Source organism: Bradyrhizobium sp. CCBAU 11357 (genome assembly GCF_028128865.1).
Lineage (GTDB): Bacteria > Pseudomonadota > Alphaproteobacteria > Rhizobiales > Xanthobacteraceae > Bradyrhizobium.
Window position 1 is genome coordinate 1 of the sequence record NZ_LBJW01000106.1, and the last position, 57017, is coordinate 57017.

A 57017-nucleotide genomic window follows, 5' to 3' on the forward strand; every position below is an offset into this window, starting at 1 on the left:
GCCGCCGCCGCCACCACCTCCGGTCGCCCGACCGGCGCCGCCGCCGATGGCCGCAGCGCCGCATCCGCCTCCGCGGCCGGCCGGCCCGCCACCGAAGAGCTGCCCGCCCGGCCAGCCAAAGTGTTAGGAGGCTCAAGGGGCAGGGGACGCTCGGAAGCGAGCGCAGCCTAGAGGCGTCCCCTAAGGCCCGTTATTTCCTTGCTTCTGGCCGAAATGGCGCTATATAGCGCGCCATCTCACACGGAAACATGGCTCACAAGGCCGTCCGGTGGCAACCGGGGCGAGAACGCTCCGTTTTGCTCACACGTTTCCGGAGGAACCAACCGGAGAACTAGAACGATGGCACTACCCGATTTCACTATGCGTCAGCTGCTGGAAGCTGGCGTGCACTTTGGTCACCAATCGCACCGCTGGAATCCGAAAATGGCTCCGTTCATTTTCGGCACCCGCAACAACATCCACATCGTTGACCTCGCCCAGACCGTGCCGATGCTGCACCAGGCCCTCCAGGCCGTCAGCGACACGGTGGCCAAGGGCGGCCGCATCCTGTTCGTCGGCACCAAGCGCCAGGCCCAGGACGGCGTTGCCGATGCGGCCAAGCGCTGCGCGCAGTATTTCGTCAATTCGCGCTGGCTCGGCGGCACGCTGACCAACTGGAAGACGATCTCGGCCTCGATCAAGCGCCTGCGTCACCTCGACGACGTGCTCTCGGGCGGCGAAGCCAATTCCTACACGAAGAAGGAGCGCCTGACGCTGCAGCGCGAGCGCGACAAGCTCGACCGCTCGCTCGGCGGCATCAAGGACATGGGCGGTCTGCCCGACCTGATCTTCGTGATCGACACCAACAAGGAAGACATCGCGATCCAGGAGGCTCAGCGCCTCAACATCCCGGTCGCCGCGATCGTCGACACCAATTCGGACCCCAAGGGCATCACCTATGTGGTCCCCGGCAATGACGACGCCGGCCGTGCCATCTCGCTGTACTGCGATCTGATCGCGCGTGCGGCGATCGACGGCATCTCGCGTGCCCAGGGCGATTCGGGCATCGACATCGGTGCGTCGGCCAAGCCGCTCGCCGAAGAGCTGCCGGCGGCGTCCTCGAGCGGTTTCCAGGGCCTTGCGGGTCCGCGCGGCACCGCCGACGACCTCAAGAAGCTCCCGGGCGTGTCGGGTGCGATCGAGAAGAAGTTCAACGATCTCGGTATCTTCCACTACTGGCAGCTCGCCGAGCTCGACCACGACACCGCCCACACGATCGGCGAAGAAGTCGGTCTGCCGAGCCGCGCGGATGCCTGGGTGGCCAAGGCCAAGGCGCTGACCGCGGAAGCGGAATAGTCAAAAAGAGCGATGGGTTGGCCGGATAGGATCCGGCCACCATTTCAGTTGACGCGACTTCCTGAGATGGACCGCGGCGGGGCGATTTGATGCCGCGCCGCGGCAAACCAGCAGGCACAAAGGATTTTCAACGATGGCAACGATCACAGCTGCGATGGTCAAGGACCTGCGCGAATCGACCGGCGCAGGCATGATGGACTGCAAGGCCGCGCTCACCGAAAACGACGGCAACATGGAAGCTGCGCAGGACTGGCTGCGCAAGAAGGGTCTGTCCAAGGCTGCCAAGAAGTCGGGCCGCGTCGCGGCCGAGGGCCTGATCGGCGCACTCACCAAGGGCACCAAGGGCGTCGTGGTCGAGGTCAATTCCGAGACCGACTTCGTCGCTCGCAACGGCCAGTTCCAGGGCCTGGTCAAGATGATCGCGCAGGTCGCGTTCGACGTCGGCGCCGACGTCGAGAAGATCAAGGCCGCCAAGGTCGGCGACGTCACGATCGAAACCGCCATCAATGATGCGATCGCCACCATCGGCGAGAACATGACGCTGCGCCGCGCCGCCCAGCTGGAAGTGAAGCAGGGCGTGGTGTCGCACTACATCCACGGGGCCGTCATCGAGGGCGCCGGCAAGATGGGCGTGATCGTGGCGCTGGAATCGCCGGGCAAGGCTGACGAGCTCGCAGCGCTCGGCCGCCAGATCGCGATGCACGTCGCGGCTGCCAACCCCCTGGCGCTCGACCCGTCCGGCCTCGATCCGGCCGTGGTCAAGCGCGAGAAGGACGTGCTGGCCGACAAGTACCGTCAGCAGGGCAAGCCGGAGAACGTGATTGAGAAGATCGTCGAGTCCGGCCTCAAGACCTACTACAAGGAAGTCTGCCTGCTCGAGCAGGCCTTCATCCACGACACCGGCAAGTCGGTGGCGCAGGCGGTGAAGGAGGCCGAGGGCAAGGTCGGCGGCGCTGTGAAGATCGCCGGCTTTGTGCGCTATGCTCTCGGCGAGGGAATCGAGAAGCAGGAAAGCGACTTCGCGGCCGAGGTCGCCGCGGCCAGCGGCAAGAAGTAAGCGCCGGAACGTTCCTTCCGGCGTGCCGCCGGAAGCGGCGCCCGGACAAGGAAAGTGCTCATGACTGATCCGGTCTATCGTCGCGTCGTGATCAAGCTGTCCGGCGAATATCTCGCGGGACAGCAAGGCTTTGGCATCGATCAGCCGACCGTCGACCGGGTTGCGGACGATCTGATCGCGGCCCGCCATCTCGGCACCGAGGTCGCGGTCGTGATCGGCGGCGGCAACATGGTCCGCGGCGTCGAGGTCTCATCCCGCGGGGTGTCGCGCACCACCGGCGATACCATGGGTATGCTCGCCACCATGATGAACTGCCTCGCGCTGGAAGCGGCGATCGAGCGCAAGGGCACGCCGGCACGGACGCTGTCGGCCTTCGTCATGCCCGAGATTTCCGAGCTGTTCACCCGCACCGCGGCACACAGATACCTGGCCGACGGCCGCATTGTGCTGCTTGGCGGCGGGACCGGCAATCCGTTCTTCACCACCGACACGACGGCGGTGCTGCGGGCCGCCGAGATCGGCGCGCAGGCGGTCCTGAAGGCGACCAATGTCGACGGGGTCTACTCGGCCGATCCGAAGAAGGATCCGACCGCCACGCGGTTCGACCGCCTGACGCATTCGCAGGCGATCGAGGGCGGCTACAAGGTGATGGATGCGACCGCCTTCGCGCTTGCCCGCGAGACATCGCTGCCTATCATCGTATTCTCGATCGCGGAGCCGGGCTCGATCGGCGCGATTCTGCGTGGCGTCGGCCACGGAACCATCGTCGCCGGCTGACGGCTCATCTGGCGCGCCCGAAAGGGAACGGCGCGGAGCGGTCGCCGGGATTTTGAAGGAGAAAACGTGATGGCCACGGGTAATTTCGACCTCAACGAAGTGAAGCGCCGCATGCAGGGCGCCGTCGCCTCGCTCAAGCACGAGCTCGGCGGCCTGCGCACGGGACGCGCCTCGGCCTCGATGCTCGATCCGGTGCAGGTCGAGGCCTATGGCAGCCACATGCCGCTCAATCAGCTCGCCACCGTCAGCGTGCCGGAGCCGCGGCTGATCTCGGTTCAGGTCTGGGACAAGTCGATGGTCAAGGCTGTCGAGAAGGCGATCGTCGATTCCAATCTCGGCCTGTCGCCGGCGACCGAGGGCCAGGTGCTGCGCCTGCGCATTCCCGAGCTCAACGAGGAGCGCCGCAAGGAGCTGGTGAAGGTCGCGCACAAATATGCCGAAGCCGCCAAGGTCGCCGCGCGCCATGTCCGCCGTGACGGTCTCGACGTGCTCAAGAAGCTCGAGAAGAATCACGAGATGTCGGAGGACGATCAGAAGCGTCACGCCGACGAGGTGCAGAAGGCGACCGACGGCACCATCGCCGAGATCGACCAGTTGCTGGCCGCCAAGGAAAAAGAAATCCTCACCGTTTAAGGCATCGCCTTCATGTCCAACGCCACCGCGCCCGCAACGGAAGGACCCGACCGGTCCGAGGCGCCTGCGCATGTCGCCATCATCATGGACGGCAACGGGCGTTGGGCGGCCGCGCGCGGTCTGCCGCGCGCGGAAGGGCATCGTCGCGGCGTGGACGCATTGCGCCGTGTGGTGCGCGCCTCGCACGAGCTCGGCATCCGCTATCTCACCATCTTCTCGTTCTCTTCGGAGAACTGGTCGCGTCCGGCGAGCGAGATCGGCGACCTGTTCGGCCTGCTGCGGCGCTTCATCCGCAACGATCTGGCGAGCCTGCATCGCGACGGCGTCAAGGTCCGCATCATCGGCGAGCGCGAGGGGCTCGAGAGCGACATCTGCGCTTTGCTGAACGAGGCCGAGGAGCTGACGCGCGACAATACGCGACTGACGCTCGTCGTCGCCTTCAATTACGGCTCGCGGCAGGAGATCGCGAAGGCGGCGCGGAAACTCGCCCGCGAGGTCGCCGAGGGCAGGCGGGATCCTGCCACGATCGACGCCGAGACGCTTGGCGCGCATCTCGACGCGCCCGACATCCCCGATCCCGATCTCATCATCCGCACCAGCGGCGAGCAGCGCCTGTCGAACTTCCTGATGTGGCAGGCCGCCTATAGCGAGCTCGTGTTCGCGCCGATCCATTGGCCCGACTTCGACAAGGCGGCGCTGGAAAGCGCGATTGCCGAATTTGCCAGGCGCGAGCGCCGTTTCGGCGGCCTGGTTGCGAAGACCGCCTCGTGAACGAACCCGATTCTGCACCGGTGGGCGCCAAGCCTGCCCCGAGCAATCTGGTGATGCGGGTGCTCGCAGCGCTGGTGCTGGCGCCGCTGACCATTGCGATCGCCTATGCCGGCGGCTGGCTGTGGGCGCTTCTCGTCACCCTGGTCTCGATCGGGCTGTTTGCCGAATGGCTGATGGTGGTGGGCGCAGGATCGGCCGCGCTGACCGGGGCGGGGACGGTCGTGATCGCCATGATGGGAGCCTCCGTCGCTTTCGGCGCGCTCAAAACCTCCGTCGTCACCGGCCTGATCGGCGGCGCGATCGTGACGCTGATCGCGCGGGGCAAGTTCTTGTGGGCGGCCAGCGGATTTGCCTATGCGGCGGCGGCGCTGCTGGCCTCGATCCTGGTGCGGAAGGATCTCGTCAACGGCTTCTCCGCGCTGATGTTCGTGCTGCTGGTGGTCTGGGCGACCGACATCGGCGGCTATTTCGCCGGACGCAGCATTGGCGGTCCGAAATTATGGCCGCGCGTGAGCCCGAAAAAGACCTGGGCCGGCGCGCTCGGCGGTTTTGCGGCGAGCCTGGCGGTCGCGGCCGGCTTTGCCGCCTGCGGGATCGGAAAAGTAGTTCCACTGCTGCTCGTCGGCGCCGTCCTGTCGGTGGTGTCGCAGCTCGGCGATCTCTTCGAATCCGCCGTGAAGCGGCGCTTCGGTGTCAAAGATTCCAGTCACTTAATTCCCGGCCATGGCGGACTACTGGACCGCCTGGACGGTTTTGTCGCCGCCATCCTGGCGGCATGGATTATCGGCTTTCTCCGCCATGGTGTGCATAGCGCCGGAAGCGGTCTTATGGTTTGGTGAGGATATGAGCGCCGTTCCCTTGCGTAACAACAGGCTTGCTGCGTCTGACATTCGCAGCGTCACAGTCCTCGGTGCCACCGGCTCGATCGGCGACAGCACGATGGACCTCCTGCGTGCCTCGCCCGAGCGCTACCGTGTCGAGGCGCTGACGGCAAACGGCAATGTCGCGGCGCTGGCCAAGCTCGCCAAGGAATTCAACGCGCGCTATGTCGCGATCGCGGACACCACCAAGCTCGCCGAGCTCAAGGACGCGCTGGCGGGCACCAGCACCGAATGCGGCGCCGGCGAAAGTGCGGTGATCGAGGCCGGCGCGCGCCCAGCGGACTGGGTGATGGCGGCGGTGAGCGGCGCTGCCGGGCTGAAGCCGGCGCTTGCCGCGGTCGATCGCGGCGCGCATGTCGCGCTCGCCAACAAGGAGTGCCTGGTCTGCGCCGGCGACTTCTTCATGCAGCGCGCGGCAAAAGCGGGCGCCTGCATCCTGCCGGCCGATTCCGAGCACAACGCGCTGTTCCAGGCACTGAGCTCAGGCAATCGCGACGAGCTCGTCCGCGTCATCATCACGGCCTCCGGCGGTCCGTTCCGGACCTGGAAGCCTGCAGACATCGAGCAGGCGACGCTCGAGCAGGCCCTGAAGCATCCGAACTGGAGCATGGGCCAGAAGATCACGATCGATTCGGCCTCGATGATGAACAAGGGCCTTGAAGTGATCGAGGCGTCCTATCTGTTCGCGCTCTCGCCGGACGAGATCGACGTGCTGGTTCATCCGCAGTCGATCATCCACGGCATGGTCGAGTTTTCCGACTGCTCGGTCGTGGCCCAGCTCGGCGCGCCCGACATGAGGACGCCGATCGCCCATTGCCTCGGCTGGCCCGATCGCATCAAGGGCCCGGCCGCCAAGCTCGACCTTGCCAAGATCGGCCAGCTGACCTTCGAGGCGCCGGACTTCGAGCGCTTCCCCGGATTGCGGCTGGCCTACGAATCGCTCCGGACCGGGAAGGGCGCGACAACCGTCTACAACGCGGCCAACGAGGTTGCGGTCGCCGCCTTCATTGCCGGCAAGATCCGGTTCGGCGCGATTGCCCGGCTGGTCGAGGCGACGCTCGAGGATTGGATCAAGGGCGGCAACCAGGCGCCCCTGATGTCGGCGGACGATGCAATCGCTGTTGACCATGTTGCGCGAAATAGGGCCGCCGCCCTATTGCCTCAAATTGCCTTAAAGGCATCCTAGTTGGTTCGGGACCAGGGCCTTGCGGCGCTGGGTGAGGGAATTCGATGATCGACTTTTTCGTCCATAGTTTCAATACGTTGAGCCATGGGCTCCTCGGCTACGCGGTTCCCTTCCTGTTCGTCCTGACCATCGTCGTGTTCTTCCACGAGCTCGGCCATTTCCTGGTCGCGCGCTGGGCCGGCGTGCGCGTGTTAACCTTTTCGCTCGGCTTTGGCCCCGAGCTGGTCGGCTTCAACGACCGCCATGGCACCCGCTGGAAGATTTCGGCGATCCCGCTCGGCGGCTACGTCAAGTTCTTCGGCGACGAGAGCGAGGCCTCGACCCCGTCGGCCCAGACGCTGGCGGCCATGACGGCCGAGGAGCGCGCCGGCAGCTTCCACCACAAGAAGGTCGGCCCCCGGGCGGCGATCGTTGCGGCCGGGCCGATCGCCAATTTCATCCTGGGCGCGCTGATCTTCGCCGGAATGGCCCTCTATTACGGTAAGCCGAGCACGATCGCCCGGGTCGACGGGGTCGTCGCCGACGGCGCGGCGGCTGCGGCCGGCTTCAAGGTCGGCGACGTCGTCGTCCAGATCGACGGCAAGCCGATCGAGAGCTTTGCCGACATGCAGCGAATCGTTGCGATGAACGCCGGTTCGGCGCTTACCTTCCAGGTGAAGCGCGACGGTGCCATCGTCTCGCTGACCGCGACCCCGGCGCTGCTGGAGCGCAAGGACCCGTTCGGCAACAGCCACCGTCTCGGCGTTCTCGGCGTCGAGCACAAGTCGCAGGCCGGGGAGGCCTCGACCACCCCGGTCGGCGTCGGTGAAGCGCTCAAGATCGGCGTCGAGCAGGTCTGGTTCATCATCACCAGCACCTTCAAGTTCCTGGGCTCCCTCTTCGTCGGCCAGGGCAATCCGAACGAGGTCAGCGGAGTCCTGGGAATCGCGAAAATGTCGGGGCAGGCGGCCAGCGCCGGGTTCCAGTTCGTGATCAATCTCTGCGCGGTGCTGTCGGTCTCGATCGGCCTTTTGAACCTGTTCCCGATTCCGCTGCTCGATGGCGGCCACCTGATGTTCTATGCGGCCGAGGTGGTTCGGGGTCGGCCCCTGTCCGAGCGGACCCAGGAAATGGGGTTCCGAATCGGCCTTGGCCTCGTGCTGATGTTGATGGTGTTCGCGACCTACAACGACATCCTGCGGATGGCGGCTTCCTGATAGGGGCTTTTTTGTGGCGTTGCTGTTGAGCAACGTCTTGGAATGAAATTGAAATTACGGCGCTTTCGGCCGTTTGCGGCGTCGGCGAAATTGGCTACAAGCGGCCTGAACTTGGGGAATCTCCGGACCGGCGTTGGGGTTGGGTCTGGCACGGAATGATAAGGGCGCGTTGCGCGATGAAGTTTGGACTGCGACTCCGGGGGGGCTTGATCGCAACCCTGATCTTGTTCGGCGCGCCGGTGGTTGCCCCGGTTGGGGCTGTTTTCGTGTCTTCGTCTGCGCTCGCTCAGACCGTTCAGTCGATTTCCGTCGAAGGGAATCGCCGCGTCGAGGTGGAGACGATCCGCTCCTATTTCAAGCCGGGCCCGGGCGGCCGGCTGGATCAGGCCGCCATCGACGACGGCCTCAAGGCGTTGATCGAGACCGGCCTGTTCCAGGACGTCAGGATCAACCGCGGTTCCGGCGGCCAGCTGATCGTCTCCGTGGTGGAAAACCCGGTGATCGGCCGCATCGCCTTCGAGGGCAACAAGAAGATCAAGGACGAGCAGCTCACCGCTGAAGTCCAGTCCAAGGCACGCGGCACCTTCTCCCGCGCCATGGTGCAGTCGGACACGCTCCGAATCGCCGAAATCTATCGCCGCTCCGGCCGCTACGACGTGCGCGTCACGCCCGAGATCATCGAGCAGCCGAATAATCGCGTCGACCTGATCTTCACGGTCGAGGAGGGCGTCAAGACCGGCGTCCGGTCGATCGAGTTCGTCGGCAACAATGCCTTCTCGTCCTACCGCCTTCGCGACGTGATCAAGACGCGCGAAACGAATCTGCTGAGCTTTCTCGGCAGCGGTGACGTCTACGATCCCGATCGCGTCGAAGCCGATCGCGATCTGATCCGCCGATTCTATCTCAAGAACGGCTTCGCCGACGTGCAGGTCGTCGCGGCGCTCACCGAGTACGATCCGGAGAAGAAGGGCTTCAACGTCACCTTCAAGATCGAGGAAGGTCAGCAATACCGCGTCGGCTCGGTCGATTTCCGCACCAGCATTCCGAACTTCGATCCGAGCTCGATGCGCGGCTATTCGCGCATCAATGTCGGCTCGCTCTACAACGTCGAATTGGTCGAGAAGTCGGTCGAGGAGATGCAGATCGAGGCCTCCCGGCGCGGCTATGCCTTCGCCGTGGTCCGGCCCGGCGGCGACCGCAACTTCGAAGCGCACACCGTGTCCGTCGTGTTCAACGTCGACGAGGGCCCGCGCACCTATATCGAGCGCATCAACCTGCGCGGCAACACCCGCACGCGCGACTACGTGATCCGCCGCGAGTTCGACATCTCGGAAGGCGACGCCTACAACCGCGCGCTGGTCGACCGTGCCGAGCGGCGCCTGAAGAACCTCGACTATTTCAAGAGCGTGAAGATCACGACCGAGCCGGGCTCGTCGAGCGACCGCGTCATCCTGATCGTCGACATGGAAGAGAAATCGACCGGCGACTTCTCGGTCTCGGGCGGTTACTCCACCACCGACGGCGCGCTGGCCGAAGTCTCGATCTCGGAGCGCAACCTGCTCGGTCGCGGCCTGTTCGCCAAGGCGTCGGTAACCTATGGTCAGTACGCCCGCGGCTACTCGCTGTCGTTCGTCGAGCCGTATCTGCTCGACTACCGCGTCGCGCTCGGCCTCGACCTCTATCAGCGTGAGCAGAAGTCCAACAGCTACATCTCTTACGGCACCAAGACGCTCGGCTTCTCGCCGCGACTCGGCTTCTCCTTGCGTGAAGATCTCTCGCTCCAGGTGCGCTACTCGATCTATCGGCAAGAGATCACGCTGCCGAGCTACTTGGCCAACTGTAACAACGACCCGCTGTCATCGGCATTCAACCCCAGTCCGGCCTACTCGGCGGCGACGGGTACGCCCTTGGCTGCATCCACCAACGGCCTCGGCTGCTACAACGATGGCGAAGCCTCGCTGCCGGTCCGCAAGGAGTTGGCCAACGGCAAGACTCTGACCTCGGCGCTCGGCTACACGCTGACCTACAACACGCTGGACAACAACAAGAACCCGACCGATGGTCTGCTCGTCGACTTCCGGCAGGACTTCGCCGGCGTCGGCGGCGACGTCTCCTATCTGAAGTCGGTGGTCGACGCGAAGTACTACACGCCGCTCGTCTCCGACATCGTCGGCCTCGTCCGCCTGCAAGGCGGCATGCTGAACAAGATCGGCAGCGATTTGCGCATGCTCGACCACTTCCAGATGGGCCCGAACCTCGTTCGTGGCTTTGCCCCGAACGGCATCGGTCCGCGCGACTTGAACCCCTTCGGCACGCAGGATGCGCTCGGCGGCACCAAGTATTGGGGTGCTTCGCTCGAATTGCAGATGCCGTTCTGGTTCCTGCCCAAGGAAGTGGGTCTGAAGGGCGCGGTCTATGCCGACGCCGGCGGCCTCTACGACTACAAGGGACCGACGAGCTGGACCGCCACCAACGAGGTCAACGTGCCGGGCTGTATCCCGTCGTCCATCAATCCGAACAGCACCGGGACCTGCACCGGTCTCGTATATGACGACAGCAAGGTTGTTCGCTCGTCGGTCGGTGTCGGCGTGATCTGGCAGTCGCCGTTCGGACCGCTGCGCTTCGACTACGCCGTGCCGCTCAGCAAGGGCAAGTACGACCGAACGCAGGAGTTCCGGTTCGGCGGCGGCACCACGTTCTAGTTCGATCAGCACGGCACGATCCGGATCGCCGGAGCCGGTTTCCGAAAGGGATCGTGCCGATCCAAGACATGAGGCATGATGCGGCCTGACCGCTTCATGCCGAAGCCGGACCGCGACGGGGTGGAATGGCGCAGCCGACCTTCTTCACAAAGCCGCCTGCCGCAGCGTTGGCCGACATCGCCACGCTGACCAAGGCGCAGCTGGTCGACCCGGCGAGGGGCGGCCACGTCATCACGGGCCTTGCTTCGCTCGATGAAGCGGGCCCGATGCATTTGGCCTTTTTCGACAACCTCAAATATCTCGAGGAACTCAAAGCGACCCGCGCCGGGGCATGCCTGGTGAGCCCACGCTTCGAGGCCCAGGTGCCTGCCCACGTGGCCGTGCTGCGGGTGGCGCAGCCGTTCCGCGCCTTCGTCCGGATCGCGCGGGAATGGCACGCCGATGCGCTGCGGCCGCAATCCTGGTTCGGCATCGAGGGTGTTGCACCGTCCGCCATCATCGATCCCTCGGCCCGGCTCGAGGACGACGTCATCGTCGAGCCCCTGGCGGTCATCGGCCCGGACGTCGAGATCGGGAGCGGCACGGTGATCGGCGCCGGCGCGGTCATCGGCCCCGGCGTCAAGATCGGCCGGGACTGCAATGTCGGCGCCCGCACGGCCATCCAATGCGCGCTGATCGGCAACAACGTGCTGATCCATCCCGGCTGCTCGATCGGCCAGGACGGCTACGGCTTCATCTTCTTCGGCCCCGAGGGCCATCTGAAGGTCCCCCAGACCGGCCGCGTGCTGATCCAGAACGACGTGGAGGTCGGCGCCGGCACCACCATCGACCGCGGCTCCCTGCGCGACACCGTGATCGGGGAGGGCACCAAAATCGACAATCAGGTCCAGATCGGCCACAATGTGACGATCGGCCGGAATTGCCTGCTGGCGGCTCAGATCGGCCTCGCGGGCAGCCTGACGATCGGCGACAACGTGGCGCTGGGAGCGAAGGTTGGCATCAACAATCACCTCAAGATCGGCGATGGCGCCCAGGTTACCGCGATGAGCGGGGTCAAGGACGACATCCCGCCGAATGGCCGTTGGGGAGGCCTCTTTGCCAAGCCGACCAAGCAATGGTTCAAGGAGATCATGGCGGTGGAGCGCCTGGTGCGCGACAGCAAGGCCGATCCGAAGGACGAGGGACGGGAATGACGGCGGAATCACCTGTTAAGTTCGAGCTGGTGGACATCAATGCGATCCTCCAGACGCTGCCGCACCGCTTTCCGATGCTGCTGATCGACCGCGTGATCAACATCCGCGCCGATTACAGCGGCATCGGCATCAAGAACGTCACCTTCAACGAGCCGGCGTTCCAGGGGCATTTCCCCGAGCGTCCGGTCTATCCCGGCGTCATGATGATCGAGGCGATGGCGCAGACCGCGGGCGTGATCGGCATCAAGTCGGTCGAGGGCACCGAAAAGCCGCGGGCGGTCTATTTCCTCACCATCGACAAGTGCAAGTTTCGCAAGCCCGTGCTGCCGGGCGACACGATCGAGTATCACATGCGCTCGCTCGGCCGCCGCAAGGCCATGTGGTGGTTTCACGGCGACGCCAAGGTCAACGGGCAGGTCGTCGCCGAAGCCGACGTCGGCGCCATGCTGACCGATTGAGCGGCGCCGGGCGTCCGCCTCAGGTGCAATCGTAGCGGCTGCCGGGCGCCTCGCGGCTGATATTCCGGTTGAAGAACTGGCCCATGGACGGCGCGCCGAGGAGGCGCTCCACCGTGTCGGCCGTCACGCCGCAATAGCGGTGATAGGCGCCGTTGCTCGCGACAATCAGGTCCTGCTGCGCGCGATCGTAACAGACCCGCTGAAGCACCGTGCTGCGGGTGATGTCCCGGCACTCGAATGTCTGGAGATCGACCAGGCGGTGTTCGCCGGTCTCGACCGCCTCCGACACGATCGGTGTGCTCGCGAGCTGTGCCAACAGAAAAATCAGGGCCCTGACCACGATCGTTGAAGCTCCGCATGAAGCTAAAGCGCGATGAGATTTGGATGAATCGTCATCGCGCTTTAGGTTGTTGTTTGCGCATGATCTTTCCGGAAAACCGCTTCGCACTTTTCCGGATCATGCCGTGGCGACGGGACGGCAAGGCCGCCTCATCCGGCACTTGAAACACGGCGAGATGATACGTCACTGGACAGATCGGGCATAGTCGCGCTAACCAGCCGAAAACCGAGCGACTTCAATACATAACCAGACCTTCTTGACGAGTAAGATTGGCTTGATGAGCAAGATTGATCCCACCGCACGGATCGCGGACGGCGCCGTGATCGGCGCGGGCACCGAGATCGGACCCTATTGCATCATCGGCCCGAACGTCGTCATCGGCGCGAACTGCAAGCTGATCGGGCATGTGCAGGTCACGGCGCAGACCACGATCGGCGACGGCTGCACCATCTATCCGTTCGCTTCGCTGGGCACGCCGCCGCAGTCGCTCAGCTATCGTGGCGAGCTGACGCAGCTCAGGATCGGCGCGGGCTGCACCATCCGCGAATCCGTGACCATGAACGCGGGGACCGTCGGCGGCGGGGGCGTCACCTCGGTTGGCGAACGCGGCTATTTCATGAACTGCAGCCACGTCGGCCACGACTGCCATGTCGGCAACGACGTGATCTTCGCGACCTCGGCGACGCTTGGCGGCCATTGCGAGATCGGCGACTTCGTCTTCATCGGCGGCCTCTCCGCCGTGCATCAGTTCACCCGCATCGGAGCGCAGGTCATGGTCGGCGGCGTGTGTGGCGTACGCGACGACATCATTCCGTTCGGTCTCGTCAACGGGCAATATGCGGTGCTCGAAGGCCTCAATCTGATCGGCATGAAGCGTCGCAAGTTCACCAAGCAGCGGCTCGCCACCGTGCGCGCGTTCTACCAGAAGCTCTTCCATGGCCCCGGCACCTTCGCCGAGCGGCTGGAGGCGGCGCGGCCGCTCGCGGGCAAGGACCCTGCGATCGCCGAAATCCTCGACTTCATCGGCAAGGGCAAGCGCCCGCTCTGTCTTCCCGCCATCGCGAAGTGATCTTGGAGTGATCTTGGGATGGCCGCGGGCACGACATCGGCGGCTTTGCAGGTTTCGTCACCGGTCGGCATCGTCGCCGGCGGCGGCGCCATGCCGTTCGCGGTCGCCGAGTCGCTCGCCGCGCACGGCATCACGCCGGTGCTGTTTCCTCTGCGCGGGGCCTGCGATCCCGCGCGCGTGGAGAAGTTCCGCCATCGCTGGATCTCGGTCGGCCAGCTCGGCCGCGCGATGCGGCTGTTCCGCGAGGAAGGCTGCCGCGACCTGATCTTCATCGGCACATTGGTGCGGCCGTCGCTGTCCGAGATCCGGTTCGACATCAAGACGCTGCGCCTGCTCGGCAACGTCATCCGCGCCTTCCGCGGTGGCGACGATCATCTGCTGTCGGGTGTCGGACGCATCCTCGAGCAGGACGGCTTCCGCATGGTCGGCATCAAGGACGTCGCACCGGATCTCTTGATGCCCGAGGGCTGCATCGGCCGCGCCTGGCCGAGCGAGGCCAGCAAGACCGACATCGCGCGCGGTCGGGCGGTGCTGACCGCGCTCGGTCCGTTCGACATCGGCCAGGCTGCGGTCGTGATCGACGGGCATGTGGTGGCGGTCGAGGACATCGAGGGCACCGACGCGCTGCTCGCACGCGTCGCGCGGCTGCGCGAGGAGGGCCGCATCCGCGCCGCCACCGGACGCGGCGTGCTGGTGAAGGCGCCGAAGAGCGGCCAGGATCTGCGCTTCGACCTGCCGACGATCGGTCCGCGCACCATCGAGGGCGTCGCGGCCGCCGGCCTTGCCGGCATCGCCGTCATCGCGGGCAACACCATCGCCGCCGAGCCGCAGGCGATGATCGCGCTTGCCGATGCCAAATATCTCTTCGTCATCGGCCTGCCCGCGTGATGTCGCGTGATCCCAAGCGCAAGATCTTCCTGATCGCGACGGAGGAATCCGGCGACAGGCTCGGCAGCGCCTTGATGAAGGTGCTGCGCCAGCGCCTCGGCGACGGCGTGCAGTTCGTCGGCGTCGGCGGCCGCACCATGGCGCGCGAGGGCCTGGAATCGCTGTTTCCGATCGAGGAGCTGTCGATCGTCGGGTTTGCCGCGGTGGTGCAGCAATTGCCGAAGATCCTGCGGCTGATCCGCGAGACGGCCGATGCCGTGACCGAGGCCGCGCCCGACGTGCTCGTCATCATCGACAGCCCCGACTTTACGCATCGCGTCGCCCGCCGCGTGCGCTCGCGCAGTCCGGCGATCCCGATCGTCGATTACGTCTCGCCGCAGCTCTGGGCCTGGCGGCCGGGACGGGCGCGGACCATGCTCGGCTATGTCGACCATGTGCTTGGCCTGCTGCCGTTCGAGCCGGAGGAATACCGCAAGCTCGGCGGGCCGCCCTGCAGCTATGTCGGCCATCCCCTGATCGAGCAATTGGGCTCGCTGCGGCCGAGCGCGGAGGAGCAGAAGCGCCGCGACGGTAAGCCGCCGGTGCTGCTGGCGCTGCCCGGCAGCCGCCGCAGCGAGGTCAGGCATCATCTCGACGTGTTCGGCGCAACGCTCGGCCGCTTACGGGGTGAGGGCTGCGCGTTCGAATTGATGCTGCCGACCATGCCGCATCTCGAAGCCACCATCCGCGAGGGCGTCGCGAGCTGGCCGGTCAAGCCGCAGATCGTGATCGGCGAGAACGAGAGGCGAGCCGCCTTCCGCATCGCCCACGCCGCGCTGGCAAAATCCGGCACGGTGACGCTCGAGCTCGCGCTGTCAGGCATTCCGATGGTGACGGCCTATCGCGTCGGCGCCATCGAGGCCTTCATCCTGCGCCGCGCGATCCGCGTCTCCTCGGTGATCCTCGCCAATCTCGTGATCGGCAAGGATGTCATTCCGGAGTATTTGCAGGAGGAATGCACGCCGGAGCAGCTGGCGCCGGCGCTTCGGGACGTGCTGACGGAGTCTCCGCTGCGCCGGCAGCAGGTCGAGGCCTTTGCTCGCCTCGATCAGATCATGTCCACCGGTAACAAGTCGCCGAGCGTACTCGCCGCCGAAATCGTGCTCGCGACGATGCGGAAGAGTAGGCGAACGAGCTAAAAAAAGTGTTCAGCCCACGAACCTGGTTTGCAGGGTTTGCTGGTCCAGTTTTTCCGGTTTTGACAGTGGCGCGATCCGATGCGGATTGTCGCGGATCTCGACCATCTTGATCAATCTGGCATTCTCCAGCTCTTGAGGCTGAAAGCCGATCCCGCCCGTGCCCGCGAGCGCGAAGCAGTCCTCGAACTTCGTCACGCCATAGTCGGGCAAGCGATAAAGGTCGGTCGCATGCAGGACGGTTGGCCGCTCCGTGACCCACTCTGCCGTACGGCCTCGCGCCGGAAATTCGACCGGAAGCCCAATCGGGTAGGGAAGAGGAATCGTGGGCGCAAGGAGATCGACCGAAAGCGACTTTCCGCCTTGCGATTCATTCTTGATGAAAAAACGGACGTGGTCTTGCGCTATGACGGTCAGAACACACCTGACCTGGTTCCCCGGTTGCACCGGAAAGTTGGGGAGCGTCCACGGGCCAGTGTCGCGGTCACCGCGAAACCACCATTGAACCCATGCTTCCGCGGAAGGCGGGCCAACGCTGCCGTCAGCGGCAACCACGATCTTTTGCGTCGTCCCGATCTGCGGCAGCGAACTATCGAAGCGCCGATGACCATCGATCCCGATCCAGGTCGAACAGCGATAATCGCCCGGCGCAAGTGAGGGAGCGGTCGGCTCGGGGACCTGCCAGGCCCCCCACACCTGTGTGAACTGGGTGCCCTCCGTCGCCGCAATACACGCGCCCGACCAATTGAAGCTGGTTTCGTGACGGCCGGGATAGCCCGAGCCCAAACGGCCGCGGTTGACACGAAAGTCGGTGGCGGAGCCCGGGTAGATCATAGGCAGAACTTCGATAGGCTTGGAAAGAAGCCTGGCCCATAACGTCTCGGCCCTGCGCCCCGCGACCGGGGGCGGCTTGGGCGGAAGCCGGTAGAACTCGAGCTCCCGCGCATCGGCATTCAGCGCGTCGAAGTCCTTGGGCGGCGGTGGCGGTGGCAACAGTATCTGCCGACGCAGACCCGCGTTCAATTCGTCCCGCGTAGGAAGCCTGTGTTGCTCGACACCGCTCGCGCGCGCGCTCATGGCCACTCCCCCTGAGCAGCTGCGACCAAGTCATCATAACTTGGCACGGAGGTTTTGTTGTCCAAAATATGGAAGAGATCACTGGCCAATTGAACGCCGGCGTCCGTGTCATTCTGGTAATGGAGACCGGCGATCTGGCGGTTTCGCGCGATACGACGGGCAAGAATGGTGAGATCATTCGCCATCGGCTTCACCGACGCAGGTAACACCGGCTCGAGGCAGAGCGCGACCAAATGCGCCTGAGTCGCGTGCCCGCTCGGATAGGAGGCGTGGCCGGGAACCTGAATCGGCGGCAACAGCGCGGGGCAGATTTGCGAGGGTCGTGGCCGCTTGTAGTAGGCTTTCCAATGCATCGCGACCTGGAGCGCGATCAGACTTGCCGTCGTGATCACGCGGCAGGTGTTTGGATGCGAGTTCGGCGTGACGTTGAGAAGGGCCATGAAGTAGCTCAGAAACTCGTCGTTCTGCGCAAAAATCTCGCCGAGCGCGTCCGCCCGCTCATCTTTGGCCATCGTCACGAGCGCGTCGATCTCAGCTCCGGTGTTCGCATAGTTTGGTTGGGCAACCGTGATCGTGCTCCACCCGCCGTGAATGGCGAATTCGGCCAGCAGCCGCCAGGCGTACCAGTCCGGGGGCCAGCTCCGGTCCGGAAACTCGGTGACGGTGGTGCGGTTGGTGCTGACGCCCGTTTCCGTAATGAACGGCAGGTCCACGCGATCCGGAAAGATCCAGCCGCCGCCGCCCGAGCCTGCATTGGCGACGTTTCCCGCATTCCCAGCGTTACCTGCGTTTCCCGCATTCCCGGCGTTGCCTGCCATCGCAGCCTCCCAATGATTTGCCGCCTATCGCTTGCTTAAAACTCAGTCTGGAAATCCTGCCGCCTTGAGCCGCTGTCGAAGATTGTCGCGGGTGGCCGCGTTGAGCGGCGTGCGGTCCGCCCAGGCCTGTAAATGGAAATTCGGATCGATCAGCATATGGCGTTCCGCGATCTGGCGCGCGTCCACAAATTTTCCGATGGCCACCAGGCTGGCTGCGAGGATGCGGAAGTTCGAGGTGAAACGCTCATTATGCTTCGCCGCTCGCCAACCCCAGGCGGCCGCTTCGTCGAAATTGCCGTTGATGTAGTGCGCCTGGGAAAGCAGGTGCTCGTGCCAGAACACGTGTGAATCCAGGGGCGACAAGCGCAGGCCGTGTTCGGCGCGCAAGACCGCGGTTGGGCCCTCGCCCAGATAGCCGCAGGTCGCACTGCTCATCGTCCACGCCATGGCCGAATTGGGACCGACCGTGATCGCCCGGTCCAACAGGCGGGTTGCTGTCTCGAAATCCTTGAACAGATACGAATGCACGTGACCGTCGATTGCCAGAGCGAGCGCATCGTTGCCATCGCGCTCGATTGCCTTGGACGCATTGCGCGACGCCTCCATGCTATCGGCAGCGGCGTCGGTGGACCAGCCCTGGCCGACCCTGAACATGTACCAGTATGCGAGGTATGAGTAGGCCGGCGCATAGTTGGGGTCATGCGTGACGGCCTGCTGCAGCAATCCGCGCGCCCGCGAGAACGAGTCGTAGTCCATACGGTATAGATAGCTCAGCGCCTGGAGAACCAGATCGTAGGCCGTCAAATTCTGCGGATGCTTGCGCAGAGCCCGTGCACGCTCCCACTCGCGAACATGTGGCGCGATGGTCGTGACCACGCGCGTCGAGATTTGCTCCTGCAGTGCGAACAGCTCGCTGAGCTCGCCTTCATGACGATCGGAGTAGATGATGTTGCCCGACTCGGTGTCATTGAGCTCGGTATTGATACGCAGCCGCCCGCCGGAGCGGCGAACGCTGCCGTAGAGCACATAGCGCACGCCCAGCTCGCGACCGATGGCGCGGACATCGATGATCTCGCTGCCATAACCCAGCGTCGACCCGCGCGATATCACGAACAGCTCCTTCAGCGCGGAGAGCGCGTGAATGATTTCGTCGACAATTCCTTCGGCAAAATAGGCATCATCCTGACTGGCAAGATTGCGGAATGGCAGAACGACAACGGATGGACGTCCCTGCGCTCTGACCGGACTATCTGCCACCGGATGCGGTGAACGATCGATGCGCAGCCCGAAGGCTTTGACGGGGCGCGACAGATTCCGCAGATGCAGATCGCCGAAGTCGACGACGGAGACGCCGGCCTGCTCACTGATCTGATCCGCGACGGCACCTGAGACGACGATGCCGCCGGGCTCGGAGTAGGTCTGAAGCCGAGCGGCGATGTTCACCCCATCGCCATAAATATCCTCACGTTCAAAGATCGCATCGGCAACGTTGATCCCCATCCGGAGACTGATGAACCGATGTTCCGGTTCTTCCGCCGACATCGCATTGGCGCCGTGCTGAATTGCAAGCGCACATCGGGAGGCATCATTTGCGCTGTCAAACACGGCAAGAAAACCGTCTCCGGTGTTCTTGATCACCTGGCCCCTGTACTTCGCGATCGTCGGGTCGATAGTGGTTGCGCGCAGCAAGAGGACCCGCTTGTGGGTATCTTCCTCGTCCGCTTCCATTAATCGGCTGTAACCCACGATGTCGGCCGCGAGCACGGCCACCAGCTTGCGTTGACCAGGAACAACCTCTCGCGAGGCGTCCGGCCCTACAATCGGGTCGAGTCTCGGGCTGGCATCGGGTTCACGGGGGGAGGCCATAGTTGAATCCGTGGTCACTCTGATGCGTGGGTCCGTACCGCCGTTGGGACGCTGTTCCCTTAACTAAGCCTGTTTTTCCAGGTTTCACAAGCCGCGGTTGTTTCGCGCAAACAGATCAATCCTCGTTTTCGCAACCAGCCCGTGAACAACGGTCGAGGGACAGGTCCGGGGTATGTCGGCGAAAACGGCACCGGCCTACGGCGCTTAAGACACGGTACCGTCGATGCCAACCCGGCTCCTCTCGGCAGGTGTGGGTGAGAGCCCTGCGTGCATGCCGGAGAAGCTGGCACCGGCGATCTCCGCGCTGCTGACGAATTCGCCGGTCCCCCGCGAGCAGGTCGAGGCCTTCGCAAAGATCAATCGGATCATGTCGACCGGCAACACATCGCCGAACGTGCTCGCCGCCGACATCGTGCTCGCAACGATGCGCCAGGGCCGACGAACGAGCTAGGATATCTCTATGAACGTCTGCTTGCGACGGCTCAACGGAAGCCATTCGGCTTGGCCGCGACCGGCGGCTTGGGACACGAAGCGGACGATCAGGCGCGTTGGTGGCGCCAAGCATGCCGCTTACTCAGCAGCTTTCGCGTGAGCTGCCCTCCAAAGACCGGCTGCCAAGAAACGCAACAGCGAAGCCGTGAGTGACGCTGAAGCGCCGTGGATCACCCCTGTTCCGAAGGCAGACTAAAGTGAAACACGGCCCCCCGTGGTTCATTCGCACCGGTCCAAAGTCGACCTCCGTGCGCCTCGATGATCGATCGGCAAATCGACAAGCCCATGCCGGTCCCGTCCGGCTTGGTGGTGTAGAAGGGCTCGAACAGGCGGTCAACGATTGCGACGTCAAGTCCAGGTCCGGTATCCCGTATGGCGACAACGACGAGATTTGATGCATCTGCGGCCGTGCTGATCCGCAGCTCTCGTCCGCCAACGTCGACGCAGTTCATGGCCTCGATCGCGTTGAGGATCAAATTGAGAACCACCTGTTGCAGCTGAACGCGATAGCCCTTCACGAGCGGCAAGCCCGAAGCGAGGTCGGTCTGAATCGAGACATCATGTTTGATCAGCTCGCTACGGGCTATGGTGATCACGTCCAGGATTGCACCATTGACATCGACGCTCTCCTTCGGCGCCGGAGCTTTCTTGATCAAGGAACGGATCCAACTGATGATCTCGCCGCCCCGCTTGGCTTCTGCAACAATGGAGATGAGCGCCTGCTGTGCCTTTTCGAAATTCGGAGATTGTGTTCCCAGCCAGTTCAGTGCGGCCTCTGCGTTGCAGAGCACCGCGGTGATTGGTTGGCTTAATTCGTGTGTCACCGAAGCCGTGACCTGGCCCATTGCCGCCGCGCGATTGGCGTGTGTCAGTTCAGCCTGCATCTCGCGCAACGCCTCGGCGGTTCGCTTGCGTTCGGTGATGTCGCGGCTGAGGCAAATGATTCGTGACTGTCCGCCTATGCAGAATTCCCGCATGCGAACTTCGACGGGAAACACAGTGCCGTCCTTTCGGAAATAGCGCCTCTCGAGCGTAGCGATGCCGCCGGCCTTGAGACGCTCGCGGTTGCGACGCCAAATCGTTTCATCCATCTCAAGATCGAACAAGGCCGCACTTGCCCCAACCAGTTCGGTCCGGCTGTAGCCCAGACTTTCGCAGGCATTCCGATTTACATCGAGAACGCGACCATCTTCACTGTGCAGCATGAACGTATCGGTCGCGTGGTCCACGAAGGTACGGAAACGGGCCTCGCTCTCGATCAGCGCCTGTTCGGCGCGCTTGCGCTCCGTGATGTGGCGCCCTACACCGCGGTAACCCACGAAGTTCCCTGTCTTGTCGAAGATGGGCAGCCCAGAGACGGAAATATAGCGCTTGCCGCCGTCGGGCGTCGGCCGCGCGAGCTCGAAATCGCGAAACGGGAGGTGAGCGTCGAGTATCTCCCGGTGTTTGCGCCAGCCATCTGCGTCAGGTTCGAGATACGGGACCTCCCATCGTGTCCTGCCGATCTCGGAGACGGGCGGCTCGGGAAGCGTCTCGGCGAACTCCTGGCGGACGAAGCGATGCTGCGCGTCCGTTTCCCAGTACACATCAAAAGAGAATTGCACCAGCGTGCGAAAGCGCTCCTCGCTCTCGCGCAGTGCCTCCTCGGGGCGCTTGCGCTCACTCGACATCGAGCGCGACCGGCGGCGCTTGAATCGGATGTTGCATGATCATCTCTTGCCACGCGTAATGGATCAATCGACAGATTTCTCGTACCGGATTGCGTCCCCCGGAGTCGTCCAAGATCGATCAAGAATATGCCTTTGGCGACTATACTCCCGTATACAGGCCCTCTCTATAGCGACATGACGCGGGACCGCGCTCGCCGAAGGGCGCTTGTAACCAGTCCAGGCCTAAGCTGGGGCCGGAATTCCGCAGCGCAGCAGTCTCCCGCCTTGTTGAGTTGTGCTATCATTTTGGTCAGCGTGCGGAGGCATGGCAGTGAGGCGACGCGAGCTCATTACTCTGCTGTGCGGCGCGGCGGTCTCGCCGCTGGCGGCGCGCGCGCAGCAAGCGGCGAGACCGCCGCTGCTGGCGATGTTCCATCCGGCAATCCCCCCGACGCTTCTGACTGAAACGGGCGGGGGCAGCGCATGGCGTGCCTTCTTCGGTGAGTTGCGCCGTTTGGGTTACGTAGAAGGACAAAGTCTGATCATCGAGCGCTACTGGGCCGAGGGGCGCCACGACCGTTATGCCGACGTGGTCCGTGAAATCGTGACTCGCAATCCGCATGTCATCGTCACCGGAACGAATCCCGTCGTAACCATGTTCAAGGCGGCGACCAGTACGATACCGATTGTTGCTTTCATGCTGGACCCGCTGCAGGCGGGGCTGGTGACCAATCTGCAGCGGCCCGGCGGCAACCTCACCGGCATCACGCTTGATGCCGGCATCGAGATCTGGGGCAAACGGCTGGAGTTCTTGAAAGAAGCCATTCCTTCGATGCAGAAGGCCGTATTTCTGGGGATGCGCGGCGGATGGGAAGGGTCTGTCGGCCAAGTCTTGCGAAATGCCTCCGCGCGTCTGGGAATCTCACTTACTTTTGTCTTCCCGCAGGAGGGGAAACCGTCGGAGATTGAGCGTGTCTTCGATGCGATCTCGGAGCAACGGCCGGATGCCGTGCTGGTGAGCGGAGAGGGCGATCTTTACGCCAACCGCCAGCTCATCGCCGAGCTCGCCATGAAAAAACGCCTGCCGACGATATGTCCGTACCGCGATTACGTCGAAGCCGGCGTACTGATGGGCTACGCTCTCGATCTCTCGGAGCTGTTCAGGCACTTGGCCGATGACGTGCACAAAGTCCTGAAAGGTGCCAAACCGGGTGACATTCCGATTTATCAGGCGACCAGATTTGAACTCCTCATCAATCTGAAGACGGCAAAGGCATTCGCCATGACCCTTCCCCCGGCGCTGCTTGCCCGCGCCGACGAGGTGATCGAATAATTTTGCTATTGATGGCCCCACCCGAACTGCCTTGAGCAGTGGAAAGGGGCCGCTCCCCTGGGGAGAACCGGACCTGACGAGTCGAGCGGCGGACCGCCGCTGGTGACCCGTAAGGCGATTTGGTCGGCGGCCGATCGACACGCTAAGTCCAGGACCCGAATGCGAATTGTGAGATGGCCATTTCCGGCCGCCACTCGCCATCACCAGGTATTCTAATTCTATTTCGGAGTGCTGGTCTGGCCACCCGAACCCGTGGTCTGCTCACTTCCCGGTCGGCCCGGAGGGTGCGCAGAAGCGGCCGGCTTGTCTTGATCGGCAACGTATCCGGACTCTCCGGAGTTGCGGGTCTTGATCCCTTTGTCGGCATCGCGCTGCATCTGCTCGTTGGGCTGGCCAGCCTTGAGCCCTTGGTCTACATCGCGGTTCATCTCCTCCTTGGTTTGCTCACTGGGTGCAGCCTTTTGCTGTTGGGCCGTTGCTTGGAAGGCAATTGCGCTCCCGGCAACTACAATCAATGCGAGAATTGCTGTTCGCATGGTTCTCCTCCATCGCTTGCTCCGGCCCCTAAACGCGCGAACTCCCCAAGGTTTCCTAGCTCTCCAACCGCATTGTCGAAAATCACATCTTGCGGTCTGGTGGGCTGCGCTCAAGGCGCCGATTGGCCCAGCGGCATGCATTGACGTGTTGTTTGACGTCTCACTCGGACAGCAATGCGGACCCGAAGCGATTTTTATGAGCACACGCCCTAGGCAAGTCCGCCGTCGACCCGAAAACACTGGCTGGTGATGCGCTGGCTTTCGTCGGAGGCGAGGAATAGCGCCATGTTGGCGATGTCCTCGGGCGTCACCGCATCCGGAACGGCCTGGCGCGAGCGGATCTCGGCGATGACCAGATCGTCCGGATACCACAGCCGGCGCTGGCGTTCGGTGATCACCATGCCCGGCGCGATCGCGTTGACCCGAATGCGGTCGGGACCGACCGACCGCGCCAGCGAGTTCGTGATGCCGACGATCGCCGCTTTCGCCGCGGCATAGACCGGCAGCGCCGGCGCGCCGCGCATCCAGGCGATCGACGACATGTTGATGATCGAGCCGCCGCCGCGCGCCTGCATCTGCGGCACCACAGCTTGCGCTGCGAAGAAGACGTGCTTGAGATTGACGCCGATCATCCAGTCGAACTCGGCCGGCGTCACGTCGGCGAGAACCTGGCGCTGATCGTTGGCGGCGTTGTTGACGAGAACGGCGGCGTCGCCAAGCGAACGGTGCGCCTCCGCCATCGCGCTGCGCAGGGAATCGATGTCGAGGAGATCGCAGGTCACGAACAGCGGCGCAGTCCCGGACGAGGCCGCTATCTCCCGCACCAGGGCTTCGCCCGCGTCCCTATCGATGTCGAAGAAGGCGATCCGGGCGCCCTGGGCCGCAAAGGTGCGAACGAAGGCGGCGCCGATGCCGCTGGCGCCCCCGGTGATCAACACCACGCGGCCGGCAAGGCTTGAATAGGTCGTCTTCGTCATGCGATCAGGCGCTCCGTCTCGGGGTCGAACAGGCAAATGCGGCGGGTGTCGAGCGCGAAGGCGGCGGACGTGCCGGGCGCGGGGCGGATATCCGGCGAGACCCGCGCCATCGCGGGCTCGCCCCCGAGCCGCAGCAACACCATGGTCTCGGCACCTGTCGGCTCGACCAGCTCCACCGGCGCCTCGACGAGGACTGGCGCTTCGCTGGAAAACGTGCGGCTGCCCTCGGCAATGCATTCCGGCCTGATTCCGAACACCACCTTGCGTCCGACAAAGGGGGCTGCGGCGTCATATCCCGTCAGGCGCAGACGAAGCTCGTCCGGCCGCCCCGCGCCGATCACGACGACCGGCCCGTCATTTTCGGCCTCCAGCCGGGCCGGCATGGTGTTCATCGGCGGCGAGCCCATGAAGCGCGCGACGAACAGATTGGCGGGGTAGCGGTACACGGTGTCGGGATCGGCGAATTGCTGCACGCTGCCCTGATGCATCACGGCGATCCGCGTCGCCATCGTCATCGCCTCGATCTGGTCGTGGGTGACATAGACGATGGTGGCGCCGATGCGCTGGTGCAGCCGCTTGATCTCCATCCGCATCTCGACGCGCAGCTTGGCGTCGAGATTGGAGAGTGGCTCGTCGAACAGGAAGAGCAGGGGATTGCGCACCAGTGCGCGCCCCATCGCCACGCGCTGGCGCTGGCCGCCGGACAATTGCGAGGGCTTGCGGCCGAGCAGCGGCTCGATCTGGAGCAGTTTTGCGACATTCGCGACCGCAGCGTCCTGCTCGGCCTTGGGAACGTGACGGCATTCCATCCCGAAGGTGATGTTCTGGCGCACCGTCATCGAGGGATAGAGCGCGTAGGACTGGAACACCATGGCGATGTCGCGATCTTTCGGCGCGACATCGTTGACGACGCGCCCGCCGATCTCGATCGTCCCCGCGCTCGGGCGGTCGAGCCCGGCGACGATGTTGAGCAGGGTGGACTTGCCGCAGCCGGACGGGCCAACCAGCACGGTGAACTCGCCGCTCTCGATGTCGAGCGCGATGTCCTTCAGCACTTCCAGATTGGCGTAACGCTTGGACAGGGCGCGAATGCTCAGTGCTGCCATGACAACTCCATCATTTCACGGCCCCGGCAGTCAGGCCGCGGACGAAGTACTTGCCGCCGAAGAGGTAGATCAGCAAAGTCGGCAGGGCTGCGATGATCACCGCGGCGCTCTGCACACCTTGCTTGGGGATATCTGCGACTGGGGTAGACAGTGCGATGAGCGCGGCCGTCACGGGCTGCTGCTGGCCGGTCGTGAAGGTCACGCCATAGAGGAATTCGTTCCAGATATGGGTGAACTGCCAGATCACGGTGACGATCAGGATGGGTGCCGAGAGCGGCAGGATGATGCGCCAGAAGATGCGGAAGAAGCCGGCGCCATCGATGCGTGCGGCCCGGATCAGCTCGTGCGGAATGGCGATATAGTAATTGCGGCAGAACAGCACCGTGAAGGACAGCCCCTGGATGGTGTGGATCAGCACCAGGCCCGTCAGCGTGTTGATCAGCCCGATGTCCCGCAACACGATGGTCCAGGGCAAGAGGCGCATCTGCTGCGGCAGGAAGAGGCCGAGGGTGACGATGCCGTAGATCCAGTTATCGCCACGAAAGCGCCAGAGAGACACGGCGTACCCTGCAATAGCGCCGAGCAGGGTCGAGATGATCGTCGCCGGAATCGTGACCAGCGCGGAGTTCATCATGTACGGCCGGATGCCGGCGCAGGTCTCGGCGACGCAAAAGCCGCTCCAGGCCAGGGCATAATTGCCAAACGCCCAGTGTTGCGGCCAGCCGATCATCGAGCTCTGCGCGATCTCCTCATTGGTCCGGAGCGAGTTCAGAATGACGACGACCAACGGTGCCAGGTAGGCAGCCGCGAACAAGGTCACGATCAGATAGATCAGAGCCCGGCTTGGAGCGAAGCTTCGGTCACGCATGGTCCGCCCGCCGTTGCCGGACATAGCGCCACGCCGCATAGGGGAGCAGCACCGCGAGCAGAATGAGCAGCATCAGCACCGCCGCCGCCGCGCCCCGGCCGAGCTGGCTGCGTTGGAACATCAAATCATAGACAACAAGCGCCGGCAGCTGGGTCGCGATTCCCGGCCCGCCATTGGTGAGGGCGCGGACGAGGTCGAAGGCCGAGATCGCAAACTGCAACTGGACAACGATGACCGTGACGGTGATCGGCCAAAGCGTCGGCAGAATGACGCGCCAATAGGTTCGGATTGGCCCGGCACCGTCGATCTGTGCCGCCTTGAGAATCTCGGAATCGACGGAGCGGAGGCCGGCCAGGAAGAGGGCCATGGCAAAGCCCGAGGATTGCCAGATCGCGGCGATGACAATGGTCCAGATCGCCATGTCGCGGTTGACCAGCCAATCGAACTTGAAGGCCATCCAGCCGAGATCATGGACGAGCTTCTCGATCCCGATGCCGGGATTGAGCAGCCAGCTCCAGACCGTGCCTGTGACGACGAACGACACGGCCATGGGATAAAGGAAGATGGATCGCAGCACGTTCTCGCCGCGAATGCGCTGATCGAGCAGGATCGCGAGCAGGAGGCCGGTCACCAGGCTCAGCAGCACGAAAGCACTGCCGAACAGCAGCAGATTGTCGAAGGCAATCTGCCAATTTCGCGACGCCAGGACCGAATTGTAGTTGCGCAAACCGACCCAGCCCGTAACGGGAACAAGGGTGGAGGGCGTGAACGAAATCCAGATGGTCCAGATCGAAAACGAGATGAGGTGCGCTGCGGATAACAGCAGCGGCACCCAGATCATCAGAAATTCGGGCAGCCGGCGCACCATCTCCGGGGTCGCCGCCCGGCCCGGCCGTGTTGCTGTCGAGACGAATTCGGTCAACGTGCGCCCTCGACGGCGTCGGCGAGGCGGCTGACGGCCTCCTCCGGCTTGATCGTCTTGTTCTTCACATATTCAGTGATGACGTCGATCATCGCCGCGGTCAGGCCGTTTTCCTGGGCCATGTTGTGCGCGAGGCTCAGGACGGCCTGATTGTTGCCCATGGCATTCTTCAATGCGGCCGCGGTTGTCCGTTGACCATCCGACCAGCCCTCGCCGGACAGGTCGACATCGGTACGCACGGGGATCGATCCCGTGATTTGCGAATACATGGTCTGGATCGCCGGATCCATCACGAGCTGGGCCATCAACATCTGGCCGGCCTGGAGATCGGCCTCCTTGCGCTGCCAGAAGATGAAGGCATCGGCATTCAACAGGAAGACAGGCTTGCCGTTGTCACTGGGGCCGGGGGTGATGACGTAGTCGTCAAACTTGAAGCCGGCGTTCTTCAATACGCCCTGGGCCCAGCCGCCCATGATCAGCATGCCCATGTCGCCGTCGACGAAGCGCTTCAAATTGGTGGCATAGGGCTGGACGCCGACATTGGGATCACACCAGTTGGAGATCTTGCGCGCCTGCGCGAAGGCTGCCTTCATCTCAGGGCCCTCCAGCGCCTTCTTGTCGAGATTCATGCAGGCGGCGCGGTATGCCGTCGGGCTGATGCCGGCCAGGGACGCCTCGAATTTCTGCCCGTCGTCGGCGCGGGTGCCGCCGTTGGCGATGGGGTAGGCCATTCCGGCCGACTTCATTTTCTCGGCAAGGTCATTGAAGTCAGCCCAGGTGACCGGGATCTTGTCGGCCTTGGCCTTATCCATTCCGCGCTTGGAGAGAAACAGCATGTTTGTGCTGTAGATCTGTAGCGGCAGTGCAATCCACTTGCCGGTCGGCTTGTGCAGCTTTGCAAGGTCCGGCGCAACGACCTTCTCGTAGCCGGCAGCCGCGACCACGGCGTCGAGGTCGACGGTCGGCGCGATCTTCGACCAGGCCGCGATCTCGGGGCCCTTGAGTTGCGAACAGGCCGGCGGATCGCCGGCAATGATCTGCGCACGCAACTTGTTCATCATGTCCGTGGTGAAGCCTGGGACGGGCGAGTGGTGCCAAACGCCGCCCTTCTCCTCGAATTTCTTGCCGAGCGCCGTGATGGCCGCCCCATCGCTGCCCGCGGACCATTGCGAGATTGCGGTCAGTCGCGGCTTGGCCGCACCTTGCGCGCGGGCAAGGTGCGGAAATGCGAGCGCGGCAGCAGATCCCGCGAGCAGACGACGCCTTGTTGTTGTGATCGGCATGGCAGTTCCTCCCGGTGTGAAGTTGCTTACGCCATTTTTGGCGCTGTTGTTGGCGTGCGCGAGCCGCACGCGGCTTAAGTCATTCAGGCGGCCTCCGTCGATGCGGACGGCATGCCGCCAGATCTCGCCAGGCAAAACGCGGCGAAGGCGAGCGCAGCCTGCGGATCGTTGCCGGTCGACGGCGGCACGAAGGCGAGCGAGACCTGCGCCAATTTGCGTCCGCCGAGCAGGCAGGCGTCGATCCCGTCGATCACGGCTTTCCGATCCTCTTCCGAGAGAAGCGACGGCCAGCCGCTGATCGCAACCCCGCCGCACGGCTTGACGTTCAGCGTGTTGCCGATCGCAAGGCCGAGCCGGAACAGCCGCCGCCGCAACTCCTGCCGCACGCGCGATGAGATCGGGACCGTGTTGACCCATTCGTTGCCGAGCTGGAGCAGCTCGGCTTCGGAGACGCCGAGAAGCTCGGCCAGTGCGGGAATCGACGCATAGGCCTCGACGCAGCCGTGATGTCCGCAGCGGCAGCGCGGTCCCTCAGGTTCGAACACCATGTGGCCGAGCTCGATCGGCTGCAGGGCATCGGCCTCGGCCGGATCATCCATCCAGGCGCCGGCGACGCCGTGGCTGACGAGCACGAACAGATGCGTGTCGTTGAATGGATAGTTTTCCGTGTGGCAGCGGTGAAAGGTGGCATGGGCGACGACCGAATTGGTGAATTCGAGCGGCACGCCCGCGAACATCTCGCCGAACATGTCGCTGATGCGAACGACGTCGCAGGGAATGATCGGATTGGCCGATATGCTGAGACGGCCGAGGCCGGGAATCGAGACGCCGATCTGGGAGAGACTGATCCGGCGCCGCCGCGTCCAGTCGCGCAACAACGTCATCGCTTCGCGAAACGCCCGGCCGACGGTCTCGACATTCGGCGTCTTCGGCAGCGGCACACGCTCGGTGTAGTGTAGCTCGCCCGACAGGCCGCCGACGCCGACGCTGAGCCGCTGAGCCGTCAGCTCGAAGGCTGCCAGCACCACCGCGCCGTCGAGCGACACGAGGCCGGTCGGGCCCCCAACGTAAGGGGCGGGGTGCCGCACTTCCTCGATCAGGCCTTCGGCCTTCAAGTCAAGCAGGATGCGCGACAGGCTCGCTTCCGACAGGCGCACGGCCTTCGCCAGTGGCGGACGAAACGAGCCGCCCGACTGAAGCAGATGAGTCAAAATGGCAGCGCGCGTCTGCCGCCGACTTCTCGGCTGCTCCGGCATTTCCATCCCTGTCGTCATTCTTACTTAGTGTAAGAATTTGCGCGCGAAGCGTTTCGGCTGTCAAGCGCTGGCTGGCGCGATGATCCGACTTGTTGTTGTGCGCGGCAGCAACCGGTTTCGTAGGGGGGGCAAAGCGAGGCGTGCCCACGACTTCCTATCAGTCGCGAGAGGTGGTGGGCACGCTGCGCTTTGCCCACCCTACAAGGCTGTCTCGCAAACGAAAAAAACGGCGCCATCCTGCGATGGCGCCGTTTCGAAAAGGCGTGATGGCCTGACGTTACCGCTTGTCGATCGGAACGTAATCGCGCTTGGCGACGCCGGTGTAGAGCTGCCGCGGGCGGCCGATCTTCTGCTGGGGATCCTCGATCATCTCGCTCCACTGGCTGATCCAGCCGACGGTGCGGGCGACCGCGAACAGCACGGTGAACATCGAGACCGGGAAGCCCATCGCCTTCAGCGTGATGCCCGAATAGAAGTCGACGTTCGGGTAGAGCTTGCGGTCGATGAAGTACTGGTCGCTGAGCGCGATCTTCTCGAGCTCCATCGCCACCTTCAGCATCGGATCGTCGCCATGGCCGGTCTCCTTGAGCACGGCATGACACATCTTCTGCATGATCTTGGCGCGCGGATCGTAGTTCTTGTAGACCCGGTGGCCGAAGCCCATCAGGCGGACTTCGGAGTTCTTGTCCTTCACCTTGGCGATGAACTCGGGGATCTTGTCGACCGTGCCAATCTGATAGAGCATGTTCAGCGCGGCCTCGTTGGCGCCGCCATGGGCCGGGCCCCAGAGGCAGGCGATGCCGGCCGCGATGCAGGCGAACGGGTTGGCGCCCGAGGAGCCGGCGATGCGCACCGTCGAGGTCGAGGCGTTCTGCTCGTGGTCGGCGTGCAGGATGAAGATCTTCTCCAGCGCATCCGCGAGCACCGGGCTGACCTTGTAGTCTTCGCAGGGCACCGCGAAGCACATGTTCAGGAAGTTCTCGGCAAAGCCGAGCGAGTTCTTCGGATAAACGAAGGGTTGGCCGACGGTGTACTTGTAGGCCATCGCAGCCAGCGTCGGGATCTTCGCGATCATGCGCATGGAGGCGATCATGCGCTGCTTCGGATCATTGATGTCGGTGGAGTCGTGATAGAAGGCGGCGAGGGCGCCGACGGCCGCAACCATGATCGCCATCGGATGGGCATCGCGGCGGAAGCCCTGGAAGAAACGGGCCATCTGCTCGTGCACCATCGTGTGATGGGTCACGCGGTAGTCGAAATCCTTTTTCTGCGCGGCGGTCGGCAGGTTCCCGTAGAGCAGGAGGTAGCAGGTCTCCAGGAAGTCGCCGTGCTCGGCGAGCTGCTCGATCGGGTAGCCGCGGTATTCCAGCACGCCCGCGTCGCCGTCGATATAGGTGATCTTGGACTGGCAGCTCGCGGTCGAGGTGAAGCCCGGATCGTAGGTGAACAGGCCGGACTGGCCGTAAAGCTTGCCAATATCGATGACGTCAGGCCCGACGCTGCCGCTGAGGATCGGGAGATCGAAATTGTTGTTTCCGACCGTCAGCGTCGCGGTCTTTGGGCTTGGTTTTGCGTCCATCAGAGGTCCCCGATGTGTGGTGAAACGGGCCGGAGCCGGAGGCCCCCAGGGCGACCATGGGGGCAGGCCGGATGTTCCAGAATGTGGGGGAGATGGGTATATTATTGCTATGTGCGCTGCAAGATCGCCGCACGCATGGTCGACTTACGTCGTAGCCTGATCCTTGAGCCGGGCGAGGCTTTCCTGGCGGCCCAGCACGTCCAAAACCTCAAATATGCCGGGCGACGTCGTCCGTCCGGTGAGCGCCGCCCTGAGCGGCTGGGCGACCGCGCCGAGCTTGAGACTATTTTCCTCCGCAAAGGCGCGTAGCGCGGCCTCGGTGGTGGCGCCGCTCCACGTCTCGACTTTCTCCAGCGCGGAATGAAGTTGGCCGATCAGCTTGCGGTTCTCGGGCGTCAGCAGCGCCTCCGCCTTGGGATCGAGCGCCAGCGGCCGGTCGGCGAAGATGAAATGGGCGCCGTCGATCAGCTCGATCAACGTCTTGGCACGCTCCTTGAGGGCCGGCATGGCCTTGAGCAGCTGCGCGCGCGTGGTGTCGTTTAATTTGGCCTTAATCTCGTCGCGGCTCGGCACGATGTGGTCGAGCACGTCCTCGAACATCCTCACGAGCGATTGATCGTCGGCGTGGCGGATGTAGTGGCCGTTGAGGTTTTCCAGCTTGGCGAAATCGAAGCGGGCGGCGGCGCGGCCGACGCTGGCGAGATCGAACGCTTCGATCATCTCCTCGGTCGAGAAAATCTCCTGGTCGCCGTGGCTCCAGCCGAGCCGGACGAGGTAGTTGCGAAGCGCAGCCGGCAGGTAGCCCATGGCGCGGTAGGCATCGACGCCGAGCGCGCCGTGCCGCTTGGACAGTTTCGAGCCGTCCGGGCCGTGGATCAGGGGGATGTGGGACATGCTCGGCAGCGCCCAGCCCATCGCATCGTAGATCTGCTTCTGCCGGGCGGCGTTGATCAGGTGGTCGTCGCCACGGATCACATGGGTGACGCCCATGTCGTGGTCGTCGACCACCACGGCAAGCATGTAGGTCGGGTTGCCGTCGCCGCGCAGCAGGACGAGGTCGTCGAGGTTCTCGTTCTGCCAGACCACGCGGCCCTGGACCTGATCCTCGATCACGGTCTCGCCGGTCTGCGGCGCGCGCAGGCGGATGGTGGGCTTGACGTCGCTCGGAGCCGCCGCGGGGTCGCGGTCGCGCCACATGCCGTCATAGAGGCGGGTGCGCCCCTCGCTGCGCGCCTTCTCGCGCATGGCGGCGAGCTCCTCGGCGGTGGCGTAGCAGCGGTAGGCCTTGCCGTCGGCCAGCAGCTGCTCGGCGACCTCGCGGTGCCGGGCGGCGCGGGCGAACTGGTAGATGACCTCGCCGTCCCAGCCGAGCTCTAGCCACTTCAGCCCGTCGAGAATGGCGCCGATTGCCGCCTCCGTGGAGCGTTCGCGGTCGGTGTCCTCGATCCGCAGCAGCATCTTGCCGCCGTGCTTCTTGGCAAAGAGCCAGTTGAACAGCGCCGTGCGGGCGCCCCCGATATGGAGGAAGCCGGTCGGCGAGGGAGCGAAGCGCGTGACGACGGAATCGGACATTCTTGGCAGGGCCTATGCATTGGAGGCGGTGGTGTATAGCAGGAACGGGACATAACTAAAGGGCGGCGGCGGACCTGACAGGCCTTGCTTAAGCTCTTGGCGCGGCCACGCGAATTTGGCAGAAGAACTGCTGATTTCCCTACAGGATTTTCGTAATGACAGAACCGGTGGCAGCTGAGGTTGGGCGCGATTTCATTCGTGACATCATCCAGGCCGACCTCGACCAGGGCAAATACAAGGAGATCGTGACCCGGTTCCCGCCGGAGCCGAACGGCTATTTGCATATTGGCCACGCCAAGTCGATCGCACTCAACTTCGGCATCGCCCAGGAGTTTCCGGGCCGCTGCCACCTCCGCTTCGACGACACCAATCCGGTCAAGGAAGAGCAGGAATATATCGATTCCATCCAGGCCGACGTGCGCTGGCTCGGCTTCGACTGGGGCAAGAACCTGTTTTTCGCCTCGGACTATTTCGACCGCCTGTACGAATGGGCGGAGCAGCTGATCCGCGACGGCCTCGCTTATGTCGATGACCAGACCCAGGAGGAGATCCGCCTCTCGCGCGGCTCGCTGACCGAGCCCGGCAAGAACTCGCCGTTCCGCGACCGCTCGGTGGAGGAGAATCTCGACCTGTTCCGCCGCATGAAGGCGGGCGAATTCCCCAACGGCGCGCGCGTGCTGCGGGCCAAGATCGACATGGCCGCGGGCAACATCAACCTGCGCGACCCCGTGCTGTACCGCATCCTGCATGCGCACCATCCGCGCACCGGCAACGCATGGTGCATCTATCCGAGCTACGACTATGCCCACGGCCAGTCGGACGCGATTGAAGGCATCACGCATTCGATCTGCACGCTGGAGTTCGAGGACCACCGGCCGCTCTACGACTGGTTCATCGAGAAGCTGCCGGTGCCGTCCAAACCGCACCAGTACGAGTTCGCGCGGCTCAACCTGACCTACACGCTGCTGTCCAAGCGCGTGCTGACGCAGCTCGTCCGCGAGGGTCATGTCGCCGGCTGGGACGATCCGCGCATGCCGACCATGGCGGGCATGCGCCGCCGCGGCGTGCCGCCGGCCGCATTGCGCGAGTTCGTCAAGCGCATCGGCGTCGCCAAAGCAAACAGCGTCGTCGATGTCGGCATGCTGGAGTTCTGCATCCGCGAGGAGCTGAACCGCACGGCCCAGCGGCGCATGGCAGTCTTGAGGCCGCTCAAGGTCGTGATCGAGAATTATCCGGAAGGACAGACCGAGGAGCTCGAGGCAATCAATCATCCGGACGACGCTAGCGCCGGCACGCGCAAGATCACGTTCGGCCGCGAACTCTATATCGAGCAGGACGATTTCATGGAGAACCCGCCGAAGAAGTTCTTCCGGCTGTCGCCGGGCAACGAGGTGCGGCTGCGTTACGCCTATTTCGTCAAGTGCACGGGCGTGATCAAGAACGACCAGGGCGAGGTGGTGGAGCTGCGCTGCACCTATGATCCCGCGACCAAGGGCGGCAACGCGCCCGACGGCCGCAAGGTCAAGGCGACCATGCACTGGCTGCCGGCGGTGACGTCCAAGCCGGCGGAGATCCGCATCTACAACCAGCTGTTCGCCAATCCGAGTCCGGACGCTTCGAATTTCGCGGCCGATCTCAACCCGAACTCGCTCGAGATCCTCGCCGATGCGCGGGTCGAGGCGTCCGTTGCCGAGAGCAATTCGACCGAGCCGATGCAGTTCGAGCGCCAGGGCTATTTCGTCCGCGACAAGGACTCGACGCCGGGCAAGCCGGTGTTCTCGCGCACGATCGGCTTGCGCGATACGTTCGCCAAGGAAGTCGCGAAGGGCTGAGGCGAGGGCATGAGCAGCGAAGCCGACGCCATCGTTTCCGCCATCATCGCGAAATGGTGCGCCGGCTTCGCGACGCTCGATGCGGCCGCGCTGTCCTCGCTCTATGCGAAGAACGCGTTCTTCTTCGGCTCGAACCCAAAACTCTATCGGGGCAGGGACGGCGTTGCCGATTATTTCAACGGCCTGCCGCGCTGGCGCAGGCCGAGCGCGACCTTCTCCGACGTGCACGCCGCGCAGGCCGGCCCTGACCTGATCAACATGGCCGGGATCATCACGTTCGATCTCGCCGGCGAGCGGGACGATCTCGTCGTCAAGATGAGCTGGGTCATCATCCGCGAGGAAGGCGACTGGAAGATCGTCAATCACCATGCTTCATCGCAGGCGCCGCTGATCTAGCCGGGGCGCGATGAAAGAGGAAAAGTAGGGCGCTCCGTCGCCTGTTCCCGATCTGTACCGCTATTCGCGCAGCCGCACGGTCCGGTAGCCTCCGCAGCTGTCGCGTATCGCAAGGTGCAGGGGAATGGCGGAGCCGGGGCGGCCAGGACGCTCCCAGGGAGTTGCCGGGACGTGGCCGGTCGGCCGCGCCGCCCCGGCCGGCGGCTTTGCGCCGGCGGGGTTTGGCATCTGGCCGGCCATCGTCGAAACGCTGCGCCAGTGGGCGCGCGCCGAGGCCGGGCCAGGCCGGCTGTTGCCGTGGGTGCCCGTCGCCTTCGGCGGCGGCATCGCGCTCTATTTCGCCGCCGATCATGAGCCGGTGCTGTGGGTGGTCGCCGCGACGGCCATCGCGCTGATGCTCGGCGCGGTGCTGCTCCGGCGGAGCCGGCTGTTTGCGCCTGCGATCATGATCGCGGCAGTCGCCGCCGGATTTGCCATGGCGACCTGGAAGACGGCGCGCGTCGTTCATCCCGTGCTCGCCAAGCCGCTTTATTCGGTGTCGCTGTCGGGCTTCGTGGAAGCTCGCGACGTCCGCGAGCGCACCGATCGCTTCGTGCTGCGCGTCAGCGCGATGGAGGCGCAGCGCAGCGACGTCAGGCTCGAGCGCGTCCGCCTCTCGGTGCGCAAGGGCACGGCGCCCGAGGTCGGCAGCTTCGTGCAATTGAAGGCGCGGCTGATGCCGCCGATCTCGCCGGTGCGCCCCGGCAGCTATGATTTCTCGCGCGACATGTTCTTCCAGGGCATCGGCGCCTCCGGCTTCGTGATGGGCGCGATCACGGCTTCGGCGCCGCCGGATGCGGGCGGCTTGCGGCTGCGCTACGCCGCCTTCATGCAGGGCCTGCGCGATGCGATCGACGCGCGAATCCGCGCAACGCTCGAAGGCGACAACCGGGCGATCGCAACGGCGCTGCTCACGGGGCGGCGCGATGCGATCACCGCGCCGGTCAACGATGCCATGTTCGTCTCGGGGCTCGGCCATGTGCTGTCGATCTCCGGCTACCACATGGCGGTCGTCGCCGGCGTCGTCTTCTTCGCGGTGCGCGCGCTGCTGGCCTTGATCCCAGGGCTGGCGGCCGGCTTTGCCATCAAAAAATGGTCGGCGGCCGCGGCGCTGGTCGCGGCCGCGTTCTACCTGCTGCTGTCGGGCGCGGAGGTCGCGACGCAAAGATCGTTTTTCATGACGGCAGTGGTGTTGATCGCCGTCATGGTCGACCGCCGCGCCATCACCTTCCGCACGCTGGCGGTGGCCGCGCTGATCGTGCTCGCGGTCGCACCGGAGGCGCTGGTGCATCCGAGTTTCCAGATGTCGTTTGCGGCAACGCTCGGGCTGGTCGCGCTGGTGCAGATCGGCATGCCGAACCTGCTCGCCTCACCCGATCATTCCGCGACGGCGCGGATCGCGCTGTGGGGCGGCCGCGAGATCGCGATGCTGTTCCTGGCATCGCTGATCGCGGGGCTCGCGACCACGCCCTACGCCGCCTTCCACTTCCATCGCGTGACGCCATACGGCGTACTCGCCAATCTCGGCGCCATGCCGGTGGTCTCGGCGCTGGTGATGCCGGCCGGGCTGTTGGGACTGCTCGCGGCCCCCTTCGGGCTCGATGGCGTGTTCTGGTGGTTGATGGGGATCGGCATCGAGTGGATGGTCCTGGTCGCGCGCTGGGTGGCGGCCCTGCCGGGCGCCGTCGGCCGCATTCCGGCGTTCGGGATCGCGCCGCTGATCGCCGCAAGCCTCGGGCTCATCGTGATGGGCCTGTTGCGCACGCCCTTGCGCTGGTCCGGCGCCCTGGTGCTGCTGGCGGCGATCCTCTGGGGGCTGTCGGTGCGCCAGCCTGATGTCCTGATTGCCGGGGATGGCGCGAGCGTCGCGGTCCGGGGCGGGGATGGAGGCTTGCAAGTGATCCGCGCCAGCAAGGACAGCTTCCTGCTGAAGGAGTGGCTGGCCGCCGATGCCGATCCGCGTGATGCCGGCAACGCCTCGTTGGTGAGCGGCGTGTCGTGTGACGAGTCCGGTTGCGTGGCGCCGCTCGCGGACGGACGGCTGATCGCGTTGGCGACGCGCATCGACGCGCTGGCCGATGATTGCAGCCGCGCCGCGCTGGTGGTGACGGCGCGGCCCGCGCCGCCCGATTGCGCGGCGATGGTCGTCGATCGGGCGCGTCTTGCCAGTCAGGGCGCGCTGGCTCTGACGCGAAGCGGAGAGGGTTTTTCGGTGCAGGCGGTGAGGGCGAGAGGGGCAAGCCGTCCTTGGCTGCCGGCCGGCGCCGGCGAGGGGGATTTCGACGGCAGCCTCGTGCCGAAGACGGCCCTGCCTCGCAACCGGGACGCAACGCCATCGGAGGCCGACTTGCAGGCCGACGATTGAAGATCGATGCGGGGAAAATCGGTCCGACGGGATCCCGCAGGACGCAAACCATACCATCTCGCCGGCCGCGGCCGGCGATGGCATTTGAATTTGGCCCTCGACTTTTCGGTCGGGGCCGACGGCGTCAGCCGATCGGCAGGCGCGTGATCGTGGGCCGCGTGTCGGCGACGATCTGCGGCTTGTGCTCGCGCTCGATGGCTTGCTGCGTCACCGGCAATTGCAGCACGGTCGCGCGCTGGCCTTCGACGAGCTGCGTCACCAGCACGTACTTGCCGTCCGGAAATTCGATCGCGTCATGATGGCGATCGGGAATGTGCGGGTCGATCTTGCCGAACTTGCCGACGCGGGAGTTGACGGTGCGCGTCCAGATCCAGCGGTTGTCATAGCGGACGTTATCGGCGAAAGCGAGCTCCGTTCCCGGCAGCAGACAGACCGCGACGGAGAGATCGGCTTCGGAGGCGAAGCCGCGCGTCGAGGTGCCGCGGAAGGTTGTCGTGACGATCGTCTCGCCAACTTCGGCGGGGCGCGTCGCGACGGCATGCAGGCTATAGTCACACATCGGGTGCTCCTCATACTGGGATAGCGACCCGCGTCTCTTTCGAGGCGCAGGCCTCTATCAGAGTGGAAGCCTCCAACGCTCTGCTCGGTTATGGGCAAATCTGCGGCTCGCATCCGCAGCACGCGATCACATTATCTTTCCCGGATTCGATAGGAACAAACCTCGCGTCCTTGCATTTGGCCCGCACTATCGGCGCTGTCGGCACAACTCTACCGGCGGAGCGAAATGGCCGCGTGTCCGCATGGGCGAGTGTCGCGCGGGAAGAGGCGCCGAACAGTCAGCGCAGAACCAGAGAGACCATCCGGCCGGAGCGGACAAGTATCCGCTCCAATCTTGGATCGACGAACGAAGCGCGCGTAGCGCTTACTTCCGGTATCAGTACTTCCGGTAAAGCCCGATCAGCTTGCCCTGGATCTTCACGCGGTTCGGCGGAAGAATGCGGACCTCGTAGGCGGCATTGGCGGGCTCGAGCGCGATCGAGGCGCCGCGGCGGCGGAAGCGCTTGAGCGTGGCCTCCTCGTCGTCGATCAGCGCCACCACGATGTCGCCGGTATTGGCGGTCTCGTTGCGCTGGATCAGCGCCATGTCGCCGTCGAGGATGCCGGCCTCGACCATCGAATCGCCGCGCACCTCGAGCGCGTAGTGCTCGCCCGAGCCGAGCATGTCCGGCGGTACGCTGATGGTGTGGCTGCGGGTCTGCAGCGCCTCGATCGGCGTGCCGGCCGCGATGCGGCCCATCACGGGTACCGCGACGGGGCGCTCGCCCTCATCCGCGGGCGTGCTGGAGCTCGCGCGCACCTTGCCGAGATTGCCCTCGATGACGCTCGGGGTGAAGCCGCGGCGATTGCCGGCGGCGGCCTGGAGCTCGGGCAGCTTGATCACCTCGATGGCGCGGGCGCGGTTGGGCAGGCGGCGAATGAAGCCGCGCTCCTCGAGCGCAGTGATCAGGCGATGAATGCCTGACTTCGAGCGCAGGTCGAGCGCATCCTTCATCTCGTCGAAGGACGGCGGCACGCCGCTTTCCTTCAGACGTTCGCTGATGAACCGCAGAAGCTCGTATTGTTTGCGCGTCAACATCTCGACCAAAGTCCCCCGGTTGATGTCGTTCGATTCCGAGACGATGAAGTCGGCAATAAGCCGCTACATCCTCGAAACAAATCATGAACGGACACTATATGTTCGATATGTGTTCCGCAACTGCTTAATTTATGGTGAACGCAGCCAAACTCGCGGATGCGTGTGGCCGGGCAGCTCAGACGGGCAGCCGCAGCACCTCGCAAGGCGTGCCGGACTCGGCCTTCGGCGCGAACGGTGCGCGCACGAGAAGTACCTGTGCCGCAGCGAGATTCGCAAGCAGGGAGGAGTCCTGATGGCTGACGGGAAGGGCGACGCGCGTGCCGTCGTCGCGCACCTCCAGCCGCGCACGCAGATAATCCTCGCGCTGATCGTTGGCGCCGAGGTCGCGGCCCAGCACGGCGCGCTCGCGCTGATGATGAATCACTGAACGGCCCGACAGGGCGCGAATCAAGGGCACCATGAACAGGAAGGCGCATACGTATGACGACACGGGATTGCCGGGCAGGCCGATCACGCGCATCGCGCCTATCCGACCATGCATCATCGGCTTGCCGGGCCGGATCGCGATCTTCCAGAACGCCATCGCGATGCCTTCGCCCTTGAGCGCCTGCTGGACCAGATCGTGGTCGCCGACCGACGCACCGCCGGTCGTGACCAGGATGTCGGCGCCGCTCTCGCGTGCGCGGCGGATGCCGGCGGACGTGGATTCCAGCGTATCGGCGGCAATTCCGAGGTCGATGGTCTCGGCGCCCTCGCTGCGGGCAAGGGCGTGCAGGGCATAGCCATTGGAATAGACGATCTGACCGGGACCAGGCGCGGTGCCGGGCATCACCAGCTCGTCGCCGGTGGCGAGAATCGCGACCCTCGGGCGGCGGATAACGGCGAGATGAGGATGATTCATTCCGGCGGCGAGGGCGAGATCGCGCTCGGTGAGACGGATTCCCTTGCGCAGCAGCACGTCGCCTTCGCGGAAGTCCACCCCCGCAGGGCGGATGTGCCGGCCACAAATTGCGGCTTCCTTGATCGTGACATGCTTGCCGTCGGCAATTGTGTCCTCCTGGATCACGACCGCATCGGCGCCGTCGGGAACGACGCCGCCGGTGAAGATCCGCACGGCTTCGCCGGGGCCGATCCTTCCCGCGAACGGCCGACCCGCCGCGACCGCACCGACGACGGTCAGCCTGGACTCGATGGCCGCGTCGGATGCGCGCACGGCATAGCCGTCCATCGCCGACATCGCCTCCGGCGGCTGCGTGCGCCGCGCCGCGACATCGTGCGCGAGCACACGATGGTGGGCCTCGTCGAGGCAAACCATCTCTTCAGCCAGCGGCTCGGCGCCGGTCAGCACCGCGGCAAGCGCGTCAGAAACCGGCATCAGGGCCACGGGCGAACTCCTGCTGAGCACATCGGTAAATGGGCGGCGAGAGTTCTAGCCGAGTGCAGGCGTGAGGCAAAGCAGCACGCGGGATGATTTATCCTGCGTGATCGGTGGGTGGAGGAGGTCGGCTCAACTCCGCCGCGGCATGATGCGGAAGGCGAGACAGACCGGAACGAGGATAGCCATGGCAAGGACGAGAATGACGAGCGCCACGGCCAACATCGGTCAACGCTCCGTCGGATCGCCCGGACTGAAATCCGCGACGTCGGGCGCCTTGGGGCCCTGATCCTTGTCGGGCAGCGGATCGGCCTGGGATTTCAGGTCGGCGGCCTTGCTGATCAGTTTGGCGGAGAGGTCAGAATCCGAGGTGGTTCTGGCGAATTCGAGCAGGAGAGAAGCCTGCTTGGTGAGATAGGTCTTGCCCAGCACGTCGATCAGTCCAATGTAGAAGGCCCAACGGACTCATGAGTCCGAAGGGTGGTATTCCGTTCCCGGAACTCCGTATAAAAATGCACAAAGTGATTAGGTTCCTCATCTCCACCAAATTTAGCCCCTGGAACTGAGCACGGTCGGGGCTTCCTGTGGCTCAGATCCCCAGCGCTTTCAATGCGTTCCCGACGTCGCGGGGCGAGGTGACATGCACGGCGGTCAAGCCGCGTGCCCGCGCTCCCTCGATGTTCTCGGCGAGGTCATCGAAGAAGACGATGCGCTCGGCCGGCACGCCGATCGCCGCGACGACATGGTCGAAGGCCTCGGCATCCGGCTTGCGCAGGCCGATACTGGAGGACAGATACAGCTCGCGGAAATGGCCGAGCAGACCGGCATATTCCTTCGAGAAATAGTCGACGTGCGGCCGATTGGTGTTGGAGAAGGCGTAGAGCGGCATCTGCTTCGCCGCGCGCGGCAACAGTTCGGCGATATCGGGCATCTCACCGGCGAAGATCGCGTTCCAGCCTTCCAGGAACTGCGCATCCGAGATACCGATCCCGAGCGAGGATCGCAGTGAGGCGAAATAGTCCGCGTCGCTGATCTTGCCCATCTCGTGCAGCCGGTAGGCCTCGTCACGCACATAGCGCGCGACGATGGCCTCGGGCTGGCAGCCGGCATGTCCCGCCCAGCAGGCGATCGCCTTGGAGAAGTCGATGTCGAGCACCACGCGCCCGAGGTCGAACAGCAGCGCATCCGCGCTGCCGGGAGAGAGCGATGTCATGGCGTCCTTTTCACTTCAGTATGGCACGTCAGTAACGATAGGGCTCGTGGTCGAACAGCGGGAACGCGCTGAACACGCTGGGCGCGTTGGTGGCGGTCGCCGGATGCAGGCAGGATTTGTCGATCTCGGCGAATGAGGTGGCGCCCAGGAGGCCGAGGCAGCGCAGCACCTCGTCTTCGAGCAGCTCCAGCATCCGCGCGACGCCGGCTTCGCCGGCTGCCGCCAGCGCCCAGCATTGCAGCCGGCCGATGCCGACGAGGTCGGCGCCGGCCGCGATCGCCTTGACGATGTCGGTGCCGCGGCAGAAGCCGCCGTCGACCATGATCTTGGCGCGGCCCTTCACGGCGTCGACGATCTCCGGCAGCACGTGCATGGTACCGAGGCCGTGGTCGAGCTGGCGGCCGCCATGATTGGAGACGTAGATCCACTCGACGCCGTGATCGAGCGCGATCTGCGCGTCCTCGGCGGTGGCGATGCCCTTGAGGATCAGCGGAATTTTGTACTTGTCCTTGATCATCTTCACGGTCCGCCACTCCAGGCCCTTCTGGAAATCGCCGCCGGTGGCGCGCAGGCGGCTCTCGCGAACGTAGCGCTTGGCGATGTCACGTTCACGTCGGCTGTAATGGGCGGTGTCGACGGTCAGACAGAAGGCGGCATAAGTGTTCTTCTCGGCCCGGCTGACGACGTCGGCGACGAAGGCATCGTCGCCGCGGACATAGAGCTGATAGAGACGCAGCGCATCGGGGGCAGCCTCGGCGGTCATCTCCAGACCGGGCTCGGACACCGAGCTCAGCATGTGCGCCGCGCCGAACGTGCCTGCAGCGCGCGCGACGCTCGCCGCGCCATCCGGATCGAAGATTTCGAGTGCGCCGACGGGAGCCAGCACCACCGGCAGGCGCATCTTGCGGCCGAACTGCTCGACGCTGCCATCGACCTTGCGCACGTCGCGCAGCACGCGCGGGCGGAAGGCGATCTCGTCGAGCGCCATGCGGTTGCGCCGCATCGTGGTCTCGGTCTCGGCGGCGCCGACGATGTAGTCCCAGGCGTTCTGGTTGAGGTTGGCGCGCGCCTTCCGGACGAACTCGTGCAGATTCTGGAACGGCTCCTCGCTGGCACCGAGTTCGACGTTCCGTTCCGGCCGGATGCGGGGCGCTTCATTCATTGTTGTCCTCCCGAGAATTTGAAGTCTTATCGCCATCGCCTATCGTGTCCGGCCCTCCAAAACCATCCTAAAATCGCATAGCTGCGAGGCGTGGGCGGCCCGACCGGTGTCGTCTTGCGTAGAAACAGTTTCGGAACGTTGCCAAAAGTTTAGGCCAAGGCGAAGGGATTTCTTCGGTCTACCCGCCGGCGTGGCCTCCCGGCCTTGAAGAAACCAGAATGGTATTGTGAGAGATGGGCTGGATCGCCATTTGCATGGCGCCTCCCTGCCTCAAGAGAACCGCCAAGCAAAAGGCACCCTGATCCATGCGGAAATCCCTGCTGTTCCCCCTGGGCGCGCTCACCGGAGCGTGTCTGACCCTTCTGGTAGCCAGCCCGCAGGGCGGCGTATGGGCGGCGCGGGCGGCAGTGAGCGCGGATGATGCCTATGCCCAGCTCAATCTGTTCGGCGCGGTGTTCGAGCGGGTCAAGGCCAGCTATGTCGAGAAGCCCGACAATGCCAAGCTGATCGAGGGGGCGATCACCGGCATGGTGACCTCGCTCGACCCGCATTCGCGCTACATGAATGCCAAGGCCTGGACTGAGATGCAGGAGACCACCTCCGGCGAGTTCGGCGGCCTCGGTATCGAGGTCACGATGGAGGATGGCCTCGTCAAGGTCGTCTCGCCGATCGACGACACGCCGGCTTCGAAGGCCGGCATCATGTCCGGCGATCTCATCAGCAAGATCGACGGCGAGGCCGTGCAGGGCATGACGCTCGAGCAGGCGGTCAACAAGATGAAGGGGCCGGTCGACACCAAGACCAAGCTCACCATCATCCGCAAGGGCGCGGATGCGCCGCTCGACGTTGCGATCACGCGTGAGATCATCCATGTGCGCCCCGTGCGCTTCCACGTCGAGAACGGCGACATCGGCTATATTCGCATCACCTCGTTCAACGAGCAGACCACCGATGGCCTGAAGAAGGCGATCGCGTCGGTCTCCAAGCAGGTCCCGCAGGAGAAACTCGCCGGCTATGTGGTGGACCTGCGCAACAATCCGGGCGGCCTGCTCGATCAGGCCGTGTCGGTGTCGAGCGCCTTCCTGCAGCGCGGCGAGGTCGTCTCGACCCGCGGCCGCTCTCCGGAAGAGACGCAGCGCTTCACCGCCCGTGGCGGCGACCTCACCAAGGGCAAGCCGCTGGTGGTGCTGGTCAACGGCGGCTCGGCCTCGGCCTCCGAGATCGTCGCCGGCGCACTGCATGATCACAAGCGCGCGACGATCATTGGCACGCGCTCGTTCGGCAAGGGCTCGGTGCAGACCATCATTCCGCTCGGCGCCGACCACGGCGCGCTGGCGCTGACCACGGCACGCTACTACACGCCGTCGGGCCGCTCGATTCAGGCCCAGGGCATCGCGCCCGACATCGAGATCCTCCAGGACGTGCCGCCCGAGCTGAAGGGGCGGATGGACACCATGGCGGAGTCCCAGATGCGCGGCCATCTGTCGGCGGCCGACGGCAGCGAGCAGACCGGATCGCAGTCCTACGTTCCGCCGGAAGAGAAGGACGACAAGGCCCTGCACGCGGCCTACGATTTCCTCCACGGCGTCACCGCGAATGCCGTCGCCGCCAAGCCTGCGACGAAGGCTGCAGTGCCGAACTAGATCTTACGACCTCTACAGATAATGGATCGCCCGGGAGCGGATGACCGCTTCCGGGCGATTTCGTTTGCAGCGCCGTCTCGAAGATCTAGCCGACCTCGCGGCGGCGGCTCTCGCTGCCGTCGCGTCGGGCGAGCCGGCTGCGGTGCAGCGCGAACAGCTCCAGCATCTTGCCGGCGGGCTTGGCGGCGCTGAACAGATAGCCCTGCATCTCGGAGCAGCCGAGCGTGCGCAGCAGACGCTGCTGCTCCTCGGTCTCGACGCCCTCGGCCGTCGTGGTCATGCGGCGGGCGGTCGCCAGGTTGACGACAGCCTGAACGATGCTGGCGGAGCCGTCGGGGCGGGCGATGTCCTCGACGAAGCAGCGGTCGATCTTGATCTTGTCGAACGGGAAGCGGTGCAGATAGCTCAGCGACGAGTAGCCGGTGCCGAAATCGTCGAGTGCGATGCGTATGCCGATGGCGCGGAGCTGGTGCAGGATCGCGAGCGCGGCATCGTCGTCGCGGATCAGGACCGCCTCGGTGATCTCGAGCTCGAGCCGGCTCGCCGGCAGGTTCGACGCGGCGAGCGCCGCCATGATCTTCAGCGCCAGCGTGCTGCTCTTGAACTGCACCGGCGAGACGTTGACGGCGAGGCGGATGTCGTCGGGCCAGCTTGCTGCGTCCCGGCACGCGGTCGCCAGCACCCATTCCCCGATTTCGTTGATCAGGCCGGTGTCTTCGGCGATCGGGATGAAATCGGCCGGCGAGACCCAGCCGCGCTCGGGATGGCGCCAGCGCACCAACGCCTCGCAGCCGGTGATGCGGTCGTCCTTCAGGCCGAGGCAGGGCTGGTAATAGACCTCGAGCCCGCCTTCGCGACCTGCTTGCGCGATGGCGTGGCGCAGGTCGCCCTCGAGCTGGCGGCGTTCGCGGACCTTGGCGTCCATGTCCGGCTCGAAGAAGCGGTAGGTGTGGCGTCCGGCGGACTTGGCCGCGTACATTGCCATGTCCGCATTCTTCAGGATCTGGTCGAGCGCCGTGCCGTGCTCCGGCGCGAGCGCGATACCGATGCTGGCGTCGCTGGTGAGATGATGGCCCATGCAGTCGAAAGGTGTGCGGATGGTGTCGAAGACGCGCGCGACGAGCTCGTTGACCTGATCCAACGACGTCACCGCGCCCTGCACGATGGCAAATTCGTCGCCGCCGAGTCGTGCCACGAAGTCCTCCGGACCCGCACAGCGGCGGAGGTTCGCCGCGATCGATTTCAACAGCTCGTCGCCGACGAGATGGCCGAGCGCGTCGTTGACGCCCTTGAACTCGTCGATGTCGATGTAATGGACCGCGATCTGCTCGCCGTCGCCGACCGCAGCCAGCTCTTGCCGCAAATGCTCGTGGAACATGGCGCGGTTGGGCAGGTCCGTCAGCGCGTCGTAATGGGCGAGGTGGGTGATGCGCTCCTCGATGCGACGGCGCTCCGTGACGTCCTCATGGGTCACCACCCAGCCGCCATCCGCGAGCGGTTCGTTGAGGATGTGGATCGAGCGGCCATCGGCGGTATCGACCACCATGGAGTTGCGGAGATGGATGTCCTTCAGGACGCGCGCGACGTAGGCGTCGACGTCGCCGGTGAACGAGCCGGTTGTCTTGCGATGGGCGATGATGTCGCGGAAGCTTGAGCCGGGCTTCACGACCTCGGCCGACAAACCGTACATCTCGATGTAGCGCTGGTTGCAGACGATGAGCCGCTGCCCGGCGTCGAACAGCAGGAGGCCCTGCGTCATGTTGTTGACGGCACGGTCCAGCCGCTGCTTTTCCAGCGTCAGCCGTTCGCGCGAAACGCGGTGCTGCTCCAGCAGCTTGCGCACGACGGCAATCAGCACGCCTGCAATCGCGAGCGCGGAAGAGGCCGCGACCGAGATCAGAATGCCGATCTGCTCGCGCCAATCCGCCAGGGCCGCCGCGCGCGTGGTGGTGGCCATCATCAGGATCGGGAAGTGGGGCAGCACATGGGAGGAGATCAGCCGGTCCTCACCGTCGATGGGGCTGTTGACGCGGCCGGCGAAATGATCGAGGCCGAACACCCTCTGATGCTCGAAAGGACCGGTCTTGAAGTTTCGTCCCATCAATTCGCCGGAATGCGGATAGCGGGCGAGCAGCGTGCCGTCGCGATGCAGCATCGAGATCGTCGCGCCTTCGCCGAGCACGACGGAGGCGAAGAATTTTTCGAAATTGGCGGGCTCGATGCCGCGTCCGACCATACCGAGGAACTCGCCGCGTGGTCCGACGACCCTCCGCGCCACCAGAATGGTCCATGCGCCGGAGATGCGGCTGTGCAGCGGCTCGATCAGGACATCAGGCGCATAGGGATCGTACTTGAAGGTGCGGAAGTAGGCGCGATCGGCAACATTCACCTTTGGGGCCGGCCATGCCGTCGACGAATTGATCAGATTGCCTTCGGCATCGATGATGTTGACGCCGCCCATATAGGGCAGCGCCTCGATCTTCGACCGCAGCATCCGGTGCACGTCCTCGCCCCCGAGGCGCTTGCGATAGTCCTCTCCAGTCGCAATTCCGGTGGTGCGGACGTGGTCGACGAAATCCTTCTGGATGACCGCGAAGTCCTGCAATTGCTGATCGAAATGATGAGCGAGCAGCAGCACGGTGTTTTCCAGCTCGCGGCTGGAATTGCGCAGCGCCCGCTCGCGGAAGTTCTGCGCCATCAGCACCGAGCCTATGGCGATGGCCGCGATCAGCAGCGTGCCGCCCACCACCAGCCAGCGGATCGGTCCGCTGCGCACGAAGACCTGGTCAAAGAGACGACTGCCGAATTTCATCTTCATGCTGGATCGTTGCCGCGCACACGTCAGGATCAATTCATGAGCCTGAGAACACCCGTTGGTTTACGGGGACGGTGTGGAGGTTAAGTTAGGAAGCGCGGTTAACGAGACGTGAACGGTCGCGCGCAAAAGCAATCCATGCGCGCGCCGTGAAAGCCACGCGTCAACGCAAGCCCGCTTCAGACGCGGTAATGGCCGGATTTCCCGCCGAGCTTCTCGACGAGATGGATGCCCTCGATGCGAACGCCGCGCTCGACTGCCTTGATCATGTCGTAGATGGTGAGGCAGGCGACCGATACCGCCGTGAGCGCCTCCATCTCGACGCCGGTCGGTCCCGTCACCTTCACGCTGGCCCGCACCACGCAGCCCGGCAGCTTTGCGTCAGGCTCGATGTCGACAATGACCTTCGACAGCGCGAGCGGATGACAGAGCGGGATCAGCTCCGAGGTGCGCTTGGCGGCCATGATGCCGGCGATGCGCGCGGTGCCGAGCACGTCGCCTTTCTTGGCGTTGCCGGACACGATCAGATCGAGCGTCGTCTTGGTCATGACGACGCGTCCCTCGGCGACCGCAAGCCGCTCTGTCGCGGGCTTGTCCGAGACGTCGACCATCCGCGCCTCGCCGGAGGCGCCGATATGGGTGAGGGCGGGGCCGGCCTTGGCTTTGGCCTGCTTCGTCTTGGCTGACCTGGTCTTTGCTGGCTTGCGCGCCATGTCAGCGCGTGCCCGCCGCGCGCGCCGTCGCCTCGCGCGCGAGCAGCGCGCGTGTTGCCGCCGTGACGTCGGCCTGCCGCATCAGGCTTTCGCCGACCAGGAAGGTCGACATGCCGACGCGCTCCAGCCGGGCGAGGTCTTCTTGCGTGAAGATGCCGCTCTCGCCGACCATCAGCCGATCCGCGGGGATCAGCGGCGCCAGCGCCTCGCTGGTCGCCAGCGTGGTCTCGAAGGTGCGCAAATTGCGGTTGTTGACCCCGATCATCGGCGACCGCAGCTTCAGCGCCCGGTCGAGCTCGGCGCGGTCGTGGATCTCGATCAAGACGTCCATGCCATGGGCGATGGCGGCGTCCTCGAGCTCCCTGGCGGCGGCGTCATCGAGCGCCGCCATGATGATCAGGATGCAGTCGGCGCCGTGTGCGCGCGCTTCGACCACCTGGTAGGGATCGAACAAGAAATCCTTGCGCAGCACGGGGAGCGAGGTTGCTTCGCGCGCGGCCACCATGAAGTCGAGATGGCCCTGGAACGAGGGCGTGTCGGTCAACACCGACAGGCAGGCTGCGCCGCCCGCCTCATAGGCCTTTGCGAGTGCCGGCGGGTCGAAATCGGCGCGAATGAGACCCTTGGAGGGCGAGGCCTTCTTGATCTCGGCGATCAGCGCGTAGCCGCCCTTGGCGTGCTTGGCCTTGATCGCGCGCAGGAAACCGCGCGGCGCGGAGGCGGCCTGGGCTTGCGCCTCGACAGTGGTGAGCGGCCGCGCGCGCTTCGCCGCCTCGATCTCCTCGCGCTTGTAGGTCTCGATCTTGGTCAGGATGTCGGACATGCGGGAGTTCAACTGTTGGAGACCGCGACCAGGTGCTTCAGCTTCGCGTTGGCCGCGCCGCTGTCGATCGAGCGGACGCCGATCGCGACGCCTTCCTTGAGGTCCTTGGCGCGGCCGGCCACGACCAGCGCGGCGGCGGCGTTGATCAGCGCCACGTCGCGATAGGGGCTCTGCTTGCCGTCGAGCACGCTCTGCAACGCGATCGCATTGGCGTCGGCGTCACCGCCTTTGAGCGCACCAGCCTCGCAACGCGAGAGCCCGGCTTCCTCCGGCGTCACCTCGAAATTCCGGATTTCGCCGTTGTGGAGAGCGGAGACGAAGGTCGGGCCGGTGAGGGTGATCTCGTCGAGACCGTCGGAGCCGTGCACCACCCAGGCGGAGTCGGAGCCGAGGTTCTTGAGCACCTGCGCCAGCGGCTGCACCCATTGCCGTGAGAACACGCCGACCATCTGCCGCTTCACGCCGGCCGGGTTGGACAGGGGGCCGAGCAGGTTGAAGATCGTACGCGTGGCAAGCTCGACGCGGGTCGGGCCGACGTTCTTCATGGCTGGATGGTGGGCGGGGGCGAACATGAAGCCGATGCCGCATTCGCGCACGCAGCGGCCGACCTGCCCCGGCTTGAGATCGATCTTCACCCCGAGCGAGGCCAGCACGTCGGCGGCGCCCGAGCGCGACGACAGCGCGCGGTTGCCGTGCTTGGCCACCGGCACGCCGGCGCCCGAGACGATGAAGGACGCGCAGGTCGAGACGTTGACCGAGCCGGAGCCGTCGCCGCCTGTGCCGACGATGTCGACCGCCTCGGGCGGCGCCTGCACGGTCAGCATCTTCGAGCGCATCGCCGCGACCGCGCCGGTGATCTCGTCCACGGTCTCGCCGCGCACCCGCAGCGCCATCAGGAGCCCGCCCATCTGCGAGGGCGTGGCCTCGCCGCTCATCATGGCATCGAAGGCGGAAGCGGCTTCGTCACGCGACAGGCTGGCGCCGGTCGCCACTTTTCCAATGATCGATTTCAGGTCGTCCATCGCGTGCTTTCAACTCACTGGTTCGCGCCGGTCACCTGCGCGAAGGCGGCCTGATTAATGGTGGTCCCGATGTCGGTTTCAAGCTTGTTGACGTAGGAAGCGACCTGCTCCTCGGTCTGGGCGCGGTCGAGGCTCTCCTTCAGCTTCTTGACCGCGTCCGAGGCGAAGTCGACCGCGGGATCGATGATCTCGGTGACGCGAAACACGATCATCTCGCTGCCGCCGCTCACGGCCGTCTGTCCGATGCCGTCCTTGGCGGTGCGGAAGGCCGCCGCCACGACGGTGCCGGGCACCCCGGCGGGCGAGTCGTCGCGCTTGAAGCCGGTCGCGGTCTCGACCTTGGTGCCAACCGCGGCCGCCTCGTCGGCGAGCTTGCCGCCCGCTTCGAGCTTCTGCACCATCTCGGTCGCCTTGGCCTTCAGCTTGGTCGCGATCTGGTCCTGGCGCCAGCGCGCCTCGACCTGGTCGCGGACCTCGTCGAGATTGCGGTCGCGCGAGGGCGTGATGGCGAGCACGTCGTACCAGACATAACCACCCTTGAACGAGATCGCGTCGTTGTCGACGCCGACGTCGGTGTTGAAGGCCTGCGACACCACGTCGAGGCCTTGCGGGATATTGGCGATCGGCTGGCCGTTCGGGGCGCGGCCGGAGCGGTCGACGGCTTCGATGGTCACGGCGGTGAGGCCGAGCTTCTGCGCCGCGTCGATGACGCTGGAGCCGCCGCCGCGCTCGTCCTCCATCTTGTCGCGGAGATCGGCGACCTTGACTCGGGCGCGCTCAGTCGCGATCTCGCGCTTGATGTCGCCGGCGAGCTTGGCGTAATCGGCCTCATTGCCCGGCTCGATCTTGTCGACCTTGACGATCGAGGTGCCGAGGGCGCCCTGAATCGGCTGGCTGATCTCACCGGCCGGAAGCGCGAAGGCAGCAGTCCCGACCGCAGGATCGAGCGCCGACTTGGTCACCAGTCCAAGATCGACGTCGGAAGCGCTGAGACCGCGCTCCTTGCCGAGGTCCTCGAACGACATGCCGCCGGCGAGGCGCTCGCGTGCCGCCTTGGCCTCGGCCTCGTTGGGAAACACGATCTGGTGGATCTGGCGCTTCTCCGGCGTGCCGAGCCGGTCCTTGCGCTGCTCGAACATCTTCTTGGCGTCCTCATCGGAGACCTCGGTCCATTTGCCGATTTCTTCCGGCGAGATCACGACGAAGGCGATCTTGCGATATTCGGGCGCGCGGAACTGGACCTTGTGGTCCTCGAAATAGGTCGCGAGGGCTTCGGGCGAGGGCGCCTCGATGGTGCCGGCCTGCGCAGCATCGAGCTTGACGAATTCAATGGCGCGCTGCTCGTTCTGGAACCGCGTCAGCACGTCGATCATGGCCTTGGGCGGCTCGAGGCCGGCACCGACCGTGCCGGTGATCTGCCGGCGCAGCGACACCTTGCGCTGCTCGGCGACATAGCGCTGTTCGGTGTAGCCGAAGTTGCGGATCAAGGCCTGGAAGCGGTTCGCGTCGAAATTGCCGCCGACGCCCTTGAAGTTGGGATCGTTCATGATGAGCTGGCGGATCTGCTCGTCGGACTGGCCAAGTCCGAGCCGGCGCGCCTCTTCGTCGAGAGCGGCTTCAGCGATCGTCTGCTGCAGCACCTGGCGATCCAGGCCGAAGGCGCGCGCCTGGTCGGGCGTCAGCGGGCGGCCGAACTGGCGGCTGATCTGCTGCAGGCGGTCGGTGTAGATCTGGCGGAACTCGTTGAGCGAAATTTCCGTGCGTCCGATCTTGGCGACCGTGGACTGGCCAAAGCCCTTGAAGATGTCGGCGATGCCCCAAATGCCGAAACTGACGATCAACACGCCCATCACCACGGCCATAATGGTCTTGCCGAGCCAGTTCGATGAGGCCTTGCGCATTCCTCGGAGCATTTGGTCCAACTTGTTTGGTCAGGAGGGGAACGGGAGCGCGTCTTAATGCAGATTCCGCAAAAGCGCGTCACCAAATTGATAGATCATCATAAAGTGGCGGCTTTCCCCCCGCAACCTCGCCTCATGCGACGGCGAGAAGCTGCGGTTAAGAGTCCCTGGTCTCTGGAACTGCGGCAGGTCCTCTGCTAGCGCATGAGCAAACCCCGTATCGCTGGAAACTGACATGACCGACGCCATCCGACCGCTGATCGCCGGCAATTGGAAAATGAACGGCCTGAAGGCCCAGGCTGCCGAATTCGACGCCATGCTCAACGGCGCGGCAGACGTGGCTGGCAAGGCCGACCTGCTGATCTGCCCCCCGGCGACCCTGATTGCGGCGTTCGCCGAGAAGGCGCGCGGCAGGAAAGTCGCGGTCGGGGCCCAGGACTGCCACCCCAAGGCTTCCGGCGCCCATACCGGCGATATCTCTGCCGAAATGCTCGCGGATGCGGGCGCAACCGCCATCATTGTCGGCCATTCCGAGCGCCGCGCCGACCACGGCGAGGGTGACGCGCTGATCCGGCAGAAGGCCGAGGCGGCCTGGCGCGCCGGGGCCATTGCGATCGTCTGCATCGGCGAAACGCAGGGCCAACGCGATGCGGGTCAGACCCTGGACGTCCTGCGCGGCCAGCTCCAGGGCTCGCTCCCAATTGCCTCCACCGCCGCCAATCTGGTCGTGGCCTATGAACCGGTCTGGGCGATCGGCACGGGCCTGACCCCCACGGCCCAGGATGTCGAGCAGATTCATGGCTTTATCCGGGAGTTCCTGATCTCCAGGTTCAAGGGCGAGGGGGCCAGGATGCGGATTCTCTACGGCGGCTCGGTCAAGCCCTCGAACGCAGCCGAGCTGATGGCGGTGAAAAACGTCAACGGTGCCCTGGTCGGCGGCGCCAGCCTGAAAGCGGCCGATTTCCTTGCCATAGCCAAAGGCTGTCCTAACTAAGCGCTGCCAACCCGAACCGTGGGTCCGGGCCCGATCGGGGGTGGCATTGCCACCTCCGATCGTGTAACACCGCGCAACTTCAGGAAAACCCGCGAAGCGCGATCGGCCGCCGTCAGGCGCCGCCCGCTTGTGACGGAAGGATATCATGCAGACCGTTGTCATCGTCATCCACCTCATGATCGTCGCCGTCATGATCGGTGCCGTCCTGCTCCAGAAGTCGGAAGGCGGCGGCCTCGGCATGGGCGGCGGCGCGGGCTTCATGTCGAGCCGCGGCACGGCGAACCTTCTGACGCGGACCACGGCGATCCTCGCCGTCGGCTTCTTCCTCACCAGCCTGTTCCTGTCCTGGTATGCCGGTTACGACCGCAAGCCGTCGTCGATCATCGGCCAGCCCGCGCAGACCCAGCCGGCCGGCGGATCGCCGATCGCGCCGCCGACCTCGGGCGGCATCCTGGATTCGCTGAAGAAGGCCGACGAGCAGCAGCAGGCACCGGCTCCGACCGGTCCTCAGGTGCCACGCTCGCAATAAAGCAGGGGGGCCATGCAGGGCGATGGCTACCGTCCTGCATCAACAATCCCCATCAAGGCACTGTCACCACTCTCAGTTCTGGATCACCCACAGGCCCGCAAAATCTTTGGGGCGGAATACGAATCGCTTTGGCGAATCGAATTCGAGGGATTAGAGGTTAAGTCCCATGGCGCGGTACATATTCATCACCGGCGGCGTGGTTTCTTCGCTCGGCAAGGGTCTGGCTTCGGCGGCACTGGGTGCCCTGCTGCAGGCCCGGGGCTACAAGGTCCGCCTCCGCAAGCTCGATCCCTATCTCAACCTCGATCCCGGAACGATGTCGCCGTATCAGCACGGCGAAGTGTTCGTGACCGATGACGGCGCGGAGACCGATCTCGATCTCGGTCACTACGAGCGCTTCACCGGCCGGCCGGCGACCAAGGCCGACAACATCACCACGGGACGCATCTACCAGGACATCATCTCCAAGGAGCGCCGCGGCGATTATCTCGGCGCGACCATCCAGGTGGTTCCGCACGTCACCAACGCCATCAAGGAATTCGTCCTCGACGGCAATGACGATTACGACTTCGTGCTGGTCGAGATCGGCGGCACCGTCGGCGACATCGAGGGCCTGCCGTTCTTCGAGGCGATCCGCCAGCTCAAGAACGAGCTGCCGCGCGATCATGCCGTCTACATCCATCTGACGCTGCTGCCCTATATTCCCAGCGCCGGCGAGCTCAAGACGAAGCCGACGCAGCACTCCGTGAAGGAGCTGCGTTCGATCGGCATCCAGCCGGACATCCTGCTCTGCCGTACCGACCGCGAGATCCCGAAGGAAGAGCGGCGCAAGCTCGGGCTGTTCTGCAACGTGCGCGAAAGCGCCGTGATCGAGGCGCGCGACGTCGACAACATCTATGCGGTCCCCGAGGCCTATCACAATGCGGGCCTCGACGACGAAGTGCTCGCCGCCTTCGGCATTGCCTCGCGGATTCCGCCGGAGCTGCGCAGCTGGCAGCAGATCAACGAGCGCATCCGCAACCCCGAAGGCAACGTCACCATCGCCATCGTCGGCAAGTACACCGGCATGAAGGATGCGTATAAGTCGCTGATCGAGGCGCTCTCGCATGGCGGCATCGCCAACAAGGTGAAGGTCAATCTCGACTGGATCGAGAGCGAGATCTTCGAGAAGGAGGATCCGGCGCCGTTCCTCGAGCACGTCAACGGCATCCTGGTGCCCGGCGGCTTCGGCCAGCGCGGCGCCGAGGGCAAGATCAAGGCGGCGCAGTTCGCGCGCGAGCGCGACGTGCCGTATTTTGGCATCTGCTTCGGCATGCAGATGGCGGTGATCGAGGCCGCGCGGAACCTCGTCGGCATCGAGGACGCCAACTCCACCGAGTTCGGCCCGACCAGGGAGCCCCTGGTCGGCCTGATGACGGAGTGGCTGCGCGGCAACGAGCTCGAGAAGCGCTCGCAGGCGGGCGACCTCGGCGGCACGATGCGGCTTGGTGCCTATCCGGCCGCGCTCAACCGCGGCAGCCGCGTCTCGCAGGTCTATGGCGGCGCGACCGAAATCTCCGAGCGTCACCGCCATCGCTACGAGGTCAACACCGCCTACAAGGACCGCCTCGAGCAGCACGGCCTGAAATTCTCAGGGCTCTCGCCCGACGGCGTTCTGCCTGAAATCGTCGAATACGAGGATCATCCCTGGTTCATCGGCGTCCAGTTCCATCCCGAGCTGAAGTCGCGGCCGTTCGAGCCGCATCCGCTGTTCGCCTCGTTCATTCAGGCGGCGATGGTGCAGAGCCGGCTGGTGTAGCCGGCTCGGACTTCCCTGACGAAGTCTTGCTCGCACGTCCGGCTACGCCGCCGCGACGTCCATCCTGCGGCAGAAGCAAGATGCCTTGATCGGCACCTCCGCCCGCGACTGGGCGAGGTCTAGTCGCTGCTTGATCAGCGGCCTCTCGGCCTTGTCGCCACGCCGCATGAGACATTCGTGCAAGCCGTGAAGCGACCACAGATTGTCCGGATGCTGGCAGGCCCGGCTCAGCTTTCCATCAAGGCCGAGATCGGAACGGTACACCGCCTCGGCTTCCTCGATCCGTCCCTGTTCCAGCAGCAGCGCGCCGAGTGCGTGACGCGGTGGCTGCATCCATCCCCACGGCTCGTCATAGGGCAGGGCGTCGCTGAGCGCGACTGATCTGCGCAGCTCAGCGAACGCAAAGTCGTAGTTGGCTTTGCGATATTCCAGTTCACCATTCAACATGGCTTCGGCCACGCCGAGCAGGGCGACGACCTTGTTGTTGTGCACGAGCCGGCTCTCCGGCACGCGCGTCTTCGCCTGTGCGAACAACGTTTTCTCAGTTTCGGCGTCGGCGACGTGGCCAAGCGCCGAATGAGCCACCGCCTTGGCGTAGTGGATCATCACCGTCACCGAGCAGTATAGCTCGCGATCCTCCGGCAGCTGTTGGGCAATGATGTCGTGCCATTTGCCGAAACGCACGAGAACGTGCTGCTTCATCGTCAAATAGCCTTCCAGGAAGTCCGCCATGGGGGGCGATTGAATGCGCAGCACCGGCTCCGGCACGGTGGCAATGAGTTCCTCGGCCCCTGCGATAGCGGGGGCGTATTGACCCAGGAACATCGCGCCGTAGATGGCGAAGTGGAAGTTGTGGATGACATAGACCAGGTAGACACCCGGATCATCCGAATAAGCGAGGAACCTGCGGTCGGTCGCCAGCGCCTTCTGGTTGTAGAGCAGGACGTCGTTGTACTGCCCGCACAGCACGTCGAGATGCGTCGGCATGTGGATCAGATGGCCGCTATCGGGGGCGATCGCGCGCAGCCGGTCGCCAGCCCGCATCGCCCGTTGCGGGAAGGGAGACATCTCCATGAGGTGGACGTAGAGATGAAGCAGTCCCGGATGATTCCACGCAGCCGACCATCGATCGAAAGCTTGTTCGAGCACGGCCCTGCATTCCTCGGTGCCGGCGCCCTTGGTGGGTTCACCAGACTCAAGGTCCCACATCAGCCACGGCGTCTCGTTCATGATCGATTCGGCAAAGATGGCTCGGACCTCGAGATCGTCGGGATACGTGGCGAAGACCTTTCGCATCTCTCGCGTGAAGGCCTTGTCCCACGGCGCCATGTCCTCGATCGTTTCACGCTGCGGATAGCGCGCAGACAGGGCGCGGATCAGCGCTTGCTCGACCGGGCTCGCCTTGTCCGCCTGCGCGAGCGCGTCCTGCGTCGCATCGTATGATGCAGCGAGCGCCAATTGACGGCCTTGTGGGTCATAGCGGCCCCAGGGCAGGTTGTAGTTCGGACCCGCGGCGTAGCCGATGCCCCAGTGCGCCATGGCGCAGCTGTTATCGAACTCGAGCGCCCTGCGAAAACATTTGATCGCCTCGCCGTGGTTGAATCCGAACACCCAGTTGAGCCCTCGGTCAAACCAGAGCTGCGCATCAGGCGAAGTCGTGGTGATTTTGCGGCTGTACGGTCCGAGATCAAAATAGGTCATTGCCTCTGCCTCCTTTGATCGCTTCGGTCGTTTCGCCGATCGCTCTCGGGCCGTCGGCGGCTGAT

48 protein-coding genes and 1 pseudogene are annotated in these 57017 nt (G+C 64.6%); 23 read left to right on the forward strand and 26 right to left on the reverse strand.

Annotated elements, in window-relative coordinates; all coding sequences use genetic code 11:
* The first annotated feature begins 339 nt into the window (after positions 1-339).
* The 11 genes from XI05_RS24115 (at position 340) to fabZ (ending at position 12189) form a co-directional block, all read left to right on the forward strand.
* Positions 340-1335, forward strand: coding sequence for a 30S ribosomal protein S2 (locus XI05_RS24115; RefSeq protein ID WP_042336442.1), 996 nt, complete (start codon positions 340-342; stop codon positions 1333-1335).
* A gap of 133 nt (positions 1336-1468) precedes the next feature.
* Positions 1469-2392: a translation elongation factor Ts gene (tsf, locus tag XI05_RS24120; protein WP_271506436.1), complete on the forward strand. Its 924-nt coding sequence runs from the start codon at positions 1469-1471 to the stop codon at positions 2390-2392.
* Between the two features lie 60 nt (positions 2393-2452).
* Complete coding sequence (gene pyrH, locus XI05_RS24125) at positions 2453-3169, forward strand: UMP kinase (protein WP_271506439.1); 717 nt, start codon at positions 2453-2455, stop codon at positions 3167-3169.
* Positions 3170-3238: 69 nt separating this feature from the next.
* Positions 3239-3802, forward strand: coding sequence for a ribosome recycling factor (gene frr, locus XI05_RS24130; protein WP_025036556.1), 564 nt, complete (start codon positions 3239-3241; stop codon positions 3800-3802).
* A gap of 12 nt (positions 3803-3814) precedes the next feature.
* Complete coding sequence (locus XI05_RS24135; protein ID WP_271506442.1) at positions 3815-4573, forward strand: isoprenyl transferase; 759 nt, start codon at positions 3815-3817, stop codon at positions 4571-4573.
* Positions 4570-5412, forward strand: coding sequence for a phosphatidate cytidylyltransferase (locus tag XI05_RS24140; RefSeq protein ID WP_271506444.1), 843 nt, complete (start codon positions 4570-4572; stop codon positions 5410-5412). Before XI05_RS24135 ends, XI05_RS24140 begins: the two co-directional genes overlap by 4 nt.
* 4 nt (positions 5413-5416) lie before the next feature.
* Positions 5417-6640: a 1-deoxy-D-xylulose-5-phosphate reductoisomerase gene (gene dxr, locus XI05_RS24145; protein ID WP_271506446.1), complete on the forward strand. Its 1224-nt coding sequence runs from the start codon at positions 5417-5419 to the stop codon at positions 6638-6640.
* Between the two features lie 44 nt (positions 6641-6684).
* Positions 6685-7836 carry an RIP metalloprotease RseP gene (rseP, locus tag XI05_RS24150; protein WP_172783578.1) on the forward strand — a complete coding sequence of 384 codons (1152 nt, stop codon included), beginning with the start codon at positions 6685-6687 and terminating at the stop codon, positions 7834-7836.
* Positions 7837-8012: 176 nt separating this feature from the next.
* On the forward strand, positions 8013-10538 hold the full coding sequence (bamA, locus tag XI05_RS24155; RefSeq protein ID WP_271506449.1) for an outer membrane protein assembly factor BamA: 2526 nt from the start codon (positions 8013-8015) through the stop codon (positions 10536-10538).
* A gap of 125 nt (positions 10539-10663) precedes the next feature.
* Positions 10664-11731: a UDP-3-O-(3-hydroxymyristoyl)glucosamine N-acyltransferase gene (lpxD, locus tag XI05_RS24160; protein WP_271506452.1), complete on the forward strand. Its 1068-nt coding sequence runs from the start codon at positions 10664-10666 to the stop codon at positions 11729-11731.
* Positions 11728-12189, forward strand: a complete 462-nt coding sequence (gene fabZ / locus XI05_RS24165) for a 3-hydroxyacyl-ACP dehydratase FabZ (RefSeq protein ID WP_024341283.1) — start codon at positions 11728-11730, stop codon at positions 12187-12189. Before lpxD ends, fabZ begins: the two co-directional genes overlap by 4 nt.
* A 19-nt stretch (positions 12190-12208) precedes the next feature.
* On the opposite strand, the gene XI05_RS24170 is transcribed toward fabZ, so the two are convergent.
* Positions 12209-12529, reverse strand: a complete 321-nt coding sequence (locus tag XI05_RS24170; protein WP_271506455.1) for a KTSC domain-containing protein — start codon at positions 12527-12529, stop codon at positions 12209-12211.
* A gap of 277 nt (positions 12530-12806) precedes the next feature.
* Between XI05_RS24170 and lpxA the strand changes: the two genes are divergently transcribed.
* Genes lpxA through lpxB form a run of 3 tightly spaced genes read left to right on the forward strand, consistent with a single transcriptional unit; the run spans position 12807 to position 15664 of the window.
* Positions 12807-13598, forward strand: coding sequence for an acyl-ACP--UDP-N-acetylglucosamine O-acyltransferase (lpxA, locus tag XI05_RS24175; RefSeq protein ID WP_271506457.1), 792 nt, complete (start codon positions 12807-12809; stop codon positions 13596-13598).
* An 18-nt stretch (positions 13599-13616) separates the two neighbouring features.
* On the forward strand, positions 13617-14486 hold the full coding sequence (locus XI05_RS24180; protein WP_271506460.1) for an LpxI family protein: 870 nt from the start codon (positions 13617-13619) through the stop codon (positions 14484-14486).
* Entirely contained in the window at positions 14486-15664 is a 1179-nt protein-coding gene (gene lpxB / locus XI05_RS24185; protein WP_271506462.1) for a lipid-A-disaccharide synthase, read from the forward strand. Before XI05_RS24180 ends, lpxB begins: the two co-directional genes overlap by 1 nt.
* A gap of 9 nt (positions 15665-15673) precedes the next feature.
* Here the strand turns inward: lpxB and XI05_RS24190 are convergent, their stop codons facing one another.
* From XI05_RS24190 to XI05_RS24200, 3 genes are read right to left on the reverse strand one after another with little or no spacing between them, the layout of a single operon-like run.
* A complete protein-coding gene (locus XI05_RS24190; protein WP_271506465.1) occupies positions 15674-16738 on the reverse strand; it encodes a G1 family glutamic endopeptidase in 1065 nt (354 codons plus the stop codon).
* Complete coding sequence (locus XI05_RS24195; RefSeq protein WP_271506468.1) at positions 16735-17556, reverse strand: phosphatase PAP2 family protein; 822 nt, start codon at positions 17554-17556, stop codon at positions 16735-16737. The genes XI05_RS24190 and XI05_RS24195 overlap by 4 nt, the downstream gene beginning before the upstream one ends.
* A gap of 42 nt (positions 17557-17598) precedes the next feature.
* Positions 17599-19422, reverse strand: coding sequence for an adenylate/guanylate cyclase domain-containing protein (locus XI05_RS24200; protein ID WP_271506472.1), 1824 nt, complete (start codon positions 19420-19422; stop codon positions 17599-17601).
* A gap of 268 nt (positions 19423-19690) precedes the next feature.
* On the opposite strand from XI05_RS24200, the pseudogene XI05_RS24205 reads away from it, so the two are divergent.
* Positions 19691-19873 (forward strand): annotated as a pseudogene (locus XI05_RS24205) (lipid-A-disaccharide synthase); the annotation flags it as partial.
* Positions 19874-20084: 211 nt separating this feature from the next.
* Here the strand turns inward: XI05_RS24205 and XI05_RS24210 are convergent.
* A complete protein-coding gene (locus XI05_RS24210; protein ID WP_271506475.1) occupies positions 20085-21584 on the reverse strand; it encodes a PAS domain-containing sensor histidine kinase in 1500 nt (499 codons plus the stop codon).
* Positions 21585-21894: 310 nt separating this feature from the next.
* On the opposite strand from XI05_RS24210, the gene XI05_RS24215 reads away from it, so the two are divergent.
* Complete coding sequence (locus XI05_RS24215) at positions 21895-22896, forward strand: ABC transporter substrate-binding protein (protein WP_271506476.1); 1002 nt, start codon at positions 21895-21897, stop codon at positions 22894-22896.
* A gap of 218 nt (positions 22897-23114) precedes the next feature.
* On the opposite strand, the gene XI05_RS24220 is transcribed toward XI05_RS24215, so the two are convergent.
* From XI05_RS24220 to gltX, 9 genes are all read right to left on the reverse strand, one after another.
* The gene (locus XI05_RS24220; RefSeq protein WP_172782858.1) at positions 23115-23432 is read right to left on the reverse strand and encodes a hypothetical protein; all 318 of its coding nucleotides are present in this window, start codon (positions 23430-23432) and stop codon (positions 23115-23117) included.
* A 209-nt stretch (positions 23433-23641) separates the two neighbouring features.
* Positions 23642-24409 (reverse strand): SDR family NAD(P)-dependent oxidoreductase, encoded by a 768-nt coding sequence (locus tag XI05_RS24225; RefSeq protein WP_271506478.1) that lies wholly within the window; start codon positions 24407-24409, stop codon positions 23642-23644.
* Positions 24406-25515 carry an ABC transporter ATP-binding protein gene (locus XI05_RS24230; protein ID WP_271506480.1) on the reverse strand — a complete coding sequence of 370 codons (1110 nt, stop codon included), beginning with the start codon at positions 25513-25515 and terminating at the stop codon, positions 24406-24408. Before XI05_RS24230 ends, XI05_RS24225 begins: the two co-directional genes overlap by 4 nt.
* A 10-nt stretch (positions 25516-25525) precedes the next feature.
* The gene (locus XI05_RS24235; RefSeq protein ID WP_271506482.1) at positions 25526-26383 is read right to left on the reverse strand and encodes a carbohydrate ABC transporter permease; all 858 of its coding nucleotides are present in this window, start codon (positions 26381-26383) and stop codon (positions 25526-25528) included.
* Complete coding sequence (locus XI05_RS24240) at positions 26376-27251, reverse strand: carbohydrate ABC transporter permease (protein WP_271506898.1); 876 nt, start codon at positions 27249-27251, stop codon at positions 26376-26378. The genes XI05_RS24235 and XI05_RS24240 overlap by 8 nt, the downstream gene beginning before the upstream one ends.
* A gap of 50 nt (positions 27252-27301) precedes the next feature.
* Positions 27302-28588 carry an ABC transporter substrate-binding protein gene (locus tag XI05_RS24245; RefSeq protein ID WP_271506484.1) on the reverse strand — a complete coding sequence of 429 codons (1287 nt, stop codon included), beginning with the start codon at positions 28586-28588 and terminating at the stop codon, positions 27302-27304.
* An 83-nt stretch (positions 28589-28671) separates the two neighbouring features.
* Positions 28672-29850 carry an ROK family transcriptional regulator gene (locus XI05_RS24250; RefSeq protein ID WP_271506900.1) on the reverse strand — a complete coding sequence of 393 codons (1179 nt, stop codon included), beginning with the start codon at positions 29848-29850 and terminating at the stop codon, positions 28672-28674.
* 271 nt (positions 29851-30121) lie between these two features.
* Positions 30122-31423, reverse strand: coding sequence for a citrate synthase (gene gltA / locus XI05_RS24255; RefSeq protein ID WP_172783593.1), 1302 nt, complete (start codon positions 31421-31423; stop codon positions 30122-30124).
* A 144-nt stretch (positions 31424-31567) separates the two neighbouring features.
* Positions 31568-32995, reverse strand: coding sequence for a glutamate--tRNA ligase (gene gltX, locus XI05_RS24260; protein ID WP_271506486.1), 1428 nt, complete (start codon positions 32993-32995; stop codon positions 31568-31570).
* Positions 32996-33150: 155 nt separating this feature from the next.
* Here gltX and XI05_RS24265 point away from each other — a divergent pair, with 155 nt between their 5' ends.
* The 3 genes from XI05_RS24265 to XI05_RS24275 all read left to right on the forward strand — a co-directional run bounded on the left by XI05_RS24265 (position 33151) and on the right by XI05_RS24275 (position 37627).
* Complete coding sequence (locus XI05_RS24265; protein WP_271506487.1) at positions 33151-34827, forward strand: glutamine--tRNA ligase/YqeY domain fusion protein; 1677 nt, start codon at positions 33151-33153, stop codon at positions 34825-34827.
* Between the two features lie 9 nt (positions 34828-34836).
* Complete coding sequence (locus XI05_RS24270) at positions 34837-35223, forward strand: nuclear transport factor 2 family protein (RefSeq protein ID WP_271506490.1); 387 nt, start codon at positions 34837-34839, stop codon at positions 35221-35223.
* 124 nt (positions 35224-35347) lie between these two features.
* Positions 35348-37627, forward strand: coding sequence for a ComEC/Rec2 family competence protein (locus XI05_RS24275; RefSeq protein ID WP_271506495.1), 2280 nt, complete (start codon positions 35348-35350; stop codon positions 37625-37627).
* Positions 37628-37751: 124 nt separating this feature from the next.
* On the opposite strand, the gene XI05_RS24280 is transcribed toward XI05_RS24275, so the two are convergent.
* The 6 genes from XI05_RS24280 to XI05_RS24305 all read right to left on the reverse strand — a co-directional run bounded on the left by XI05_RS24280 (position 37752) and on the right by XI05_RS24305 (position 43013).
* Entirely contained in the window at positions 37752-38186 is a 435-nt protein-coding gene (locus tag XI05_RS24280) for a hypothetical protein (RefSeq protein WP_172783599.1), read from the reverse strand.
* 375 nt (positions 38187-38561) lie between these two features.
* Positions 38562-39263, reverse strand: coding sequence for a transcriptional repressor LexA (gene lexA, locus XI05_RS24285; RefSeq protein ID WP_271506497.1), 702 nt, complete (start codon positions 39261-39263; stop codon positions 38562-38564).
* Between the two features lie 175 nt (positions 39264-39438).
* Positions 39439-40647 (reverse strand): molybdopterin molybdotransferase MoeA, encoded by a 1209-nt coding sequence (locus XI05_RS24290; RefSeq protein WP_271506500.1) that lies wholly within the window; start codon positions 40645-40647, stop codon positions 39439-39441.
* 219 nt (positions 40648-40866) lie between these two features.
* The gene (locus XI05_RS24295; RefSeq protein WP_128265692.1) at positions 40867-41070 is read right to left on the reverse strand and encodes a hypothetical protein; all 204 of its coding nucleotides are present in this window, start codon (positions 41068-41070) and stop codon (positions 40867-40869) included.
* A gap of 157 nt (positions 41071-41227) precedes the next feature.
* The gene (locus tag XI05_RS24300) at positions 41228-41851 is read right to left on the reverse strand and encodes an HAD family hydrolase (RefSeq protein WP_271506502.1); all 624 of its coding nucleotides are present in this window, start codon (positions 41849-41851) and stop codon (positions 41228-41230) included.
* A gap of 28 nt (positions 41852-41879) precedes the next feature.
* Positions 41880-43013, reverse strand: coding sequence for an alpha-hydroxy acid oxidase (locus XI05_RS24305; RefSeq protein WP_271506504.1), 1134 nt, complete (start codon positions 43011-43013; stop codon positions 41880-41882).
* Positions 43014-43318: 305 nt separating this feature from the next.
* Between XI05_RS24305 and XI05_RS24310 the strand changes: the two genes are divergently transcribed.
* Positions 43319-44656 carry a S41 family peptidase gene (locus tag XI05_RS24310; RefSeq protein ID WP_271506506.1) on the forward strand — a complete coding sequence of 446 codons (1338 nt, stop codon included), beginning with the start codon at positions 43319-43321 and terminating at the stop codon, positions 44654-44656.
* Positions 44657-44741: 85 nt separating this feature from the next.
* Here XI05_RS24310 and XI05_RS24315 read toward each other — a convergent pair whose 3' ends face one another.
* The 5 genes from XI05_RS24315 to XI05_RS24335 all read right to left on the reverse strand — a co-directional run bounded on the left by XI05_RS24315 (position 44742) and on the right by XI05_RS24335 (position 51942).
* Positions 44742-47474, reverse strand: a complete 2733-nt coding sequence (locus XI05_RS24315) for a bifunctional diguanylate cyclase/phosphodiesterase (RefSeq protein WP_271506509.1) — start codon at positions 47472-47474, stop codon at positions 44742-44744.
* Positions 47475-47650: 176 nt separating this feature from the next.
* On the reverse strand, positions 47651-48184 hold the full coding sequence (moaC, locus tag XI05_RS24320) for a cyclic pyranopterin monophosphate synthase MoaC (RefSeq protein ID WP_271506510.1): 534 nt from the start codon (positions 48182-48184) through the stop codon (positions 47651-47653).
* Between the two features lies 1 nt (position 48185).
* Positions 48186-49007: an indole-3-glycerol phosphate synthase TrpC gene (gene trpC, locus XI05_RS24325; protein WP_271506511.1), complete on the reverse strand. Its 822-nt coding sequence runs from the start codon at positions 49005-49007 to the stop codon at positions 48186-48188.
* A gap of 8 nt (positions 49008-49015) precedes the next feature.
* Positions 49016-50029, reverse strand: coding sequence for an anthranilate phosphoribosyltransferase (gene trpD / locus XI05_RS24330; protein WP_271506513.1), 1014 nt, complete (start codon positions 50027-50029; stop codon positions 49016-49018).
* Between the two features lie 14 nt (positions 50030-50043).
* On the reverse strand, positions 50044-51942 hold the full coding sequence (locus tag XI05_RS24335; protein ID WP_271506515.1) for a SurA N-terminal domain-containing protein: 1899 nt from the start codon (positions 51940-51942) through the stop codon (positions 50044-50046).
* 223 nt (positions 51943-52165) lie between these two features.
* On the opposite strand from XI05_RS24335, the gene tpiA reads away from it, so the two are divergent.
* The 3 genes from tpiA to XI05_RS24350 all read left to right on the forward strand — a co-directional run bounded on the left by tpiA (position 52166) and on the right by XI05_RS24350 (position 55251).
* Positions 52166-52924 (forward strand): triose-phosphate isomerase, encoded by a 759-nt coding sequence (tpiA, locus tag XI05_RS24340; protein ID WP_271506518.1) that lies wholly within the window; start codon positions 52166-52168, stop codon positions 52922-52924.
* Positions 52925-53069: 145 nt separating this feature from the next.
* A complete protein-coding gene (gene secG, locus XI05_RS24345) occupies positions 53070-53453 on the forward strand; it encodes a preprotein translocase subunit SecG (protein ID WP_172783619.1) in 384 nt (127 codons plus the stop codon).
* A gap of 166 nt (positions 53454-53619) precedes the next feature.
* Complete coding sequence (locus XI05_RS24350; RefSeq protein WP_271506521.1) at positions 53620-55251, forward strand: CTP synthase; 1632 nt, start codon at positions 53620-53622, stop codon at positions 55249-55251.
* A 42-nt stretch (positions 55252-55293) separates the two neighbouring features.
* On the opposite strand, the gene XI05_RS24355 is transcribed toward XI05_RS24350, so the two are convergent.
* The gene (locus XI05_RS24355; RefSeq protein ID WP_271506523.1) at positions 55294-56790 is read right to left on the reverse strand and encodes a hypothetical protein; all 1497 of its coding nucleotides are present in this window, start codon (positions 56788-56790) and stop codon (positions 55294-55296) included.
* Positions 56791-57017 lie beyond the last annotated feature (227 nt).

What these genes read in the sequence shown, in the direction of transcription:
- XI05_RS24115 (WP_042336442.1), top strand. Translation starts at nt 340, where the DNA reads ATGGCACTACCCGATTTCACTATGCGTCAGCTGCTGGAAGCTGGCGTG.
- tsf (WP_271506436.1), top strand. Translation starts at nt 1,469, where the DNA reads ATGGCAACGATCACAGCTGCGATGGTCAAGGACCTGCGCGAATCGACC.
- pyrH (WP_271506439.1), top strand. Translation starts at nt 2,453, where the DNA reads ATGACTGATCCGGTCTATCGTCGCGTCGTGATCAAGCTGTCCGGCGAA.
- frr (WP_025036556.1), top strand. Translation starts at nt 3,239, where the DNA reads ATGGCCACGGGTAATTTCGACCTCAACGAAGTGAAGCGCCGCATGCAG.
- XI05_RS24135 (WP_271506442.1), top strand. Translation starts at nt 3,815, where the DNA reads ATGTCCAACGCCACCGCGCCCGCAACGGAAGGACCCGACCGGTCCGAG.
- dxr (WP_271506446.1), top strand. Translation starts at nt 5,417, where the DNA reads ATGAGCGCCGTTCCCTTGCGTAACAACAGGCTTGCTGCGTCTGACATT.
- rseP (WP_172783578.1), top strand. Translation starts at nt 6,685, where the DNA reads ATGATCGACTTTTTCGTCCATAGTTTCAATACGTTGAGCCATGGGCTC.
- bamA (WP_271506449.1), top strand. Translation starts at nt 8,013, where the DNA reads ATGAAGTTTGGACTGCGACTCCGGGGGGGCTTGATCGCAACCCTGATC.
- lpxD (WP_271506452.1), top strand. Translation starts at nt 10,664, where the DNA reads ATGGCGCAGCCGACCTTCTTCACAAAGCCGCCTGCCGCAGCGTTGGCC.
- fabZ (WP_024341283.1), top strand. Translation starts at nt 11,728, where the DNA reads ATGACGGCGGAATCACCTGTTAAGTTCGAGCTGGTGGACATCAATGCG.
- lpxA (WP_271506457.1), top strand. Translation starts at nt 12,807, where the DNA reads ATGAGCAAGATTGATCCCACCGCACGGATCGCGGACGGCGCCGTGATC.
- XI05_RS24180 (WP_271506460.1), top strand. Translation starts at nt 13,617, where the DNA reads ATGGCCGCGGGCACGACATCGGCGGCTTTGCAGGTTTCGTCACCGGTC.
- lpxB (WP_271506462.1), top strand. Translation starts at nt 14,486, where the DNA reads ATGTCGCGTGATCCCAAGCGCAAGATCTTCCTGATCGCGACGGAGGAA.
- XI05_RS24190 (WP_271506465.1), bottom strand. Translation starts at nt 16,738, where the DNA reads ATGAGCGCGCGCGCGAGCGGTGTCGAGCAACACAGGCTTCCTACGCGG.
- XI05_RS24195 (WP_271506468.1), bottom strand. Translation starts at nt 17,556, where the DNA reads ATGGCAGGCAACGCCGGGAATGCGGGAAACGCAGGTAACGCTGGGAAT.
- XI05_RS24200 (WP_271506472.1), bottom strand. Translation starts at nt 19,422, where the DNA reads ATGGCCTCCCCCCGTGAACCCGATGCCAGCCCGAGACTCGACCCGATT.
- XI05_RS24210 (WP_271506475.1), bottom strand. Translation starts at nt 21,584, where the DNA reads ATGTCGAGTGAGCGCAAGCGCCCCGAGGAGGCACTGCGCGAGAGCGAG.
- XI05_RS24220 (WP_172782858.1), bottom strand. Translation starts at nt 23,432, where the DNA reads ATGCGAACAGCAATTCTCGCATTGATTGTAGTTGCCGGGAGCGCAATT.
- XI05_RS24225 (WP_271506478.1), bottom strand. Translation starts at nt 24,409, where the DNA reads ATGACGAAGACGACCTATTCAAGCCTTGCCGGCCGCGTGGTGTTGATC.
- XI05_RS24230 (WP_271506480.1), bottom strand. Translation starts at nt 25,515, where the DNA reads ATGGCAGCACTGAGCATTCGCGCCCTGTCCAAGCGTTACGCCAATCTG.
- XI05_RS24235 (WP_271506482.1), bottom strand. Translation starts at nt 26,383, where the DNA reads ATGCGTGACCGAAGCTTCGCTCCAAGCCGGGCTCTGATCTATCTGATC.
- XI05_RS24240 (WP_271506898.1), bottom strand. Translation starts at nt 27,251, where the DNA reads ATGGTGCGCCGGCTGCCCGAATTTCTGATGATCTGGGTGCCGCTGCTG.
- XI05_RS24245 (WP_271506484.1), bottom strand. Translation starts at nt 28,588, where the DNA reads ATGCCGATCACAACAACAAGGCGTCGTCTGCTCGCGGGATCTGCTGCC.
- XI05_RS24250 (WP_271506900.1), bottom strand. Translation starts at nt 29,850, where the DNA reads ATGGAAATGCCGGAGCAGCCGAGAAGTCGGCGGCAGACGCGCGCTGCC.
- gltA (WP_172783593.1), bottom strand. Translation starts at nt 31,423, where the DNA reads ATGGACGCAAAACCAAGCCCAAAGACCGCGACGCTGACGGTCGGAAAC.
- gltX (WP_271506486.1), bottom strand. Translation starts at nt 32,995, where the DNA reads ATGTCCGATTCCGTCGTCACGCGCTTCGCTCCCTCGCCGACCGGCTTC.
- XI05_RS24265 (WP_271506487.1), top strand. Translation starts at nt 33,151, where the DNA reads ATGACAGAACCGGTGGCAGCTGAGGTTGGGCGCGATTTCATTCGTGAC.
- XI05_RS24270 (WP_271506490.1), top strand. Translation starts at nt 34,837, where the DNA reads ATGAGCAGCGAAGCCGACGCCATCGTTTCCGCCATCATCGCGAAATGG.
- XI05_RS24275 (WP_271506495.1), top strand. Translation starts at nt 35,348, where the DNA reads ATGGCGGAGCCGGGGCGGCCAGGACGCTCCCAGGGAGTTGCCGGGACG.
- XI05_RS24280 (WP_172783599.1), bottom strand. Translation starts at nt 38,186, where the DNA reads ATGTGTGACTATAGCCTGCATGCCGTCGCGACGCGCCCCGCCGAAGTT.
- lexA (WP_271506497.1), bottom strand. Translation starts at nt 39,263, where the DNA reads ATGTTGACGCGCAAACAATACGAGCTTCTGCGGTTCATCAGCGAACGT.
- XI05_RS24300 (WP_271506502.1), bottom strand. Translation starts at nt 41,851, where the DNA reads ATGACATCGCTCTCTCCCGGCAGCGCGGATGCGCTGCTGTTCGACCTC.
- XI05_RS24305 (WP_271506504.1), bottom strand. Translation starts at nt 43,013, where the DNA reads ATGAATGAAGCGCCCCGCATCCGGCCGGAACGGAACGTCGAACTCGGT.
- XI05_RS24310 (WP_271506506.1), top strand. Translation starts at nt 43,319, where the DNA reads ATGCGGAAATCCCTGCTGTTCCCCCTGGGCGCGCTCACCGGAGCGTGT.
- XI05_RS24315 (WP_271506509.1), bottom strand. Translation starts at nt 47,474, where the DNA reads ATGAAGATGAAATTCGGCAGTCGTCTCTTTGACCAGGTCTTCGTGCGC.
- moaC (WP_271506510.1), bottom strand. Translation starts at nt 48,184, where the DNA reads ATGGCGCGCAAGCCAGCAAAGACCAGGTCAGCCAAGACGAAGCAGGCC.
- trpC (WP_271506511.1), bottom strand. Translation starts at nt 49,007, where the DNA reads ATGTCCGACATCCTGACCAAGATCGAGACCTACAAGCGCGAGGAGATC.
- trpD (WP_271506513.1), bottom strand. Translation starts at nt 50,029, where the DNA reads ATGGACGACCTGAAATCGATCATTGGAAAAGTGGCGACCGGCGCCAGC.
- XI05_RS24335 (WP_271506515.1), bottom strand. Translation starts at nt 51,942, where the DNA reads ATGCTCCGAGGAATGCGCAAGGCCTCATCGAACTGGCTCGGCAAGACC.
- tpiA (WP_271506518.1), top strand. Translation starts at nt 52,166, where the DNA reads ATGACCGACGCCATCCGACCGCTGATCGCCGGCAATTGGAAAATGAAC.
- secG (WP_172783619.1), top strand. Translation starts at nt 53,070, where the DNA reads ATGCAGACCGTTGTCATCGTCATCCACCTCATGATCGTCGCCGTCATG.
- XI05_RS24350 (WP_271506521.1), top strand. Translation starts at nt 53,620, where the DNA reads ATGGCGCGGTACATATTCATCACCGGCGGCGTGGTTTCTTCGCTCGGC.
- XI05_RS24355 (WP_271506523.1), bottom strand. Translation starts at nt 56,790, where the DNA reads ATGGCGCACTGGGGCATCGGCTACGCCGCGGGTCCGAACTACAACCTG.